The following is a 47,701-nucleotide window of genomic DNA, read 5'->3' on the forward strand; positions in this document are numbered from 1 at the left end:
CGCGCGGCGGTCAACCTGGTGCTGACCAGCACGGTCTCGGTGCTGACCGGCGGCCCGGGCTGCGGCAAGAGCCACACGGTGGCCGCCATCGCCGCCACCGTGCGGGCGATGGGCGGCCGGGTGACGCTCACCGCCCCCACGGGCAAGGCGGCCAAGCGCCTGTCGGAGCTGACCGGGCTGCCCGCGATGACCGTCCACCGCATGCTCGCCCAGCAGCCGGAGGACGACGGCGCGCTGTTCCAGGAGCGGCCCGTCGAGGCCGACCTCATCGTGGTCGACGAGGCGTCCATGCTCGACCTGCAGCTCGCCACCCGGCTGGCGTCGGCCGTCCCGTCCGGCAGTCACCTGCTGCTGGTCGGCGACAGCGACCAGCTGCCCAGCATCGGCCCCGGCCGGGTGCTGGCCGACCTGCTGAGCGTCGAGGAGATCCCGCGCGTCCGCCTCACCCACATCTTCCGCCAGGCGCAGGGCAGCGGCATCGTCAGGGCCGCCCACCACGTGCGCGCCGGCGAGCTGCCCGGGCTGCCCGGCGGCGGCGGGTTCTGGTTCGAGGAGCTCGACGACCCGCAGGCGGTGGCCGACCGGGTCATCCACCTCGCCACCGAGGCCATCCCCCGCAAGCAGGGCATCCGCCCCGACCAGGTGCAGGTGCTCTGCCCGATGCGTAAGGGCGTCACGGGCACCGTCGAGCTGGGCCGCCGCCTGCAGGAGCGGCTCAACCCGCCGGGCGACGGGGTCGACGAGCACTGGTACGGCTCCTCGGTCTACCGGGCGGGCGACCGGGTCCTGCCCATCCGCAACAACTACGACAAGGGCGTCTTCAACGGTGAGACCGCCACGGTCACCGCCGTAGACCAGCGCGAGCGGCTGGTGGAGCTGCGCACCGACGACGGCCGCACGGTCGAGTACGCCTTCGGCGAGCTCGACGAGCTGACCCACGCGTACGCGATCAGCGTGCACCGCTCCCAGGGCAGCGAATACCCGTTCGTGGTCGCCCCGATCGTCGCCGAGTCGGGCGGCATCATGCTGCGCCGCAGCCTCCTCTACACGCTGGTGACCAGGGCCAAGTCGTGGGTGGTGCTGGTGGGCCAGCGCGAGGCCCTGGAGATGGCGGTCCACACCCTCGGCCGCAGACGCAACACCGCGCTGCCGCAGCGGCTGGCCCTCGCGCTGGCCTGACGGGTCAGATGCTGGGCCGGGTCGACTCGGGGTCGTGGGTCATGGCCTCGATGCGGTCCATCACCTCGTCGAGCCGGATGACGCCGGGGAGATGCGGCCTGCGGCGCTGCCACGGGTGCGGCCCGGCCGGCGGGCGATACTCGACGCCGAGCGCGTCCAGCCGCCCCAGGTGGGCCTCCAGGCGTCCGGGGAAGTCGTCCTGGGCGCCCCAGGCGATGTCGGCCAGCGCGCACGCCCTGGGCCACATCCGGTAGTCGAGGGTGCGCGGGTCGGGCACGCGCTCCGTCCAGAGCTGCGCCTGCACGCCGATGACCCGCTCACGCTCCTGAGGAGCCCAGTCGTCCGGGGCGGGGTCGAACGCGGCCACGTCGGCCACGGTGATCGTCTCGCCGATGGCCAGCGGCTCGTCGGGCGAGGCCGCCTCCGCGTAGTCGAAGTAGAGCGGGAAGACCGAGGTGGCCACCACGTCGTGGCCCGCGGCGGCGGCGCGGCGGGCCACGCCCTGCCCGCGCCACGGCATGACGACCGTGTCCGGCCGCAGCCCGCCGCTCACGAACGCCTCGTCCCACACCACCGCGCGGCTGCCCCGCTCGGCCAGCGCGTCGGCCAGCCGCCGCAGGAACCACGCCTGCAGGTCGTTGACCGTGGCCAGGCCGAGCGACTCGCGGTAGGCGTCGATCTCGGGCGAGGCGGCCCACTGGTCGAGCACCACCTCGTCGCCGCCGATGTGCACGTAGGGGGTCTCGCCCAGCGCCCCCAGCAGCTCGTCGAAGATCGTGGTGAGGAACTCGACCGTCGGCGGCAGCGGCGACAGGATGGCGGGGGAGATGCCCCACCGGTCGAGCACGTCATGCGGCTCGCCCGTGGCGCCCAGCGACGGGTAGGCGGCCAGGATCGCCGAGGCGTGCCCTGGCACGTCGATCTCCGGCACCACGGTCACCGCCCTGTCGCGGGCGTAGGCGGCGATCTCGGCCAGGTCGTCCAGGGTGTAGTAGCCGCCGTGCGGGATGCCGTCGAACGCCTCCGGCTGACCGTACAGGTGCACGGCCGAGCGCGGCCGGTGGGAGGACATCTCGTGCAGCAGCGGGTAGGCCCGGCTCTCCACCCGCCAGCCCTGGTCGTCGGCCAGGTGGAGGTGGAGGCGGTTGAGCTTGTGCAGCGCCATGAGGTCGACCAGCCGCATGACCTCCCGCTTGGGGAAGAAGTGGCGCGCCACGTCCAGGTGGAGCCCGCGCCACGGGAAGCGGGGTTCGTCCTCGATCCGCGCCCCGGGCACGGTCCACGACGTCGCGGCACCGTACCGGAAGGCCTCGTCGGGCAGCAGCTGGCGCAGCGACTGGGCGGCGTAGAACGCGCCCGCCCGGCCGCCGGCGGCGATCTCGACGCCGCGCGAGCCCACCGTCAGCCGGTAGGCCTCGTCGCCGAGCGAGGGGTCGAGCCGCAGGTCGATCGCGCCGTCGTCGCCCGGCAGCAGGTCCAGCCCCGGCATCGCGGTGCGGACGGCGCCGATCAGGTCGGCCGGCCCCGAGACGGCGGCCCCGGCGGTCAGCTCGTAGGAGGCGGACAAGGGACGGCTGAGCTTCGGGCGAGGGATCATGACTTCAGATAGTGCTGCAAGCCGTTCGCCAGCGCCAGCGCGATCTTCTGGCGGAACGCCGGGTCGCGGAACTTCGCCGCCTCACCCGCGTTGCGCATGTTGCCGGCCTCGATGAAGACCTTCGGCACCGTCGACAGGTTGAGCCCGCCCAGGTCGCCGCGGTAGTCGAGCCCCTTCTTGCCGATGTAGGTGGAGTACGGCAGCCCGGTGCCCTCGCGGAAGGCGTCGCGCACGGCCTTGCCCAGCCTGGCCGAGGCGCCCACCACGGGGTCGACCGGGCCGCCGATCTTCTTCGGCATGATGACGTGGAAGCCGCGGTTTCCTGGGCTGGAGCCGTCGGCGTGGACCGAGATCGCGGCGTCGGCCTCGCTGCGGTTGCCGATCGCGGCCCGCTCGGTGATGCACGGGCCGACGCCGGTGTTGCTGGAGCGGGTGAGCTTCACCGTCGCGCCGCGGCTCCTGAGGATCTTGGCCATGCGCGTGGACACGTCCCAGTTGAAGGCCGCCTCGGAGTAGCCGCTGTTGGTGGAGGTGCCGGTGGTGTCGCAGGCCTTCCACTGGGTCAGCACGTTGACCTTGCGGTTGATTTCCTTCGGGGCGCGGGCGTTGCCTCCGTTGTGTCCCGGGTCGATGACGACGACCCTGCCGTCGAGCGGCCGCACGGAGGGGGCCTTCTCGGCGGGCCGGGCCGAGCCGGCCGACCGGGCGGGCTCGGCGGCCGTGGCGCTCGACGTGGGCCCGGCGTCCCGGCGCGCCATCTGGTCCGCCACGGGGGCACCGGGAACGGCGCCGCCGCACGCGGAGGCGACCAGGCCGCAGGCAGCGAGAAGAGAGGCGGGAAGCGCACGCATGCGCTCCAACTTACGGCAACCTCGTCCGCGGGGTGCGGAACGCCGCGAACCCGCTCACCACACGTGCTCGCCGACCTCCTGACGCTGGAGGAGGGCGGCCAGCTCCCGCGCGTCCTCGGCGTCCAGGCCGAGGACGACGCGGGGCCGGCCCCACGGGTGGTCGAGCGAGTGGGCGACGTAGCTGGCGACGGACTCCACGCCGACGTCGGTGCCCCGGCCCCGCCCGGCGCGCCACTGCGCCCAGGCGCGCTCGAGCTCGGCCGCGGCACGCTGGGCGCACGACACCAGTTCCGGATCACGCATGGCTGTCCCCCCGGATCAGATCGTGGCCGGACCGCAAGTCCGGCCACAATTAGCATGACCCTGGCGAGTTAACCGCCGGGCGGGGCGTCACGGAGCGTGTTGACCGACCTTTGACATCCTCTTAGGCAGGACCCGTGCTGCGCCGCACGATCAGCTCTGGTGTCACCTCGCGTAGCCGGGCGGCCTTGGCCGGCTCGGAGATGCGATCGCTCAGCAGCGCCGCGGCCGTCCGCCCCATCGCGCGCCGGGGCTGGTCGACCGAGGTCAGGGAGATGTGGTCCGACGCCGCCAGGTGGGTGTTGTCGTAGCCGATCACCGAGAGGTCTTCCGGCACCCGCAGGCCGAGCTCGGCCGCGGCGATCAGCACGCCGAGCGCGACCACGTCGTTGGCGGCGAAAATGGCGGTGGGCCTCGGTTCGCGGGTCAGCAGGGCGAGTGCCGCCGTCCTGCCGCCGTCCTCCGAGGCGTCCGCCGCCTCGACCATGATGTAGGGCGCCAGCGAGTGCCTGCGCATGGCCACGAGGTAGCCCTCGCAGCGGGAGGGGCGCGGGCCCTCGATGTGCGCGATGCGCTTGTGCCCGGCCGCGACCAGGTGGTCGATCGCCAGGCGCGCGCCGTGCTGGTCGTCGTCGACCACGATGTCGACGCCGTCGAGCTCGATGTCACGTTCCCCGACGACCACCGTCGGGGTGTACGAGGTCGCCTCGATCAGGGTTTCGCTGGTGGGCGCGATGCCTAAGAGCACCAGCCCGTCGACCCGGAGTTCCAGGAAGGCCTCCACGGCCTCGTCCTCGAACGCCGGGTCCCACTGGCTGTTGCCGATCAGCATGCGCAGCCCGTCGCCGTGCAGGCTCTCCTGCAGGCCGTCGAGGAACTCGGCGTAGAACGGGTTGTGCAGGTCGGCGACGAGTGCGCCGACGAGGTGCGTGCGGCCTTCCACGAGGCTGCGCGCGACGGCGTTCGGCCGGTAGCCGAGTTCACGGGCCGCCTGCAGCACGGCCTGGCGCCGGTGCTCGCTCACGTGCGGGGATCCGCGCAGCACGAGTGAGACCAGCGATTTCGAGACGCCGGCTCTCTCGGCGACGTTGCGGATGGTGGGCCTTGGTCGAGGCAGCGCGTCTACCTCTCTCAGCTCGGTGATGGTCGATGACTTCACTGGCGGTCCTGGCATGTGTCTCCCCCGCGATGCGGATGTTGGGGCACCTGTACCACCAAACGATCGAGTTCGCCGCAGGGTACGGCCTGGGTTCCGGAAGCCCGTCATTGCCCGGATGTCCGCAGGTCGGCAAGGTTGAGGCCGGAGCGTTCAGAAGCTCGACGGCGTGCGACGACTGCGTTTCGACCGCGCGACGCTCAGTCGCGCATGGGTCCGCGCGCCTCTGTGGGCGGCGCGGGCGGCGTGGGAAGGAAACCGGGGAAGGATGGCGCCGGGCGGGCGGCGCCAACTCCCCTGTATGACGTCCGAGTCGTCACTGGGGTGGACCGGGCCACGCCGACCTGGCCCACCGTGAGAACCCCCCTGAGGTTGGTGACGACCCCGGTCTCACTCCGAGCGCTGCTGCGGAATCCCCGCCAGCAGTGCGCGAACCTCGGTCTCCCGGTAGCGCCGGTGACCGCCGAGGGTGCGGATCGACGTCAACTTGCCCGCCTTGGCCCACCGGGTGACGGTCTTGGGGTCGACCCGGAACATGGTGGCGACCTCGGCGGGCGTGAGCAGCGGCTCGGCCTCGGGTGTACGAGCTGACATTTGTGCGGCCTCTCCTCCGTGTGGACCGGCTTCGCGATCCTGCGACTGCCTTTGCGCGTGTCACGGATGTCCCTCTATGACCCAGAGCGTGCGGCTTTTCTGGGCCATATACGGCATCACCCGATGTGACCATACCGCCACGCAGAGCGATTGGCGAGCCCTTCTTTGACCCAACTGCCCGCCCCTGCGGCGATGTCACGCTCGGTGATTCTAGCGACACGTTTCGTGGTATCGCAGTGAAAACGGCAAACTACTCAGTTCGCAGAAGTGAGCAGCCGCGACTCATGACCTACTCATGCAGGTCAGACGGTCGTATTGGGGTTCAGTTGGAAGATTCCAGGAGTTGCATTGACTTCCAGCGAAGGATGACCCTCTGGTACATGGCATAGGCAAGCTCTTCTTGACCCGTGTCCAGCCCCGTCAGGGCCGCGGAAAGCTCCGCCACCGACTGGTCGGCCTGCAGCGCCTCGTCGTTCATCAGATGCACCAGGCCGCCGTAGTCGAGCTCCACCAGCGAGTGGGGGTGGAACTCCTCCAGCCACCGCGCCACGTCCTCCACGTCGAAGTTGGGCGCGGTGTCGCCGAGGTTGCGCCGCAGCACCTGCAGCGCCCGCGCGGCCCGCCTCCTGGCCTGGGCCATGGACGTGACGTAGATGAGGTTGCGCCCGGTGGCGGTCGTCACGTCCTGTCCGGGCACGGAGGCGCCGAGCACCAGCCAGCGCTCGTTGCCGTCGAACGGCACGAACCACGAGGGTGGCACGTGCCAGGCCGTGGTGCGGATGTGGGTGCGCAGCGCGTCCGAACCGGCGCCGCGCTTGTAGCGGTCGAAGTCGTCGGCCGTCTGCTCGGCGATGGCATTCGGGACGAACCGGTCCATCAGCTTCACAGGGACACTGCCCCGGAGCCTTGAGAAGGCCAGCCACGAGCGCAACCGGGTCTGCCAGGGGCAGACGTACAGACGGTCCTCGACACGCCGCAGGTAGGCGTTGGGGCTCTCCTGCGCGGGTACGACTTGAGGAGGCATGCCAAGCAGGCGCCTGACCGACTCCCCGTGCTCGGCTTGGAGCGCGTTGGCCCGGCGCGGACGGTCGCGAGAATCGGCATAGTCGGCCCAGACCTTGCGCTCGGATTCGGAGAACGCGGTCAGCGGCTCATAGACGCGGAGGTAGGCGGCATAGGGCAGCACGGAGGCATCGTGTCATGAAGCCAACCCGCCGTGCATCGTCGTGCCGACTACGCTTGAGTGATCTCCGCCGCGAAGGGGCGGCGGACCGGACAGGGAGTCACTACCGTGACCGACGTCTTCGGTGCGTCCCACAAGGACGTTCACGAGCAGGTCGTCTTCTGCGCCGACGAGCAGAGCGGCCTTCGCGCCATCATCGCCATCCACAACACCGCACTCGGCCCCGCTCTCGGGGGCACCAGGTTCTACCCGTACGAGAGCGAGCAGGCCGCCCTGGCCGACGTGCTCAACCTCGCCAAGGGCATGGCCTACAAGAACGCGCTGGCCGGCCTCGACCTCGGCGGCGGCAAGGCCGTCATCATCGGCGATCCCGCCCGCGACAAGAGCGAGCCGCTGCTGCGCGCGTACGGGCGCTTCGTCGAGTCACTCGGCGGCCGCTACATCACGGCCTGCGACGTCGGCACCTACAGCGAGGACATGGACCTCATCGCCCGCGAGTCCCGCTTCGTCGTGGGCCGCACCGTCGCCCACGGCGGCGCCGGCGACTCCTCCATCCTGACGGCGTTCGGCGTCTTCCAGGGCATGCGCGCCTCGGCCGAGCGGGTCTTCGGCGCCCCGACGCTGCGCGGCAGGCGGGTCGGCGTCGAGGGCGTCGGCAAGGTCGGCCACCGCCTGGTCAGCCTGCTCCGCGACGACGGCGCCGACGTGGTGATCTGCGACGTCAGCGAGCGGGCGATCGACCGCGTCAAGCGGCTCCACCCCGAGGTCGACGTGGTCGCCGACGCGCGGGAGCTGACCGCGGCGGACATCGACGTGTTCGCGCCGTGCGCGCTGGGCGGCGCGCTCGACGACGCCACGGTGTCCACGCTGCGCGCCAAGGTCGTCTGCGGCGCGGCCAACAACCAGCTCGCCCACTCCGGCGTGGAGAAGCAGCTCGACGAGCGCGGCATCCTCTACGCGCCCGACTACGTCGTCAACTCCGGCGGCGTGATCCAGGTGTCCGACGAGATCGGCGGCTTCGACATGGAGCGCGCCCGCGCCAAGGCGATGGGGATCTACGACACGACCCTGAAGATCTTCGCGATCGCGTCGGAGGAAGGCGTACCCCCGGCGGTGGCAGCGGATAGGCTGGCAGAGCGCAGAATGTCGGAAGTCGGGCGGATTAGGGGCATTTGGCTAGGGCGCTGACGCCCCGCGCTCATACGACGTACCGAGCTGGGCACAAAACAGGTACGGTAATAGGCGAACGATAGGCTGACGCCCGATGCAAGGGCGGCGTCAGCGTGTGGTGCGTTAGCGACGAGGGGTCGGGAGACGACCCCACACGAGGGGGTCGAGCCAATGGGGCGCGGCCGAGCAAAGGCCAAGCAGGTCAAGGTTGCTCGCCAGCTGAAGTACAACAGCGGTGGCACGGATCTCGACCGACTTCGCGACGAACTCGGGGTCGGAGACTCCAGCAACGACGACGCCGACGACCTCAACGACGAGCTGGCGGATCGCTATGCCGATTACGCCGACGACTACGGAGACGACGACGGCGGACGATCGTCCGGCCGCCGCTAGCCGTTCTCACTCTTCCCGTTGACCGTGGCGAGTGCCCGGCATCCGCCGGGCGCCCAGCCCGAAGCGCGCAAGCCCCACGGGCCACCCGTGGGGCTTCGTCACGCTCGCGTCGTGCCGGGTGAGAGGTGTACGTGTCCGGCGACACGGGATGGCCGGGCGCGATCAACCGGTAGCGCCCGGCACACCGGAAGCTGTTCAGCGGTAGCGGGCGCGGCCCTCGCCGGGCACGACCTCGCCCAGCACCCACGCGGGCAGCCCGCGCCCTTCCAGCAGGCGGACCGCCTCGTCGGCGACCTCCGCCGGAACGATCGCCGCCATCCCGACACCCAGGTTGAACGTACGGTCGAGGTCGGCCTGCGCGATGCGGCCGTGGCCCGCCAGCACCTGGAAGATCGCCGGAGGAGTCCACGACGAGCGGTCGAGCACCGCGTCCAGATGGCCGGGCAGCGAGCGGGACACGTTGCCCTCCAGCCCGCCGCCGGTGATGTGCGCGTAGGCGTGCACCTCGACCGTGCGGGCCAGCTCCAGGCAGTCGAGCGAGTAGATGCGCGTCGGCTCCAGGAGCTCCTCGCCCAGCGGCCGGCCCAGCTCGGGCAGCTCCGCGTCGAGGGAGAGGTCGGCCAGCTTGAGCACGTGGCGCACCAGCGAGTAGCCGTTGGAGTGGACGCCCGACGACGCCAGCCCCAGCACCACGTCGCCCTCGCGGACCCGGTCGGGACCGAGCATCGCGTCGGCCTCGACGACGCCCGTGCCGGCGCCCGCCAGGTCGTACTCGTCGGGCCCCATCGCACCGGGGTGCTCGGCCGTCTCTCCGCCCACCAGCGCCGCGCCCGCCAGCCGGCAGCCCTCGGCCACCCCGCCGACGATCTCCGCGACCCGCTCGGGCACGACCTTGCCGCAGGCGATGTAGTCGGTCATGAACAGCGGCTCGGCCCCGCACACCACCAGGTCGTCGAGGACCATGCCGACCAGGTCGACGCCGATCGTGTCGTGCTTGCCGTAGCGCTGCGCGATCATGACCTTGGTGCCGACCCCGTCGGTCGACGTGGCCAGCAGCGGCCGCCGGTAACGCAGCAGCGCCGACGCGTCGAACAGCCCGGCGAAGCCGCTGGCGTCGTCGACCACCTCCGGGCGGCGCGAGCGGGCCACCTTGTCCTTCATCAGCGCGACCGCGCGCTCGCCCGCCTCGATGTCGACGCCCGCGGCCTCGTAGGTGGTCACGCCTTGCTCTCCAGGACGAACTTGCCGACGTTGTCTTCGTCGATCGGGATCGGGTAGGAGCCGTCGAAGCAGGCCCGGCAGAGCCGCTCGGCGGGGATCGTGGTGGCCTTGGTGAGCCCTTCGAGCGAGATGTAGCCGAGCGAGTCGGCGCCGAGCGAGGCCCGGATCTCCTCCACCGACAGCGAGCCCGCGATCAGCTCGGCGCGGGTGGCGAAGTCGATGCCGTAGAAGCACGGCCACGCGACCGGCGGCGACGAGATCCGTACGTGCACCTCGCTCGCGCCGGCCTCCCGCAGCATCTTCACGATGGCCCGCTGGGTGTTGCCGCGCACGATCGAGTCGTCGACCACGACCAGGCGCTTGCCCTCGACGACCTCGCGCAGCGGGTTGAGCTTGAGCCGGATGCCGCGCTGGCGGATCGTCTGCGACGGCTGGATGAACGTGCGGCCGACGTAGGAGTTCTTCACCAGGCCCTGGCCGTAAGGGATGCCGCTCTCCTGGGCGTAGCCCACGGCGGCGGGGGTGCCGGACTCGGGCGTCGGGATCACCAGGTCGGCCTCGACCGGATGCTCGCGGGCCAGCACCCGGCCCACCTCGACCCGGGTGACCTGCACGCCGCGCCCGGCGATGGTCGTGTCGGGGCGGGCGAGGTAGACGTACTCGAACAGGCAGCCCTTGGGCTCCGCCAGCGCGAACCTGCGCGAGCGGACGCCGCGCTCGTCGATCGTGAGCAGCTCGCCCGGCTCGATCTCGCGGACGAACGTGGCGCCGACGATGTCGAGCGCCGCCGTCTCCGACGCCACCGCCCAGCCGCGCTCCAGCCTGCCCAGCACGAGCGGGCGGATGCCCTGCGGGTCGCGCGCGGCGTAGAGCGTCGTCTCGTCCATGAACACCAGTGAGTACGCGCCCTTGACCTGCGGCAGCAGCTCGGCGGCGGCGTCCTCGACGGACCGGCTGCGATCCTGCGCGAGGAGCGTGGTGAGCACCTCGGTGTCGGTGGTCGCCCGGGTCGTGCCGGGCTCCAGACGCTGGGCCAGCGCCGGGGTGTTGATCAGGTTGCCGTTGTGGGCCAGCGCGAGCCCGCCCACGTCGGTCGAGCTCAGCGTGGGCTGCGCGTTCTCCCACACGCTGGAACCGGTCGTGGAGTAGCGGCAGTGGCCGATGGCCAGGTGGCCGCGGAGGGTGCCGAGCACGGACTCGTCGAAGACCTGGGCCACCAGGCCCATGTCCTTGTAGACGAGGATGCGGCTGCCCTCGCTGACCGCGATGCCCGCGGACTCCTGGCCGCGGTGCTGCAACGCGTACAGCCCGTAGTAGGTGAGTTTGGACACTTCCTCGCCTGGCGCCCAGACGCCGAACACGCCGCAGGCGTCTTTCGGCGCGCGGTCGTCGGGGTCCAGGTCATGGCCGAGCCGGCCGTCGCCCTTCAGCACGTAGTTCAGTCTAGGTCGGCCGGCTTCGTGCTCGCGCACCCGGGGTGCGTCCTCGCCGGACCGCGCCCGTTTGGACGGAAGATGACCGGGGGGTTACCCGTGTCGTCAGGTTTCAAGTGCCGCTCCTGCGAAAAGGTGAAGTATCCGGCATGCAGACCCCGTCGGGAGAGCGGAACGTGACCACACCTGGCGACCCGAACGACCACCCCGAACCGGACCGCCCCTGGTGGGCCGAAGGCGCCCCGGATGACCCCGCGGACGAGCGTCCTCAGGGGGCCGCCGGCGATGACGGCGGCCGGACGGAGGAGCCCGGCGAGGGTGAGGAACCTCTCGCTCCTAAGCCTCCCGTCGTGCCTGAACCCGACCGGCCCTCCCGCCCCGAACCGGGTCCCATAGAACCGGAACCCTCGCCCGGTCCAGGTCCCGTGGAACCTGAACCCTCGCCCGGTCCAGGTCCCGTGGAACCTGAACCCTCGCCCGGTCCGGGTCCCGTGGAACCTGAACCCTCTCCGGGCCCCGTTCCTGGGGAACCATCTCCGGGGCCGGCGCCCGGGGGAGGGCCTGGGGAGCCGCGGCATCCGGACCTGCCCGAATCACCGGAGACGCCGCCACCCGCCCAGGTGCCCGACGAGAGTGACGCCGAGCGGACGGCGGTGTTCGAAGTCCCGCCCCGGGACGACGAGAAGGGCCGCGCCTATCCCACCCCCGGCGGCACTCCGCCGTACCCCGGGTGGGAGGGCACCTCCGAGGACCAGCCCACCACCCCCGGTGCCCGGCCCCCGTCCCGCTACGAGGAGCCCGAGGACCGCACCCCGTCCCGCTTCGAGGAGCCCTCCACGGGTGAGCCCCTGCCGTTCGCGGAACCTCCGTACGAGAGCGGTCCCGACGTCCCCCGTCCCGGCCGGCCGGAGGGGGACGAGCCTCACGGCGCGCGTCCGGGTCGTCCGGAAGGCGAGTCCTACGGCGCGCACCGTCAGCAGCCCGGCAGCGGTCCTCAGGCCTACGGCGCCCACCGTGTCCCGCCGCCCGATGACACTCCCAGGTACGGCGAGGACTGGCCCGAGGGCGAAGCCGGTGCAGCTCCCGGACAGCGCCCCGCCACCGGCGAGGGGCCGGGCCCACGCGGGACCGAGCAACCGCCGTACTGGGCGCACGGCGAAGGCCGCGGGGCCTTCGCCGACAGCGGAAAGCATCCCGAGAGCGGAGAACCCACCGGCGACCGTCCGCCCTCCGAGGGCCGGCCCACCGCCCCCGGAGCCACCCCACCACACGAAGGAACTGCAGAAGGGGCCCCCGAGCCTCAGGGCGGGTCGGAGCGCGGAGCGCCGCCTCACGGCAGACCGGAGGGCACGGAGCCGCCTTATGGCAGGCCGGAGGGTGGGGAGTCGCCGTACGGGAGGCCGGAGGGTGGGGCGTCGCCTTATGGAGGGCCGGCGTCGCCGTATGGGGGGCCGTCGCCGTACGGGGGAGCCGGGGGTGGGCCGTACGGGGAGCAGGGGCCGGTGCCGGGGACGTCGCCGTCGAGTCCGTACGGGGGGCCGCCGGGTGGGGGACCCGGGTACGGCGAGTGGCAGGCCGCGCAGCCCGGGAGCGGGCTGGCGACCGCGTCGCTGGTGCTCGGGGTGGCGAGCCCGTTCCTGGTGTTCGTGTGCTTCATCGGCCTGCTCACGGCGATCCTGTCGATCGTGTTCGGCATCGTGGCGCTGGTCCGGCGGGTGGGCAAGGGCAGGGCGATCACCGGGATCGCCTTCAGCGTGCTGGCGTTGGTGGTGTTCGGCGCGGTGTCCCTCTGGTTCTGGGACATCGTGCAGGATTGCGGCCGGCTGCCCCAGGGCCTCGCGGACCGGTGCTTCGAGGAGCGGATCCCGTGGATGCGGGGCCCGCGCTAGACCGGCAGGTGGGCTGACAGGTCGGCGCGGGCGCCGCTGGCCGAGACGGTGCCGGCGGCCACCGCTTCCGCCCAGGTGAGGCGGCCGGTGGCCAGCTCGATCCAGGTGCGCGGGTCGGTCTCGACGACGTTGGGCGGGGTGCCGCGGGTGTGGCGGGGGCCGGCGATCGCCTGGACGGCAGCGTACGGGGGGACGCGGACCTCGACGGTGCGGCCGGGCGCGGCGGTGACGAGCCGGTCGAGCAGGTGACGCACGACCAGACGGGCCGCCGAGCGCTCGGGCTGGAGGCCGCGGTCGTAGGCGGCGAGCACGGCGGCGACGAGCGCCCCCGTGAGGGCGTCGGCGGGCCCGTCGTAGGGCGGCCGGTCGAGCGCGACGAGCTGGTCGTCAAGGGCGGATCTCAGCTTCTCGGGGTCGATTCTGCGTGGTGGCACCGCCCCATTGTCCTCTGACGGGCGACGGTAAAGCGTTCATCGAGGCGGTGGCGTTCGTTCATCTCGGGTTGGTGCGGTGACCGTAACGTCCCGGCGGGAGAACCGCGCAACCTTGGAGGACCCTGTGGCGAACCTGTCGCCGCGCCGGCTGCTGCCGCTGCTTTCCACCCCGCACAAGGGTGGCCGATCCGCGATGACCTGTCAGTTCCGATGCGGCAACCAGTGCGCGCACGACGTGGCCAACACCAGCGGCAACCCGTACTTCGGCGAGGTGGCCGAGCAGGCGCTGTCCCGCCGGGGCGTGCTGCGCGCCGGTGCGCTGGGCGCGCTGGTGGCCGGCGCCGGCGTGACGATGGGGGCGGCCCCGGCGATGGCCGACCCGGGCAGGTCCGGCCCCCCGCGTGGCAAGGGCGGGCTCGGCTTCGAGCCGGTGGCGCCCAACAAGGCTGACGCGCTGACCGTGCCCAAGGGGTACAGGTCGTCGGCGGTGGTGCGCTGGGGTGACCCGGTGCTGCCGGGCGCGCCCGCGTTCGACTTCGACAACCAGACGGCCGAGGCGCAGGCCATGCAGTTCGGCTACAACTGTGACTACGTCACGCTCTTCGAGATGAACCGCAACCGCGGGCTGCTGTGGGTGAACCACGAGTACACCGACGAGAACCTGATGTTCCGCGGTTACACCGACGGGACGGCGGCCACCGAGGAGCAGATCAAGATCGCGATGGCGGCCCACGGCGGCTCGGTGGTCGAGGTGGAGCGGGTCCGCAACACGGGCGAGTGGAAGCTCGTCACCAACGGGCGCCGCCGCTACAACCGGCGGATCACGGTGTCGACGCCGATGCGGTTCTCCGGTCCGGCCGCCGGCAGCGACCTGCTGAAGACGACCGCCGACCCCAAGGGCGTCAAGCCGGTCGGCATGCTCAACAACTGCGCCGGCGGCACCACCCCGTGGGGCACGGTGCTGACCGCCGAGGAGAACTTCAACCAGTACTTCGTCAACGGTGACAAGGTCCCCGAGGCGCAGAAGCCGTACATCACCCGCTACAGCATCCCGTCGGGCACCGCGGGCCGCCGGTTCGACCGCATCGAGGAGCGGTTCGACCTGGAGAAGCACCCGAACGAGGTCAACCGGTTCGGCTGGATCGTGGAGATCGACCCGTTCGACCCGGACTCGACCCCGATCAAGCGGACCGCGCTGGGCCGCTTCGCGCACGAGGCCGCGACGACGACGATCTCCCGTGACGGCCGCCTGGTCGCCTACATGGGCGACGACTCACGCTTCGAGTACGTCTACAAGTTCGTCTCCAAGGGCCGCTACATCAAGGGCCACGACCGGCACAACCGCACCCTGCTGGACGAGGGCACGCTGTACGTCGCCAGGTTCACCGGCGACAGCCCGAAGGAGGAGCTCGACGGCTCGGGCAAGCTGCCGTCGGACGGCGCCTTCGACGGCTCGGGCGAGTGGATCCCGCTGGTGAGCGGCGACAGGTCGTTCGTCGAGGGCATGACCGCCGCGGAGGTGCTGGTCTACACCCGCGCCGCCGCCGACAAGGTGTCGGCCACCAAGATGGACCGCCCCGAGGACATGGAGCGCAACCCCGTCACCGGCGGCGTCTACATCGCGCTGACCAACAACTCCAACCGCACCCCGGCCCAGGTGGACGAGGCCAACCCGCGCGCCGCCAACAAGCACGGCCACGTGGTGGAGCTGATCGAGCAGCGCGACGACGCGGCGGCCAAGAAGTTCTCCTGGTCGGTCCCGCTGGTCTCCGGCGACCCGAACGACCCCTCGACCTACTTCGCCGGGTTCGACAAGACCAAGGTGTCGCCGATCTCCTGCCCGGACAACCTGGCCTTCGACCCCGACGGCAACCTGTGGATCTCCACTGACGGCAACGCCCTCGGCACCAACGACGGCCTGTTCGTGATGCCGGTCAAGGGCAAGGAGCGCGGTTACGTACGCCAGTTCCTCACCGTGCCGGTCGCCGCGGAGACCTGCGGTCCGCTGATCAGCGACGACCAGCTCAGCGTGTGGGTCGCGGTGCAGCACCCCGGCGAGGCGGACGGCGCGACGCCCGACCGGCCCGCCAGCCGCTGGCCCGACGGCGAGGGCAGCCAGCCGCGGCCGTCGGTGGCCGTGGTCTGGCACGAGCGCGGCAAGAAGATCGGCGCTTGACCTAAAGAGAGGTTCAGGTTTTAGCCTCCATGCCATGAGCATGGAAGTGACTGCCTGGCATCAGCTGTATTCACTGAACAACGAACCGGAGCGTCGCCAGATCTCGAAGGCGACGCTCCGCCGCGTGTGGGGGTTCGCCCGGCCGCACCGCCGGAAACTGACGCTGTTCCTGGGCCTGAGCGTGGTGATGGCGGCGCTGGCGGTGGCCCCGCCGGTGCTGGCCGGCCGGGTGCTCGACGCGATCGGCGCCGGCGAGCCGGTGGGCGTGGTGGTCGGCCTGGCGGGCCTGATCGCCGGTCTGGCCCTGGCCGAGGCGGGGCTGGGGCTGGTGGCCCGCTGGCTGTCGGCCGGCCTCGGCGAGGGCCTGATCCTGGACCTCCGCACGGCGGTCTTCGACCACGTGCAGCGCATGCCCGTCGCGTTCTTCACCAGGACGCGTACGGGCGCGCTGGTGAGCAGGCTGAACAACGACGTGATCGGGGCGCAGCGGGCGTTCACCGACACGCTCTCCGGCGTCGTGGGCAACGTGGTGACGCTGGTGCTGGCGATCACCGTCATGATCTCGCTGTCGTGGCAGATCACGCTGCTGGCGCTGCTGCTGCTCCCGGTGTTCGTGCTGCCGGCCCGCCGGATGGGCACCAGGATCGCCCGGTTGCGGCGCGAGGCCGCCGACCACAACGCGGCCATGGGGTCCCAGATGACCGAGCGGTTCTCGGCGCCGGGGGCGACGCTGGTGAAGCTGTTCGGCCGGCCTGTCAGGGAGTCGGCCGAGTTCGCGGCGCGGGCCGGGCGGGTGCGCGACATCGGGGTGCGCACGGCCATGACCCAGTCGGCGTTCATCACCGCGCTGACGCTGGTCTCGTCGCTGGCCCTGGCGCTGGTCTACGGGCTGGGCGGCTTCTACGCGCTGGCCGGGCGGCTGGACGCGGGCTCGGTGGTGGCGCTGGCGCTGCTGATCACCCGGCTCTACTCGCCGCTGACCGCCCTGGCCAGCGCCCGGGTGGACGTGATGAGCGCGCTGGTCAGCTTCGAGCGCGTCTTCGAGGTGCTCGACCTGGAGCCGCTGATCAAGGAGAAGCCGGACGCGCGGGCCGTGCCCGAGGGGCCGGTGTCGATCGAGTTCGACGACGTGCGCTTCGCGTACCCGTCGGCGGACAAGGTGTCGCTCGCCTCGCTGGAGGAGGTGGCCGCGCTCGACACCCGCGGCGGCGTCGAGGTGCTGCACGGCGTCTCCTTCACCGCCGCGCCCGGCCAGACGGTCGCCCTGGTGGGCTCGTCGGGCGCGGGCAAGTCGACGATCGCCCAGCTCATCCCGCGGCTGTACGACGTGGACTCGGGCGCGGTGCGGATCGGCGGCGTGGACGTGCGCGACCTGGCCGCCGACTCCATCAGGGGGACGCTCGGCATGGTCACCCAGGACGGTCACCTGTTCCACGACACGATCAGGAACAACCTGCTGTTCGTCCGGCCGGACGCCGCCGAGGAGGAGCTGTGGGACGCGCTGCGCCGGGCGAGGCTCGGCGACCTGATCGAGTCCCTGCCCGACCGGCTGGACACGGTCGTGGGCGAGCGCGGCTACCGGCTGTCGGGAGGCGAGCGCCAGCGGCTGACGATCGCCCGGCTGCTGCTGGCCGGGTCGCGGGTGGTCATCCTGGACGAGGCCACGGCCGCGCTCGACTCCACCAACGAGGCGGCCGTGCAGGAGGCCCTGGCCGAGGCGCTCGACGGGCGCACCGCGGTGGTGATCGCGCACCGGCTGTCCACGATCCGCGCCGCCGACGTCATCCTGGTCATCGAGGACGGCCGGGTGGCCGAGCGCGGCACGCACGCCGAGCTGCTCGCCGCCGGCGGCCGTTACGAGGAGCTGTACCGCACCCAGTTCGCCGAGCCCGTCGTCGCCGTGTGAAGCCGCGGCTCAGCGGCGGGGGGAGCGGGCCAGGGCGGCCAGGGCTGCGCCGGCCAGGGCGACCGCGAACAGCACCGCGTACGTCCGCTGGAAGCCGGCCATGAGCTGGTCGAGCGCCACCGGTGAGAGCCGTGACAGCGTCCCGGCGTACACCTGGGCCCTGACCTCGGGGCCGACGGCGCTGCCGAGCACGCTCAGCGACAGCCCGACGCTGAGCACCACGCCGACGTTCATCACCATGAGCCGGAACCCGTTCACCACGCCCAGGCTCCCGCTCGGCAGCGCGCCCATCACCTGCGTGGTGTTGCCGGTCAGGAAGGTCCCGCTGCCGCAGCCGGCCACGAACAGCCCGAGACCGATCACCCAGTACGGGGTGCCAGGGTCGGTCGCCAGCAGGAGCGCGCCGAGCCCGGCGGAGCTCATCAGGGCCCCGCCGATGCTCAGCGCGTACGGCGACACCCTGCGCCCGAGCGCGCCCACGATCGGCGAGGCCAGCCCCATGCCCACCGGCACCGGCAGCACGCTCAGCCCGGCCTCGAAGGGACCGAGCCCCCGGGCCGCCTGGAAGTAGAGCGCCACCACGAGGATCAGCGAGGCCCTGGCGACCGCGTTGCAGAAGGAGGCCAGGTTCGCGCAAGCCAGCATCCGCCCGCCGAACAGGCGCAGGTCGAGCACCGGGTGGGCGGCCCGCCGCTCCACGATCACGATCAGCGGCACCAGCAACGCGAACACGCCGGCCCCGGCCAGCACCACCGGGCTGGTCAGCCCGCCCGACCCGGCCTCCGACAGGGCCAGCAGCACCGCCGACAGGGCCGCGAACACCAGCGCGTTGCCCAGCGCGTCCACCGGGCGCCGGGGCCCGCGCGGCATCTTGCGCAGCGTGACCGCTCCCCAGACGACCGCGGCCAGCCCGGCGGGCACGTTGACCCAGAAGATCCACTGCCAGCCCGCGGTGGACGCGATCAGCCCGCCCAGCGTGGGCCCGGCGAGCTGGGCGACCGACAGGGTGCCCATGTAGACGCCCATGCCCTGGCTCAGCCGGTCGGGCGGGAACGCCTCGGTGATGATGACGGTGCCGTTGGCCAGGATCATGGCCGCGCCCACGGCCTGCAGCACCCGCATGGCGACCAGGAACCACACGTCCGGCGAGAACCCGGCCAGCAGCGAGGCCAGGGTGAACAGGGCGAACCCGGCCAGATAGACCTCCCGCCGGCCGAGCAGGTCGGCGACCCGGCCGAAGAACATCAGGCTCGCGGTGTTGGTCAGGAGGAAGGCCAGCAGGATCCACCCCGACTGGAACGGGGTGGCGTGGAAGTGGCGCACGACGGTGGGGAGCGCCACGTTGAGTGTGCTGCCGGCCATGCCGATGAGGATCAGCCCCAGACTGGTGACCGAGCACACACGCCACGCGTAACGTAACCGGGCCTGATCGGGGGAGACGGCGACCATGCCTTCCACTATGACGTACGACGTACGCCCGCGGTCAGCTGGGTGAGGGATATTCTAGAATTCTGTTCACCGAGCGCGTTTGCGCAGTCCCTCCAGGTCGTGGATGACCACCCGGCGCCGCCCGGTCTCGATCAGCCCGCGGTCGCGTAACGTGCGCAGCGCCTTGCTGACCGCCTCCCTGGACGCCCCCGTCCACCCGGCGAGTTCGTCCTGCGACAGCGGCAGCGCCACCCGCACCCCGCTGTTGGTCTTCTCGCCGTAGCGCTCGGCCAGCTCGATCAGCCGGGTGGCCACCCGGCCCGTGGTGTCGAACGCGCCGTACTCGATGCGTTTGCGGTCGGAGTCGCGCAGACGGTCGGTGACCATCCGCATGAGCAGCACCGCGATCCGCCCGTGCTCCTGGAGGAAGCCGGGGAAGTCGCGGACGACGATGCCGGAGATGGGCTCCAGCGCCGTCACCGTGGCCGAGCGCGGCGAGCCGTCGATGCTCGACATGTCCCCGAGCAGCCCGCCCGCGCCGCGCACGGCCAGCACCACCTCGGTGCCGCCGCTGGTGTGGGAGGACACCTTGACCCGGCCCTCGGTCAGCACGAGCACCCAGTCGGAGGTGTCGCCTTCCGACATGACCGTCGCCCCGCGGTCCCATCTGCGCGGCCGGCCGGCCGCGCGCAGGGCCTCGATCTCGTCGTCGGTGAGCATGGAGAGGAACTCGCCCGGCTCTGCCTTCATGCGCCCGATTATGTCCGTACGACGAGCGCCATAGCTATCGCATTGACGTGAGAACGTACGCCTCGACGAGCTCCTGCTTGCCCTTCAGGCTCAGCTTGCCCAGCGGCCGCACGGTCACGCCGTCGCCGAGCTCCTTGAGCGTGGCCGAGCCGATCACCACCGTGCCGGGCTCGGCCAGCGACTCCAGCCGGGAGGCCACGTTCACGCAGTCGCCCATCGCGTTGAAACCGCGCAGCTCCGGGCTGCCGATGTTGCCCACCAGCGCCGGCCCGGTGTTGACCCCCACCCGGAACGTCGGCCACGGCTCCTGGCCGGTCCGCCGCCACGCCATCTCCTCCGCCACCTCGGCGGCGGCCCGCTGCATCGCCAGCGCGGCCGCGCAGGCGGCCCTGGCGTGCCCCGCCTGCGTGGCCGGGGCGTTGAACAGGGCCAGCATCGCGTCGCCGACGAACTGCACGATCGTGCCGCCGTTGGAGAGGACGCACGGCACCGCGGCCGTGTGGTAGCGGTTGAGCATCTCCACGATCTCGCCCGGCGCGACCCGTTCGGAGAACGAGGTGAACCCCTTCAGGTCGGCGAAGAGCGCGGTGACCTCCTTGACCTGGCCGCCCAGCTCGGCCTGGGCCGGGTCGGCGAGCAGCGCGTTCGCCACGTCGGGCGACATGTACTGCCGGAAGAGCGTGTGCAGCTCGCTGTAGAGGCGGGCGTTCTCCAGCGAGATGGACAGCTGCCCGGCCAGGGTGGCGGCCAGCGCCTCGTCCTGCTCGGTGCGGCCGATCGGCACCTCCAGCACGCCGGCCAGCCGGTTCTTGACGGTAAGCGGGAAGGCGATGCGGCCGTCCCCCCTGACGGGGACGTCGCCGGGGAACTCGTACGAACGCGACCCGATCTGCGCCTGACCGTCGGACACCAGCCCGATCCGCACGTCACCGTACGCCTGCCTGACCCGGTCCAGCGCCGCGGCCAGCAACGCCTGCTCCGGCAGGCCGACGCGGGTCTGGGCGCTCACGTCGACGAGCGCGCCCAGCCGCTCGGACAGCTCCCGCTCGTCGGCCAGCGCCCGGCCCGCCCGGTCGAGCACCGCCGCCTGGCCCTCGCTCAGCCGGAACTTGCCCGACAGCCGGGAGGCGGCCAGCGGCTCGCCCCGCCGCACGTGCTCGACCAGCTCCTCCAGCGCGCGGTCGTAGTCGCGCTGGATGCGCCGCACGGTCGCCGAGAGCGCCACCGAGTCGAACAGCCCCGCGCTCGACCCCTCCCGCCTGAACTGCAGGTAGGCGCTGTAGGCGACGAACCCGAAGGCGAACGTCAGCAGGACGTGCCACTCCCACCAGGTCAGGTGCCAGTTGAGCTGCGGCATCCCGGCGATCATGCACTCGGCCAGCAGCGCGTACGCCGTGATCAGGCTGATCAGCATGGCCGACGGCCGCCGCCGGTGGAGCATGAACATCATCACGGCGGCCGCCGCGTAGAGCGCCAGCCCCGGCACCGACAGCCACACCACCCAGACCACCGGGTCCGTGAGCGGCGGCCGGCTGAGCGGCGTCACGTCCGGGACCAGCGAGGCCAGCCCCCACAGCGCCATGAACCCGAAGAGCACGCCGCGTATCACGTGCTGCGCCCTGAACACCTGGCCGGCCGCCCGCTCGTCCAGCGGCAGCGCCGAGGCGAACGCGAACCCGGAGGCGATCGTCAGCCCGACCGTCTGCCCTAGGTCGAAGCCGAGCGACCCGGTGGGCAGGATCACCTTCGGGGTGGCCAGCCCGTGCAGGAAGAAGAAGCCCGCGCTGCTGATGAACACCATGGAGACCAGGAACAGGCGGGCGTCCTGCCGCTTGCGCGAGGCCTCGCTGATGAGCGTGCCGAGCCCGACGTTCAGCCCGGCGACGATCACGATCATCCAGAAATGGCTGGGGTTGTGCTGCCACTCGACGTTCAGGTGCGGCTGCGCGAGCAGCAGCCAGAACCCGAGCAGCGGCAGCGAGAGGTGGATCACCCAGACGACCCCGCGCACCGGCTGGGTGGCGGGAGGAAGGTAAGGCTCGGGCGTCGGCACGCCCTGATTATCCCCGCGGGACCGGGCCTGCCAATGCGTCTTTTTACTCGCATCAACCTTCATGACAGGTCAAGTAACGTCAACCCGTATTGTCACGGACTGTTTCGTAATCGACACGTTATGTGAGAGCTGTCATCCATTGGAACGGTTGACGCGTGAGAACCATGAGCAACATCCGTATCTGAGAGGGACCATTCGATGAAGATTCTGCGCGTGGCCGCGGTGGGCGCGCTGGCCGCCTCACTTCTCACCGTGGGGGGCGCCGCCACCGCCTCTTCCGCCACCACCGCCGCCGCGGCCGGCGAGGTCACGGCCTGCGTGCACAAGAAGTCGCGGTACGTCCGGATCATCAACGCGTCCGGCAAGTGCAAGCCGGCCGAGATCCGGATGAAGATCGGCGGTGGCGAGACGGTGACCCAGACCGCGGTCACGTCCGGTCCCAAGGGCGACACCGGGGCGCAGGGCCCCAAGGGTGACACCGGCGCCCAGGGCCCGCGCGGCATGCGCGGCCCCCAGGGCAAGCAGGGCGCCCAGGGCCCGAAGGGCGACACCGGGCCGCAGGGCCCGAAGGGGGAGCAGGGCGAGCAGGGCCCGAAGGGCGACACCGGCCCGGCCGGTCCCAAGGGTGACAGCGGCCCGGCGGGGCCGAAGGGTGAGAAGGGCGACAAGGGCCCCAAGGGTGACACCGGGCCGGCGGGTCCCCAGGGCAAGCAGGGCGTCCCGGGCCCGAAGGGCGAGAAGGGCGAGCCGGGCAGGGACGGTAAGGACGGCGGCGGCAGCTTCACGACCTACACCAAGACCCAGCAGTTCTCCCGCAGCGGCGCCAGCGCCAACTGCAACCAGGGTGACCTGGCGACCGGCGGCGGCTTCGCCGTCAGCTCGGGCACGCAGGTCATCGCCAGCGCCCCCACCGGCTCCGGCACCTGGACCGTCACGGTCCAGGGCCAGGGCCAGACGAGCGGCACCGTCTACGTGGTGTGCCTGAAGAAGAGCTCCTGACACACCGAAAGGGCCGGTACGGGGCGCGTACCGGCCCTTTCTCGCGTCCGGTCTCAGCCGAAGAGCGCCGGCAGCGTGGCCGCGTGCCTCTCCCGCAGCTCCTCGACCGGCACCTCCAGCACGCCCTCGACCACCAGCGACGTCCCGCCCGTGACGCCCAGCCCGTAGCACGGCACGTCGTGCTCGGCGCAGAGCTTGGCCAGGTCGTCGAACGCCTCCGGCCGCACCGCTACCAGCGCCCTGGCCGCCGACTCGCTGAACAGCTCGGTGAACGGGTCGCCGGTGAGCGTCACCCGGGCGCCCACGCCGCGCGCCATGCAGGACTCCGCCAGCGCGATGGCCAGGCCGCCGTCGGACAGGTCGTGCGAGCCCTCCAGCAGGCCCCGCGCGGCCGCCGTCACCAGCACCCGGCCCAGCCCCTGCTCGGCCTCCAGGTCCGCCTCGGGCGGCAGGCCGCCCAGGTGGCCGTGCTCGACGTGCGCCCACTCCGAGCCGCCGAACTCGGCCCGCGTCTCGCCCAGCAGCGCCACCCGCAGCCCTTCGCCGGTGAACCCGGTCGGCACCCGCCTGGCCACGTCGTTGATCACGCCGAGCACGCCGACCACCGGGGTCGGGTTGATCGCCGTCGACCCGGTCTGGTTGTAGAAGGACACGTTGCCGCCGGTCACCGGCACGCCCAGGATCCGGCAGGCGTCGGCCAGGCCGCGCACCGCCTCCGCGAACTGCCACATCACCTCGGGGTCCTCCGGCGAGCCGAAGTTGAGGCAGTTGGTGACGGCCAGCGGCCTGGCGCCGGTGACGGCCACGTTGCGGTACGCCTCGGCCAGCGCGAGCTGCGCGCCCGCGTACGGGTCGAGCTTGGCGTAGCGGCCGTTGCCGTCGGTCGACAGCGCGATGCCGCGGGTGGTCGGCTCGGCCCCCTCGATGTCCTGCGCCACACGCAGCATCCCCGCGTCGGCGGGCTGGGCGAGGACCGTGTTGGAGCGTACGTACCGGTCGTACTGGCCGGTCACCCACTCCTTCGACGCCAGGTTGGGCGAGCCGAGCAGCCGCAGCAGCGTCGCGCGCAGGTCGGACGGGCGCTCCAGCCGGTCGGGGGTGTCGGCGTTCAGCGCCGCCTGCCCCGACGGCTCATGGTAGGGGCGCTCGTAGACCGGGCCGTCGTCGGCCGCGGTGCCCGGCGGGATGTCGACGATGACCTCGCCGTTCCAGGTCATCACGAGCCGGCCGGTGTCGGTCACCTCGCCGATCACGGTGGCGGGGACGTCCCACTTCTCGCAGATCGCCATGAACGCCGGGATGTCGGAGGGCCGGACGACGGCCATCATCCGCTCCTGCGACTCGCTCATCAGGATCTCCTCCGGGCGCAGGGAGGGATCGCGGAGCGGGACCAGGTTGAGGTCGACGTCCATGCCGCCGGTGCCCTTGGCGGCCAGCTCGGTGGTCGCGCAGGACACGCCGGCCGCGCCGAGGTCCTGGATGCCGACGACCACGTCGGCCGCGTACAGCTCCAGGCAGCACTCGATGAGCAGCTTCTCCATGAACGGGTCGCCCACCTGGACGGCGGGCCGCTTGGCCGCGGACTCGTCCTCGAACGTCGCGCTGGCCAGCACGCTCGCGCCGCCGATGCCGTCGGGGCCCGTCGAGGCGCCGAACAGCACCACCTTGTTGCCCGGCCCCGGCGCGGTCGCCAGCTTGATCTGGTCCTTGCGCAGCAGGCCCACGCAGAGCGCGTTGACCAGCGGGTTGCCGATGTAGCACGGGTCGAAGACGACCTCGCCGCCGATGTTGGGCAGGCCGAGGCAGTTGCCGTAGTGGCTGATGCCCTCCACCACGCCGGGCAGCACCCGGCGGGTGTCGGCCTGGTCGGCGCCGCCGAACCGCAGGGAGTCCATCACCGCGATCGGCCGCGCGCCCATCGACATGATGTCGCGGACGATCCCGCCGACACCGGTGGCCGCACCCTGGTGCGGCTCGACGTACGAGGGATGGTTGTGCGACTCGATCTTGAACGTGGCGGCCCAGCCGTCGCCGATGTCGACCACGCCCGCGTTCTCGCCCATGCCCACCAGCAGGGCGTCGGAATGCGGGGCCTTGGTGGCGAACTGCTTGAGATGCACCTTCGACGACTTGTACGAGCAGTGCTCGGACCACATGACGCTGTAGATGGCCAGCTCGGAGCCGGTCGGGCGGCGGCCCAGGATCTCGCGGACCCGGTCGTACTCGTCCTGCTTCATGCCCAGCTCGGCGAAGGGCATCGGCTCGTCGGGGGTGACCTCCGCACGCTTGACGGAGTCGGTGCTCATGCGTCCACCAGCTTCTTGAGAATGGAGGTGAAGAAGCCGAGGCCGTCGGTGCCCGGCGCGCCGACCAGATCCTCGACCGCGTGCTCGGGATGCGGCATCAGGCCGACGACGTTGCCCGCCTCGTTGCGCACCCCGGCGATGTCGTTGAGCGAGCCGTTGGGGTTGCCGCCCACGTAACGGACCACGACCCGCCCGGTGGCCTCCAGCTCGGCCAGCGTCTCCGGGTCGGCCACGTAACGGCCCTCGCCGTGCTTGACCGGCAGCGTGATCTCCTGACCGGCCGCGTACGCGTTCGTCCACGCCGTGTCGGCCGTCTCGATCCGCACCCGCTGGTCGCGGCAGACATAGTGGAGCGAGGCGTTACGCGTCAGCGCGCCGGGCAGCAGATGGGCCTCGCACAGGATCTGGAACCCGTTGCAGGTGCCCAGCACCGGCAGCCCCGCCCGCGCGGCGGACACGATCTCCTCCATCAGCGGCGCGAACCGGGAGATGGCCCCGCACCGGAGATAGTCGCCATAGGAGAACCCGCCCGGCAGGAAGACCGCGTCGACCCCCTTGAGATCCCGGTCGGCGTGCCACAGCGGCACCGGCTCCCCGCCCACGAGGCGCACGGCCTTGGCGGCATCCTGGTCGTCGAGTGTGCCTGGAAACGTCACTACGCCCACGCGGGCAGCGCTCATGACTGTCGTCCCCTCCGAGGAGTTGCGCAGCCGCCATCTCCGTGGCAGGCGGCGGTCACTTCAGGTTATCGGGTGCGCCCCGATGCTCCTCATCAACCTCCGCCCTTCGTACGCCCACCCAAGGCCCTCGCTCCGCTCGGACGCCCTTCCAGAGGGCTACCGCCCGACGCCCCACAAGCGGCCATAGGCATCAGGAGATCCGGGACCCGGCGTCGAACGCGCGAGCGGACGAAAACAGCAGTTGATCATGGACGTTTCTGACATGAAGCGGGGGACAATCCTGATATTGCTCTGCGGACGTTTCCCGCCCAACGCGTGCAGAGCCAGGTCAGGCGGGGCTCCTCGGTGGACGTGGACTCGCCCGTACATCGCGATCTGAAGGACGTCATTCGGCGACGCCCGGCCAGTCCCGGTCGTCGATCCCTGACCGCAAGAGGCGAGCGCTCAGGAAACCGGGGGTTGAACGGAGCTTTCTGCTGCTGCGGGTTAGCGGGTCTGGCGGGGGGCAGCCGAAGGGGGAGGCGTCCATCGAAGGAGGGGCATCATGGTCGTCAAGCCCGCTGAGGACGAGCACCCCAAGCAGTTCACCCTGCCCATGGTCGGCACGATCACCGTGCCGGAGGGCCCGCACCTCGCCTTCTACGTGGTCCTCGTCTCCATGGGGGCGCTGGGAGTCGTGGAATGGCCCGTCGTGGCCATCGTCGGCGTGGGCCATCTGCTGGCCAGCCAGACCCGCTTCCCCAGGCTGCAGCAGGCCGGAGAAGCCGTCCAGTCAGCGTGAGCCGGGCGGGCGCTCAGCCCACGTGGCCCAGCGCCAGAGCCACTCCAGGGGTCCCTGGCGGTAGCGGCGCAGCCAGAGGGCGGAGAAGAGCCACTGGGCCGCCAGGACGGCTCCCGCGGTCAGGAACGCCACCTGAGAGGACTCGCCGATCGGCAGGCCGAGGAGGTGGGCGGCGGCCAGGACGAGGACCGTGGCGGTCAGGTAGTTGGTCAGGGCCATCTTGCCCAGCGGCGCGAAGACGACCCGCAGCACAGGTCGCAGCGGTGTTCTGAGCAGCACAAGCAGGGCGCACACGACCACGCCGGCGACCAGCAGATCGGCCAGGCCGGTCGCGAAGGACGGGCCCGCTTCGGGCCTCGTCCACAGTGCGGCGGCCGCCCCCGCCGCGAAGACCAGCCCCAGGAGGAGCGGCCACAGGGTGGACCGCTCGATGTGCTCGATCACCCCGTACCGGACCAGCGCCGAGCCCAGCAGGAACAGCCCGGCGATCAGCAGGGGCCCGCCCCCGGCGACCAGCGCCGCGGGGATGAACACGGCGGCGAGGCCCGCCACGGCCCACCGGGGCAGCCAGGAAGAAGGCAGCAGCACCAGCAGGCCGACGACGGCGTACTTGGTCAGGATCTCGCCCGGCCACAGCAGCATGTGCAGCAGGCCGATCGCGAGCAGCGCCGCGAGCCGGCGCAGGAGGACCAGCCACGGGCGGGCGGCGCGGTCGGCGGCGGAGTCCAGCAGCAGCGAGAACCCGATGCCGAACAGCAGGGAGAAGATCGGCAGCCCGAGCCAGGGGTCCCAGTCGCCCAGCGGCTGGGTCACGACGGCGGTGCCGCCGGTGGCCATCAGCTGGATGTTGGCGAGCAGGATCTCGCAGAGGGTGAACCCGCGGAGCACGTCGAGCGCGATGATGCGGGGCCGCCCGGACGCGGGCGCGGCGGGCGTGAGTGGGTGGCCGGGAAGGCGTTCTGGGGGGAGTTCTGCGCTTGGCATGGGGCCTCATCCTGCAAGGCCACCGAGAGGACGACACCGGCCGGAAGCAGGATTCACGGCGTTTTTGATCATACTTTCGGCCGGTTCGGCGCGAGACGCCGGGCGCTGTCAGTAGCTGTCGCGCCAGCGGTACCAGTGGCCCCGCAGGTGCTCGAAGGACGAGGCGACCGACGGGTTGGAGTCGTCCACGGGCGCCTGGTCAGGACTCCACACGTAGCCGTACGGGTCCACTCCGGGCCCGTGCTCGCCCACCTGGAAATAGACCCGGTCACCCTTCCGGAAGATGGCCTGGAACTCGGTCTCCCCGACCTTCCGCGGCCGGACCGCATCGTCAGGACCGGTCGTCCGGGCCACGCGCTCCATCGCGGTGAGGGATCGTACGACGTGTCGGTCGTCGCCGTGCCCGCAGGACGTCAGCGATAACAGCGCGACGCAGGCGAGCAGCTTTTTCACGCGGTGATGATAATCAGACCGCGGCGAGCTCGCGGGAGCGGGCGGGCTCTTCGTCCTCCCAGGCGAGCTGCTTGCGCAGGTGGACCGTCGTGCCCCGGCCCGGCGTGATGCCGAAGGAGATCTCGTCGACCACCGAGCGCATGATGAGCAGGCCGCGGCCGTTCTCGGTGTCGGGGGGCGGGAAGCGGAGCGGCATCGACGGCAGGCCGCCGCCGTTGTCGGCCACGCGCACGTCGCAGCGGCCGTAGCCGATCGACGCGGAGACCTCGTAGCGGTTGGCGGGGCCGCCGTGGCGCACCGCGTTGGAGCATGCCTCGGAGACAGCGAGCAGCATGTCGGCGATGCACGACTCACTCACGTGCAGCGAACGCATCGCATCGCCAAGCACTCGCCTGACCATCGGGATGCCGATCGCATCCCGTGGCAGTGCCAACGAGAACTCAATGTCCACCGGACTCCTCCGGGCTCCGGAATGTCACCTGGAGTAGGTTTCCCCGTGAAATCGGGGCTAACCGCAAAATCACGCGGTTGTTATTTACTGTTGGCATGCCCGTGGCATTGTGGTACGCCGGAATGCGGCTTTAGCCACGTCAGGCCCTATGTGAAATGTGCTGTCCTACTCTTCCACTCTGACCGTGAAGTCCTCGATCACGGTGTTGGCGAGAAGAGTCTCGGCCATCTTTCGGACGTCCGCAATGGCCGCCTCGTCGGCGGGGCCGTCGAGCTCCAGCTCGAACCGCTTGCCCTGGCGCACGGCCGACACACCGGAGAAGCCCAGCCGGGGCAGCGCTCGGGCGACCGCCTGGCCCTGCGGGTCGAGGATCTCGGGCTTCAGCATCACGTCAACGATCACGCGCGCCACTGCGTTCCTCCTGGGTACGGCGGGGTTGGCAAACCACAGCCTACCGGCGTGTGTTCGCCGCCAGAACGTGGGGAACGGGGAGGGCATGGGGCTTGCGCGAAGGACTGTGACGTCTGCCACCATGGCCTCAAGCGCGTACGAACCACCATCACACGGTCCGACGCACCCAAAGGCCGGTCAGAGGTGGAAAACCCATCGACACCGGTCCCGATTGCACAGGAGTGGCACGTGACCATCGACGCCTCTCGTGGTGCCGAAGCACCCCCGGAGCTCGTCCAGCTACTCACCCCCGAGGGCGAGCGGGTCCAGCACCCCGACTACGACATCGACCTGACACCGGAAGAGGTCAGGTCCCTCTACCGCGACCTCGTCCTCGTGAGGCGCGTCGACCTGGAGGCCGTCGCCCTGCAGCGCCAGGGCGAGCTCGGCATCTGGGCCTCGCTGCTCGGCCAGGAGGCCGCGCAGATCGGCTCCGGCCGGGCGCTGACCGACGCCGACATGGCCTTCCCCACCTACCGCGAGCACGGCGTGGCGTGGTGCCGCGACGTCGACCCGGTCAAGCTCCTGGGCCTGTTCCGCGGCGTCAACCACGGCGGGTGGGACCCGAAGGAGCACAACTTCCACCTCTACACGATCGTCATCGGCAGCCAGACGCTGCACGCCGTCGGCTACGCCATGGGCATCCAGCGAGACGACGCCGACGCCGCGACGATCGTCTACTTCGGCGACGGCGCCACCTCGCAGGGCGACGTGAACGAGTCGTTCATCTGGGCCAGCGTGTTCAACGCGCCGATCGTGTTCTTCTGCCAGAACAACCAGTGGGCCATCTCCGAGCCGCTGGAGAAGCAGACCCGCATCCCGCTCTACCGCAGGGCGTCCGGGTTCGGCTTCCCCGGCGTCCGGGTCGACGGCAACGACGTCTTCGCCTGCCTCGCCGTCACCCGCCAGGCGCTCAAGAACGCCCGCGAGGGCCAGGGGCCCATGCTCATCGAGGCGTTCACGTACCGGATGGGCGCCCACACCACCACCGACGACCCCACCCGCTACCGCGTGGCCAGCGAGCTGGAGGCGTGGAAGCTCAAGGACCCGATCGAGCGCGTCAAGGCCTACCTGTTCAAGAACGAGCTGGCCGACCAGGAGTTCCTCGACGCCGTCGAGGCGGAGGCCGACCAGCTCGGCGCCGACCTGCGCCGGCGCTGCCTGGCCCTGCCCGACCCCGAGCCGACGGCCATCTTCGAGCACGTGTACGCCGAGCCGCACGCCCTGATCGACGAGGAACGCGCCCAGTTCGCCGCCTACCTGGAGGGGTTCGAGCGATGACGGTGATGAGCCTGTCCAAGGCGCTCAACGAGGGCATGCGCAAGGCCATGGAGGACGACCCCAAGGTCCTCATCATGGGCGAGGACGTCGGCAAGCTCGGCGGCGTGTTCCGGGTGACCGACGGGTTGCAGAAGGACTTCGGCGAGGACCGCGTGATCGACACGCCGCTGGCCGAGTCCGGCATCATCGGCACCGCGATCGGGCTGGCGCTGCGCGGCTACCGGCCGGTGTGCGAGATCCAGTTCGACGGGTTCGTGTTCCCGGCCGCCGACCAGATCATCACCCAGCTGGCCAAGATGCCGATGCGCTCGCTCGGCGCGATCAAGCTCCCGGTGGTCGTACGGATCCCGTGCGGGGGCGGCATCGGCGCCGTCGAGCACCACAGCGAGTCTCCCGAGGCGTACTTCACGCACACCGCCGGGCTGCGCGTGGTGGCCTGCTCCAACCCCGCCGACGCCTACTCGATGATCCAGCAGGCGATCCGCTCCGACGACCCGGTGATCTTCTTCGAGCCCAAGCGGCGCTACTGGGAGAAAGCCGACGTCGACACCGCCGACACCGGCTGGTGGACCCCCATGGACAAGGGCCTGGTGGTGCGCCCCGGCACCGACCTCACCCTGCTGACCCACGGGCCGATGGTCAAGACCTGCCTGGAGGCCGCCCAGGCCGCCGAGGAGGAGGGCCGCTCCCTTGAGGTGATCGACCTGCGCTCGCTCAACCCGCTCGACCAGCCGCTGGTGATGGATTCCGTACGGAAGACCGGGCGGGCGGTCGTGGTGCACGAGGCGCCGGTCAACAACGGGTTCGGCGCCGAGCTCGCCGCCAGGATCACCGAGCGGTGCTTCTACCACCTGGAGTCCCCGGTGCTGCGGGCCGGCGGCTTCTCCACCCCCTACCCGCCGTCCAAGCTGGAGGAGCACTACCTTCCCGACCTGGACCGGGTGCTCGACGCCGTCGACCGCGCCTTCGCGTACTGACAGGGGGTTGTGCAGATGAGACGCGAGTTCAGGCTCCCCGACGTCGGCGAAGGGCTGACGGAGGCGGAGATCGTCCGCTGGCGCGTCCAGCCGGGCGACGAGGTCAAGGTCAACCAGATAGTCGTCGAGATCGAGACGGCCAAGTCCATCGTCGAGCTGCCCATCCCGTGGGACGGCGTGGTGGCGGCCCTGATGGCGGAGGAGGGCCAGACGGTGGACGTCGGCGTCCCCGTCATCGCGGTCGACACCCTGGAGGAAGCCGGCACCCAGGAGAGGCTGGCGGAGGACCTCGTCCCCAGCCCGCCCGAGGAGGGCGCGGTCGAACCCGGCGCCCACGGCGGCCCCGCGCCCAAGGAGGAGCGCCAGGCGGTCCTGGTCGGTTACGGCGTCAAGACCGGCACCACCCGACGCCGTCCCCGCAAGACGCCCACCCCCGCCACGATCCCGGCCCCTCCCGTGGCCAACCCCGCCAGGACCGCCACCCCGGGCGCGGGCGAAACCGCCGAGGCCGAGGAACCCGCGCCTGCGGCGCCGGGCCGGGTGGCCGTGCTGGCCAAGCCGCCCGTCCGGAAGCTGGCCAAGGACCTGGGGGTGGACCTCACCACCCTCACCGGCACCGGCCCCCAGGGGACCATCACCCGCGAGGACGTGCACGCGGCCGTCGCCCAGGTGACGCCCGCGGAGACCCCGGACGAGGAGCGCGTCCCCATCAAGGGCGTGCGGAAGATGACCGCCCAGGCCATGGTCGGCAGCGCCTTCACCGCTCCGCACGTCACCGAGTTCCTCCAGGTCGACGTGACGGAGACGATGACCGCCGTCCGCCGCCTGCGCGCGATGCCCGACTTCGCCGAGGTCAGGGTCTCGCCGCTGCTCCTGGTGGCCAAAGCCGTCCTGGTCGCGGCCGCCCGCCACCCGATGATCAACTCGGTGTGGGACGAGGCGAGCCAGGAGATCGTGGTCAAGCGCTACGTGAACCTGGGCATCGCCGCCGCCACCCCGCGCGGCCTGCTGGTGCCGAACATCAAGAACGCCCACCGGCTCCCGCTCCCCGCCCTGGCCCGCGCGCTCAACGAGCTGGCGGAGACGGCGCGGGAGGGCCGCACCCAACCGGCGGAGATGGCCGGCGGCACGATCACGATCACCAACGTGGGCGTGTTCGGCGTCGACACCGGCACCCCGATCCTGAACCCGGGCGAGAGCGCCATCCTCGCCTTCGGCCAGGTGCGGGACATGCCGTGGGTGGTCGACGGCGAGCTGGCGGTGCGCAAGGTGACGACGCTGGCCCTCTCCTTCGACCACCGGGTCGTCGACGGCGAGTTGGGCTCCCTGTTCCTGCGCGACGTCGGCGCCATGCTGGAGGACCCCCTCCACATGCTGGCCTGGAGCTGACACCCGTCATCGGATCGCCTCCTCCCTCGCCGGTCTGAGCAGCGGCGGGTGGAGGAGGCGGGCGTCGCCGGCCCGGTAGAGCCTGGCCCGGGGGCCGCCGCGCGTGCCGCCGGTCTCGGTGGTCTCGCCGGTGCCCTCGACGAAGCCCGGCACCGAGAGGACCTTGCGGTGGAAGTTGCCCGCGTGCAGCCGCGTCCCCCACACGGTCTCGTAGATCAGCCGCAGCTCGGAGACGGTGAACGTGGCGCCCGCGAACGCCGTGGCCAGCGGCGTGTACTCCAGCTTGGCGCGGGCCCGCTCGACCCCGTCGGCCACGATCCGCGCGTGGTCGAACGCCAGCGGGGGCAGGTCGTCGACGGCGTGCCAGCCGGCCGTCGCCGCGTCGGCCCCGGCCCGGGGGTCGGGCAGGTCGGGGGCGAAGGCGAGGTACGACACGGACACGACCCGCATGCGGGGGTCGCGCGCCGGGTCGCCGTAGCTGCCGAGCTGCTCGATGTGGGCGGGCCGGGTGCCGAGCCCGCGCTCCTCGGCCAGCTCCCGCGTCGCCGCCTCCGCCAGGTCCTCGCCGGGCCCGAGGAACCCGCCCGGCAGCGCCCAGGATCCCGCGTACGGCTCGGCGTCGCGCTCGACGATGAGCACGTGCAGCCGCCGGTCGCGGATGGTCAGCGCCACCACGTCGACGGTCACCGCGACCGGCGCGTGCAGCCGGGAGGCGAGGGAGTCTTCCATGCACCATCGTCTTTCTCAGTACGAGTAAATCTCGCAGTGAGAATAATGAGGCGGTCGATCGTTGTCGATAGTGTTCGCCCATGATTCGTCACGTGGTGCTGTTCACCTGGTCACCGGAGGCAACCGAGGAGCAGAAGGCCGCGGTCGCGGCCGAGCTGCGCGAGCTCCCCGGCCAGATCCCCGAGATCCGCTCCTACCTGCTGGGCCCCGACGCCGGCATCAACCCCGGCAACCACGACTTCGCCGTCGTCGCCGACTTCGACAGCGAGGACGACTACCGCGCCTACCGCGACCACCCGCGCCACCAGGCGGTGATCGCGGAGCACATCAAGCCCATCCTGGCGACCCGGGCCGCCGTGCAGTTCGGCTGTTAGATCTCCGGCGGGTGGTTCTCCCGGTGCATCAGCCGGCCCTCCGAGGTCTGGCCGCGCCTGGGCGCCAGCACGATGCTCAGCACGACGCCGACCCCGCCCACGATCATGAAAATGAGACCGATGACGTCCATGTGGACGCTGTCGCCGAACACGTCGGGCTCGATCGCGAACCTCAGGATGGCGCCGAGCGTGAGGAAGAAGATGCTGACCCCGACACCCATCACGACCTCCAGACGGCAAACAGTGCGTACGCCCACGGTCATACCCGAGTATGGGCGATCACTACCTCGCCTGGAAACGCGGGACGCCCGCTCCGTGTCCGGAACGGGCGTCCTGGGGTGAGGATCCGCTAGAAAGCCTCCTCCGGAAGCTCCATGAGCTCCAGGCCGGTGCCGGTGAGCACGCGGCGCTCGGCGGCCAGGCGCGGCAGCACCGTCTCCGCGAAGAACCCGGCGGCGGCGACCTTGCCCTGGTAGAACGGGTCCTCGCCGTCGGCCAGCTTGGCCAGGGCCACCTCGGCCTGGCGCAGCAGCAGCCAGCCGATCACCAGGTCGCCCAGCGCCAGCAGGAACCGCGTGCTGTTCAGGCCGACCTTGTAGACCTCCTGGGGCTTCTCCATCGAACCGAGCGCCCAGCCCGCCATGGTGTCGCCCATGACCTTGACCTCGGCCGCGGCCTCGGCGAGCAGCTTGCGCTCCTCCTTGAGCCGGCCGTTGCCGGCCTCGGAGGCGGCGAACTCGTTGATCTCGCTCAGCAGCTTGCCGATGGCCGAGCCCTGGTTGCGCAGGATCTTGCGGAAGAACAGGTCCAGGCCCTGGATCGCGGTCGTGCCCTCGTACAGGGAGTCGATCTTGGCGTCCCTGATGTACTGCTCGATCGGGTAGTCCTGCAGGTAGCCGGAGCCGCCCAGGGTCTGCAGCGAGCGCGACAGCAGCTCGTACGAGCGCTCCGAGCCGACCCCCTTGACCAGGGGCAGCAGCAGGTCGTTCATCTCGTGCGCGTGCCGGTCGTCCGGGTCGATCTGGACGGCGTCCTGGAAGGTGGCCGTGTAGAGCACGAGCGCCCGCATGCCCTCGGCGTAGGACTTCTGCAGCATGAGCTCGCGGCGCACGTCGGGGTGGTGGGTGATGGTGACCCGGGGCGCGGTCTTGTCGGCCTGCCTGGTCAGGTCGGCGCCCTGCACCCGCGACCTGGCGAACTCCAGGGCGTTGAGGTAACCGGTGGACAGGGTGGCGATGGCCTTGGTGCCGACCATCATGCGGGCGTGCTCGATGACCATGAACATCTGCTTGATGCCCTCGTGCACCTCGCCGACCAGCCAGCCGATCGCCGGGTGCTTCTCGCCGAAGGTGAGCTCGCAGGTCGTGGAGACCTTCAGGCCCATCTTGTGCTCGACGTTGGTCACGTACACGCCGTTGCGCTCGCCGAGCTCGCCGGTCTCCAGATCGACGTGGTACTTCGGCACCAGGAACATCGACAGGCCCTTGGTGCCGGGGCCGTGGCCCTCGGGCCTGGCCAGGACCAGGTGGAAGATGTTCTCCGTCATGTCCTGCTCGGCGCTGGTGATGAAGCGCTTGACGCCCTCGATGTGCCAGGTGCCGTCGTCCTGCCGTACCGCCTTGGCGCGGCCCGCGCCGACGTCGGAGCCCGCGTCGGGCTCGGTGAGCACCATGGTGGCGCCCCAGTTGCGCTCGATGGCCAGCTCGGCGAAGCGCTTCTGCTCGGGGGTGCCCACCTTCCACAGGGTGTAGGAGAAGCTGGGGCCGGCCGCGTACATGTAGAGCGCGGGGTTCGCGCCGAGCACCAGTTCGGCCGTCGCCCAGGCGAGGCTGCGCGGGATGCCGGGGCCGCCCAGGTGCGGAGGCAGGTCGAGGTGCGCCCAGCCGCCGTCGACCAGCGCCTTGTACGACTTCTTGAAGCCTTCGGGCAACGTCACCGAGCCGGTCGCGGGGTCGAACACGGGCGGGTGGCGGTCGCCCTCCTCGAACGAGTCGGCCAGCACGGTGGTGGACAGCCGGTTGACCTCGTCCAGGATGCTGCGCGCGACGTCCTCGTCGATCTCCGCATAGGGACCGCTGCCGAGGATCTCGCGGCGCCCGAAGACCTCGAAGAGGTTGAATTCGAGGTCACGAAGGTTGCTCTTGTAGTGGCCCATGGGTGCAGCTCTCCTTGAACCGGTGCGTTTCTCTACTGGCCAGTAACCTTACTAGGAATGCTACCCGCGGGTAACCAGAGATATGCATGGCATGCTCGACTCCATGGACGCCGATGAACTCGCCGCGCTGTGGCGAGAGCGCCTGGGATCCTGGGCCATTCCGGAGGAGATCCTGGCCGCCGCGCCGGCCGATCCCTGGTCCTATCCGCTGGCGCGCTTCACCAGCCGCACCGACAGGGCGCTCGCCGAGCGCGACGACGGCCCCACGCTGACCCGGATGTCGGAGGCGCTGCCCGCCGGGGGCACGCTGCTGGACGTCGGATCCGGCCCTGGAGCCGCGTCCCTGCCGCTGCACGAGCGGATCGGTCACCTGTACGCGGTCGACACCTCGGGCGAGATGCTGGAGGAGCTGGCGGCCCGCGCCGACAAGCTGGGCGTGCCCGCCACCACCGTCGAGGGCCGCTGGCCCGACGTGGCCGGGCGGGTGCCCGAGGTCGACGTGACGGTGGCCGCCCACGTGGTCTACAACGTGCCCGACCTCGACCGCTTCCTGCTGGCGCTGGACGACCGCACCCGCGGCCGGGTGGTGCTGGAGCTGCCGAACCGTCACCCGATGAGCTGGATCTCGCCGCTGTGGGAACACTTCCACGGCATCGTCCGCCCGGTGCGGCCCATCGCGGAAGACTGCGTGGCGCTGGCGGCCGCGCTCGGCTTCGACGTGCACGTCGAGGAGCGCGAATCCCCGCTGGAGCGCTTCGACTCGCTGGAGGAGCTGGCGGCGAGCGCCTGCCACCGCATCTGCCTGGAGCCGGCCAGGGCCGAGGAGGTCGGGCGGACGGCGCTTGAGCTCGGCATGTGGCCGCTGCCCCGCGACCGCTGGGTCACCGTCTGGTGGGACCGACCGGTTTGACGCGGTCGCCGGTGCCGCGATTGGGTGGACGACATGATCGAGCTTCAGTGCGTGAGCGTCGACTGTGCCGACCCGTACAAACTCGCCTCGTGGTGGGGTGAGGCCCTCGGGCTCCCGCTCGGCGAGGGCGACGTCCCGGGTGACGACGAGGTGATGCTGGAGACCGGCCGCTACCCGTTCCTGCTCTTCATCCGCGTCCCGGAGGGCAAGCAGGTCAAGAACCGGCTCCACCTCGACGTCAGCGCCACCGCGGGCAGCACCCGCGAGCAGGAGGTCGAGCGGCTGCTCGGGCTCGGCGCGACCGTGTACGAGGACCACCGCACCGAGGACGGCAAGGGCTGGGTCACGATGCTCGACCCGGAGGGCAACGAGTTCTGCGTGTGCCGGAGCCAGGCCGAGCGCGAGGCGTGAGAGGTCATCGCGTCAGGGCGCGCCCCTTGAGTGTCGTCGTCAGGATGCCCGCGATGACGTACACGAGCAGGCCGTGCCACCCGGCGTCGAAGAGCCCGCCGAGCCAGTGCGCGTCGTCGAAGACGAGCTGCACCGGATAGTCGAGCACCGCGGCCATGCCGGCGGGCATCAGCGCGAACTTCCACGGATGGTTCAGCCCCCACTGGCGTGCCTGGCGGGTCACGCGGTCGCCCTCGTTCGGCTTGGTCACCGCGCCGATGGAGGCGATGAGCGCGAACAGGGCGATGCCCAGGCCCAGCGCCCACGACAGGTCACCGCCGCCGGTGATGAGGCCGGTGCCGAAGCTCGCCGCGGCGATCGCGCCGCCGCCGACGGCGGCGGCCTTCCACGGGGCCCCGCGCAGCGCCGCGCCGGACAGGGAGACTTCATCGCGTCGGGTGATTTCGTTCATGTCCTCAGCGTGCCTTTCGGCGTCCCTTGCCCACATCGGGGATGCACCCTGATTTCGACCCTGGTACGACGGTGTTGGCATGATGCGGGCCATGAGCGAAGTCGTGATCGAGCGGTTCGGCGCGGACGAGTGGGAGCGGTTGAAGGCGGTCCGGTTGCGGGCGCTGCGGGACGCGCCCGATGCCTTCGGGTCGTCCTACAAGAGGGAGAGCGGGTTCACGCCCGATACGTGGCGGGAGCGGCTGTCCGGGTCGTGGTGGCGGGTGGCCGTCGCCGAGGGCGGCGACGTGGGGCTGGTCTGCGTGCGGGTCGAGGAGGGCCGGGCGCACCTGCTGTCCATGTGGGTCGCGCCGGAGGCCAGGGGCCGCGGCGTCGGCTCGCGGCTGGTGGACGCGGCGATCGGGCGGGCCCGGGAGGAGGGCCTGGACGAGGTCGAGCTGTGGTGCGTCGACCACAACACCGCCGCCAGGGCGCTCTACGCGGGCAAGGGGTTCACACCCAGCGGGAAGACCATGGGCCTGCCGTCCAACCCCGACATCCCCGAATCCCACTATGTCCTGTCACTGCTCTTCCGGACGGCCCGTGCGGACGACGTGCCCGCGATCGTGGCCATGCTGGCCGACGACCCGCTGGGGGCCGAGCGCGAGGGCGACCCCGGCGACCCGCGCTACCTGGCCGCGTTCGAGCGCATCGACGCGGACCCGTGGGACGAGCTGATCGTGGCCGAGCGTGACGGGAAGGTGGTCGGCACCATGCAGCTGACCTACCTGGCCGGGCTGTCGCGGCTGGGCGCCGAGCGCTGCCAGATCGAGGCCGTTCGGGTCGCCGCCTCGACCCGGGGACAGGGGCTGGGCCGGAAGATGATCCAGTGGGGGATCGACCGGGCCCGCGCCCGCGGCTGCGCGATGGTGCAGCTCACCTCCGACAAGTCACGCGTCGGCGCGCACCGCTTCTACGACGCGCTCGGCTTCACCGCCTCCCACGAGGGCTACAAGCTCTCGCTGAGCTGATCGAGCATCCACCTGCACCACTCGGCCCGGTGGCGCTCGTACCCGAGTCCGCAGCGCAGCGCCGCGTAGTTGCCCCAGCGCGGGTCGCCGAACCCGGGCGGCCCACCGATGGCCTCCTCCTCGCGCTCGTACTCGGCCAGCCGCGCCTCGTGCTTGGCGAGCTGGTCCGCGAAGAGCCGGCGCAGCGCCGCCGGGTCGGCGAGCGCGGCGGCGTACGTCTTGAGCACCAACTCGTCACGCTCGGGCCGCTCGCGCGGCGGATCGGTGATCCACCCGCGCAGCGCGGCGGTGCCCTCGCCGGTCAGGCGGTAGATCTTCTTGTCCTGCGGCCCCGGCCCGGCCTCCGTCTCGTACGACACCAGCCCTTCGGCCAGCAGCTTCTGCAGCTCGGTGTGGATCTGGCTGTGGCCTGCCGTCCAGAAGTACGACAGCGGCCTGCGCATGGACGCGGCGATGTCGTACCCGGTGCGCTCGCCGCGGGCCAGCACGGCGAGGATCGCGAATCCCAGCGTTGAGGTCATGGTCCGTCCAGGGTATTGTGCCGGACACTATGTCAGAACTGACATAGTTTCTGGTGGAGAGGGGCGGCCATGCGCATGATCGCGGGCTCGGTGTTACTCGTCTTGGCGTTGACCGCTTGCGGGGGCACGGACCGCGCCGCACAGCCGGCGCCGAGTCCGCCCATGGCCTCTCCGACGCCCACCACGCCCACGCCCACCCCCACGCCCACGAAGACCAAGGCCAAGGGGCCGAACGTGAGCGGCTGCTACACCCGCGACGATGGCGAGATCTTCACGTACGGGGACGGCCTGCCGGGCGTCATCACGGGCGACGGCGAGACCGGCGTGGTCATCTCCTACGAGAACAACGGCAACGTGTGCACCTGGCGCCCGCTCTCCGACCGGCTGGTCGCCGCCGGCTACCGCGTGCTGCTCTACGCCAGGAAGTTCGACGCCAGCCCCGAGGACACCGCGCTGGCGATGGCACGCAGGCTGGCCAAGAAGGGCGCCGAGCGGGTGTTCTTCGCCGGCGGCTCCATCGGCGCCACCACCGCCGTCCCCGCCGCGACGAAGTTCGGCGAGCGCGCGGCCGGGGTGATCGCCCTGTCCGGCGCCATCGACGCCGAGGACGCGGCCGAGCTCACCGTGCCGTTGCTCCAGATCGGCACCGAGAACGACGGCTACGGCGGCGCCGACGACCTCCAGGCGGCCCATGACGCCGCCACCCGCGCCCCCGACCGGCAGATCCATGTCATCCGGGGCGAGAGCGTGCACGCCTCAGAGCTGTTCCGCGGCTCCTACGGCGGCGAGGTCATCGACCGGATCGTCGCGTTCATGGACCGGCACAAGGGATGAGCTCCACCCGGTTGTCGTGGTAGACCGCGCCCCTGCCCAGGTCGGCGTCGCGCTCCTCGACCACCGCGTTCGCGTTCGCGCCGCCGGGGCTGAGCTTGGGCCAGCGCCCCTTGGGCGAGGCCACCACGCCGGGCGCCACCCGGTCGCTGACCTCCACGTCGGCCAGGAACTCGCCGAAGGCGTTGCGCACCCGTACCCGCTGCCCGTCCGACAGCCCGCGGGCCGCCGCGTCGGCCGGATGCACCAGCACCACCGGGTCCTTGGCCCGCCGCAGCAGCTCCGGGTTGTTCGCGAACGTGGTGTTCAGGAAGGTGTGCGGCGCCGGGGTGATCAGCACCAGCCCGCCGTCGGTCCGGGAGGACCGCGACGGGACGTACGCCTTGCCGCGCGGCGGGAAGCGCATCCGGCCGGACCTGGTCGGGAAGCCCTCGGCGAACGGGGTGAAGGGCTCGGGGTAGTTCATCCGCACCCAGCCCTCCTTGCGCAGCCGGTCGACCGTGATGCCCTCCAGCGACGGGTGGCCGCTCGACAGCAGGTCCTCGGCCAGCTCCAGGTCCGAGTCGAACAGCGACGGCTCGGTCATCCCCATGTGCGCGGCCAGCCGCCGGAACGTCTCGGTGGTGGACAGGCACTCGCCGGGCGGGCTCGCCGCGGGCTCGTTCCACAGCAGGTAGAGGTGGCCGTAGCCGGCGTGCAGGTCGAAGTGCTCGGTCTGCATGGTGGCGGGCAGGACGATGTCGGCGTAGTCCACGGTGTCGGTCGGGAACTGCTCCACCACCACCGTGAACAGGTCCTCGCGGGCCAGGCCCGCCCGCACGGCGTTGCCGTCGGAGGTCGAGCCCGCCGGGTTGGCCGCGTACACCCACAGGCACTTGACCGAGTCCGGCTTGGCCAGCTCCGAGCCCAGCCGGGTCATGGTGAGCGTGCGCACCGGGCCGGGCAGCAGGTCGTCACGGGTGTCGATGGAGAGGTGCGCGTGGCCGCTGGTCGAGTAGGCCACCCCGCCGCCGGGGTGGCGCCAGTCGCCGGTCACGCCGGGGATCGCGGCGATCGTGCGCAGGGCGGTGCCGCCGCCCGCGTGCCGCTGGATGCCCATGGTGGCGCGGATGGCGGTGGGGCGGGTGCGCGCCAGCCTCGTCCCCAGCCTGTGGACCGCCTCGGCCGGGATGCCGGTGATCTCCGCCACCCGCTCGACCGGATACTCCAGGATCTCCTCCCGGAAGCTCTCCCAGCCCTCGGTGTGCGCGGTCAGGAACTCCTCGTCCTGGGCGCCCTCGGCCAGCACCACGTTGAGCAGGCCGAGCGCGAGCGCCGCGTCCGTGCCGGGCCGGATCGCCAGGTGCTCGTCCGCCTGGTCGGCCGTGCGGGTGCGGATCGGGTCGATGGCCACGACGTGGGCGCCGTCCGCGCGCGCGTCCTGGATGAACTTCCACAGGTGGTGGCCGCTGGTGAGCGGGTTCGTGCCCCACAGCAGGATCAGCTTCGCCTGCGCGAAGTTCTCCGGGTCCATGCCGCCGGGGGTGCCATTGGTCAGCGTCAGCCCGGAGTTGCCGGCGGTCGAGCAGATGTTCAGCCAGTGACGGGACGCGCCCAGCATGTTCCAGAATCGCCGCCCCGCCACGCCCTCGCAGCCCTGGAGGTAACCGAGCGACCCGGTGCCGAGGTAGGGCCAGATCGCCTGGCCGCCGTGCTCCTCGACGATGCCGCGCAGCCGTACGGAGATCTCCTCGAGCGCCTCGTCCCAGCTGATGCGCTCGAACCGGCCCGACCCCTTGGGTCCGACCCGCCGCATCGGGTAAAGGATGCGGTCGGCAGCCCTGGAGTGTTCCAGATAACGGTTGACCTTCACGCACAGCGCGCCGCGGGTGTAAGGATGATCGGGATTGCCGCGCATCGAGACGGCCTGACCGTCACGCACGGTGACCACCCAGGAGCAGGTGTCAGGACAATCGAGCGGACAGGCCCCCAGAACCCTCAATTCACCTGGCATAAGAGACAGACTACGGGCAAGAGGTCGGGTACCCGATGCCCGATCCCAGGTGACGATTCGGGACACTAAGGCCGCAAGAACGTACGGTCCCGCGAGGAAGGTGCAGAATCGCTGTCGGTGGCCGAAATCAATGAACACGAGGACGCGGAGGGATCTCCCGAGAGGAGCCCGTCCGCCGCCGGAGCGCGCGCCGAGCCTGACGTGTACGTCGTCGAGCCGCTCCTGCCGCAGCGCCTGCGCCGCCCCTCCGACCTGCTGCGCCTGCTGGCCACCCTGGCCGCGCTCGGCGCCGTGATCCTGCTGGCCCTCGTCGCCAAGCAGACCCTGTACGGACTGGAACGGGACGTCACGGAGGGCACCACCCTCGTCCCGCTGCTCAGCCGGATCGCCACGTTCATCGGCGGCGCCGCGGTGCTCATCGTGCCCGTCGCCTTCGCCGTGGAGCGCGTCTTCCACCGCGACGGCCTGCGCGTCGCCGAAGGGCTGATCGCCGCCATCATCGGCATGGTCGGCGCGTTCCTGACGGGCCAGTGGCTCCTCGCGGGCAACGCCGACGACCTCAGCCAGCTGCTCACCGGCGGCCGCAGCATCGAGCCGCTCAACACGCTGCTCACGTCCGTCCTCGCCTACACCACCGCGGTGCGCGTCTCCCGCCGGCCGACCTGGCGCGCGCTCATGTGGACGGTGATCGCGCTCTACATCCTCGCCCTCTACTCCGGCAGGCAGATCACCCTGCCGGGCGCCATCGTCACCGTCCTGGTCGGCATGGCCATCGGCTACGCCACCCTGTACGGGATCGGCAGCCCCAACACCAGGCCGCCGGGGAACGCGGTGGTGGCGGCCCTGCGCAAGCTGTCGTTCGCGCCGGTGTCGGCCCGCCGCATCGAGGACGACCACCAGGGCAGCCGCCGCTACTCCGTCGGGCTCGCCGACGGCGCCCGGATCGACGTCACCGTGCTCGACCGCGACCGCCAGGTGGCGGGCCTGCCGTACCGGCTGTGGCGGCGCTTCCGGCTCAGCACCGAGACCAGGCGAAGAGCCATCCGCTCGCTCCGCGCCGAGCTCGAACGGGAGGCCCTGATGGCGTACGCCGCGCAGGCGGCGGGAGCCAGCACGCCCAGGCTGCTCGGCACCAGCGAGATCGGCACCGAAGCGGCGCTGCTCGCCTACGAGCACATCGACACCCGCCCGCTCGACGAGGTGCCCACCGAGGAGATCGACGACGACATCCTCCACCAGATCTGGGAGCAGGTGTCCCTGCTGCAGATCCAGCGCCTCGCCCACCGGCGGCTCACCGGCGAGGGCATCCACCTCGACAAGGCCGGCCGGGTCGTGCTCACCGACGCCCGCAGCGGCGAGATCGCGGCCGGTGACCTGCTGCTCCGGCTCGACATCGCCCAGCTCCTGGTCTACCTGTCGCTGCGCGTCGGCGCCGAGCGGTCGGTGCGCGCGGCGAACGCGGTCATGGGGACGGAGTCGCTCGCCGCGGCCATGCCGCTGCTCCAGCGCATCGCGCTGACCCGCGAGACCCGCTCGGCCCTGGCCAAGGACAAGAACCTCCTCGGCGTCATCCGCGAGCAGATCGTCGCACTCGAACCCGAGGTCAAGGTCGAGGAGATGCGGCTGGAGAGATTCCGGCCGCGCACCCTGGTCACCATCATCGCCAGCACGCTCGCCGCCTACTTCCTGCTCTCCCAGCTCAGCCAGGTCAACCTGGTGCAGGTGGTCGTCCAGGCCAACTGGGCCTGGTCGGTGCTGGCACTGGTCGCCTCGTTCGTCAGCTTCGTGGCCGCCGCGGTCATGCTCAGGGGCTTCGTGCCCTACTCCCTGCCGCTGTGGCGGACCACGCTCGTGCAGTTCGCGGCCTCGTTCGTGAAGCTCGTCGCGCCCGCCGCCGTCGGCGGCGTCGCCATCAACACCCGCTACCTGCAGAAGCGCGGGATCGCGCCGGCCCTCGCGGTGGCCAGCGTGGGCGCCTCGCAGCTCGTCATGCTGGCCTTCCACATCGGGCTGCTGCTGCTGTTCGCCTACATCACCGGCTCCAACACCGCCAGCACCTTCACCCCGTCACGCGGCCTGGTCGTGGCGCTGCTGGCGGTCGCCCTGCTGGTCGTGGTGCTGCTGGGGGTGCCGCCGCTGCGCCGCCTGGTGACCCGGCGGATGAAGCAGCTGTTCTCCAACGTGCTGCCCCGGCTGCTGGACGTGCTCCAGTCGCCGCGCAAGCTGATCGAGGGCTCGATCGGCACCCTCATGATCACGCTCACGTTCGTGCTCTGCCTGTACGCGTGCGTGCACGCCTTCAACTGGGAGATCGGCTTCACCACCGTGGCGGTCGTCTACCTCACGGCCAACGCCATCGGCTCGGCCGCGCCCACGCCTGGTGGCCTGGGCGCGGTCGAGCTGTCGCTCACGGCGGGCCTGACCGTGGCCGGGGTGCCCGCGGAGCTGGCGACCTCGGCCGTGCTGCTCTACCGGCTGCTCACGTTCTGGCTGCCGGTGCTCCCCGGCTGGGCGGCGTTCACCTACCTTCAGCGGCACGAGGCGCTGTGATCGCGTCGATCGCCTTCAGCTCGTCCTCCGTGAACACCGGGCCCTCCACGCACGCCACGTTGTCCTCCAGCTGACGCACGCTGCTCGCGCCGATCAGCACACTCGTCACCCGCGGGTCCCTGAGCGTCCACGACAGCGCCATCTGGGCCAGCGTCTGGCCCCGCTCACCGGCCAGCTCGTTCAGCGAACGGGTCAGCTCCGCGTCGATCCGGTCAGGGCTGAGGAACCGGCTGGTGGCCGCCCGCGAGTCCGCCGGCACGCCCTGCAGATAGCGGTCGGTCAGCAGGCCCTGCGCCAGCGGCGAGTACACGATGCACCCCATGCCCGCCTCCTCCAGCACGTCCAGCAGCCCGTCCTCGATCCACCGGTTGATCATCGAGTAGGACGGCTGGTGGATGAGCAGCGGCGTGCCCAGCTCCCGCATGATCCTCGCGGCCTGCGCCGTCCGCTCCGCCGGATAGTTGGAGATGCCCGCGTACAGCGCCTTGCCCGAGCGCACCGCCCGGTCCAGCGCCCCCATCGTCTCCTCCAGCGGCGTGTCGGGATCCGGCCGGTGGCTGTAGAAGATGTCGACGTACTCCAGGCCCATCCGCTCCAGCGACTGGTCCAGGCTGGCCAGCAGGTACTTGCGCGACCCCCACTCGCCGTACGGGCCGGGCCACATGTCGTAGCCGGCCTTGGTCGAGATGATCAGCTCGTCCCGGTACGGCCTGAAGTCCCGCCGGAAGATCGCGCCGAAGTTCCGCTCCGCCGACCCGTACGGCACCCCGTAGTTGTTGGCCAGGTCGAAGTGCGTGACGCCCAGGTCGAACGCGCGGCGCAGGATCGCCCGCGAGTTCGACAACGGGCGGTCGTCGCCGAAGTTGTGCCAGAGCCCCAGCGACACCGCCGGCAGCCTGAGCCCGCTGCGCCCGCTCCGGTTGTACGGCTGCCGCTCGTAGCGCCCCGGATCGGCCAGATAGGTCATGCCGTGCCCCTCTCCACTATCCAGGAGAGCGCGAACGCCTCTTCCCGCCAGGCGTCGTAGCGCCCGCTGCGCCCGCCGTGGCCGGCGCCCATCTCCGTCTTGAGCAGGAACGGCCCGCCCGCGGCCGTCTCACGCAGCCGCGCGATCCACTTGGCCGGCTCGTGGTACAGCACGCGGGTGTCGTTCAGGCTGGTGATCGCGAGGATAGGCGGGTACGTCCTGCCGTCGACGTTCTCGTACGGCGTGTACCCCTTCATATAGGCGTACACCTCCGGATCGTGCAGCGGATCGCCCCACTCGTCCCACTCGATCACGGTGAGCGGCAGCGACGGATCCAGGATGGTGTTGAGCGCGTCCACGAACGGCACCTCGGCCACCACGCCCGCGAACTCCTCCGGCGCCAGGTTCACCGCCGCGCCCATGAGCAGCCCGCCCGCCGACCCGCCGCGCGCGATCACCTTCGAGCTCCACCCGGCCTGCTTGACGTGCCGGGCCACGGCCACGAAGTCGGTGAACGTGTTCCGCTTCCTGGTGAGCTTGCCGTCCTCGTACCAGCGGCGGCCCATCTCACCGCCGCCGCGCACGTGCGCGACCGCGAACACGAACCCCCGGTCGAGCAGCGACAGCCTGGGTACCGAGAACGCCGGGTCGATGGACGTCTCATAGCTGCCGTACCCGTAGAGCACCGTCGGCGCCGGGAGCGTGCTGTCCTTGCGCTTGACGATCGAGACCGGCACCTCGGTGCCGTCCTCGGCCGTCGCCCAGTCGCGGAACTGCTCGTAGTCGTCCGGGTCGTAACCGCCCAGCACCGGCCGCCGCTTCAACAGGATCAGCTCGCGGGTGGCCAGGTCGTAGTCGTAGACGCTGGCGGGCGTCACCATGCTGGTATAGGCCAGCCTGAGCCGGTTCGTCACGAACTCGGGGTTGCCGGCCGGCCCGACGTCGTACAGCGGCTCGGGAAACTCGATCTCGTACGGGGGCTCGCCGTTGTGCGGCAGCACGCGGAGCCCGGTCAGCCCGTCACGGCGGAAGTGCAGCACGGCGTGCCCGGCGAACGCGTCGATCTCCAGCAGGCGGGTGTCGTCGCGGTGCGGGACCAGCGGGGTCCACTCGCCGGGGTCGTCGAGCGGCGCGGTGGCCAGCTCGAAGTCGCGCGCGTTCTCGTTGTGCAGCACGTAGAAGAAGCCGCCCGCGTGGTCGACGCCGTACTCGACGCCGGTCTTCCTGGGTCGCACGAGCTGGAACTCGCCGGACGGCGTCGCCGCGTCGAGGAGGCGCACCTCACTGGTGATCTTGCTGCCCGCGCCGAGCACGAGGTAGCGCTCGCTGCGCGTCAGCGCGATGCCGACCCAGAACCGCTCGTCGTCCTCCTGGTAGACGAGGGTGTCCTCGCCGGTGCCCAGGGTGTGGCGGTAGACCTGGAACGGCCGCCAGGCGTCGTCGACGCGGGTGTAGAAGAACGTCGAGCCGTCGGCCGACCAGGCGCCGCCGTAGAAGATGCCCTCGATCTCGTCGGGCAACAGCTCACCGGTCCGCAGGTCCTTGAACCGGAGCGTGAACCGCTCGTCGCCGGTGAAGTCGGTCGAGTAGGCGAGCATCGTGCCGTCGGGGGAGACGGCGCTGGTGCCCATGGAGAAGAACGGGCTGTCGCCGGCCAGCTCGTTGCCGTCGAGGAGGGTCTGCTCGTGGTCCAGGCGCTCGCCGACGGTGATGTCCGGAGGCGTCTCGCTGTCGGCGGGCACCCGGCACGACACGGCGTACTGCTTGCCCTCCTCGGTGCGGGTGAAGTACCACCACGCGCCCTTGCGGCTCGGCACCGACAGGTCGGTCTCCTGGGTGCGGCCCTTGATCTCCTGGAATATTCGCTCGCGCAGCTCCGTCAGATGAGAGGTCTCCTGCTCCAGGTAGGCGTTCTCCGCCTCCAGGTAGGAGATCGTGTCGGGGTCGTCTTTGCCGGCCAGCCACGCGTACTCGTCGATCACGGTGTCGCCGTGATGGACGCGTTCAGCCGGGATCTTCTTCGCCACGGGCGGCGTGTAGCTGCTCACGTGGGGAGTCTATGGTCGGCCGTGATCGATTCGTGGCCTACGTGGCGGGTGAACGTGGCGTGAGCACTCGGAGGCGCTGCTAATCTTATGGAGTCGGCGCGTCCGGCGACATTCCTCCACCTTTAAGGATTCGAGTCAATTTGACACGGATTCGAGGGGGTGCGAAGATAAAGACGAAGCGAAACGCCCGCAAGCGTCCGTTTCTTGAGAACTCAACAGTGTGTTAAAAGCCAGTGCATGATGCACAACCCCGTCATGTATTTCTGTGACGGATTCCTTTTTGGTTGG

43 protein-coding genes and 1 pseudogene (1 of these 44 only partly in view) are annotated in these 47,701 nt (G+C 71.1%); 18 read left to right on the plus strand and 26 right to left on the minus strand.

The window, feature by feature from the left end; genetic code table 11:
• A protein-coding gene (locus AB0K05_RS15930; RefSeq protein ID WP_364229737.1) for an ATP-dependent RecD-like DNA helicase crosses the window boundary here: on the plus strand, positions 1-1,179 show its 3' portion. The gene continues 972 nt to the left of window position 1, outside the view; the window shows 1,179 of its 2,151 coding nt (coding positions 973-2,151); its start codon lies beyond the left edge, outside the window; it ends in the stop codon at positions 1,177-1,179.
• A gap of 4 nt (positions 1,180-1,183) precedes the next feature.
• On the opposite strand, the gene AB0K05_RS15935 is transcribed toward AB0K05_RS15930, so the two are convergent.
• The 6 genes from AB0K05_RS15935 to AB0K05_RS15960 form a co-directional block, all read right to left on the minus strand.
• On the minus strand, positions 1,184-2,776 hold the full coding sequence (locus AB0K05_RS15935) for a beta-N-acetylhexosaminidase (protein WP_364229739.1): 1,593 nt from the start codon (positions 2,774-2,776) through the stop codon (positions 1,184-1,186).
• On the minus strand, positions 2,773-3,627 hold the full coding sequence (locus AB0K05_RS15940; protein WP_364229741.1) for an N-acetylmuramoyl-L-alanine amidase: 855 nt from the start codon (positions 3,625-3,627) through the stop codon (positions 2,773-2,775). Before AB0K05_RS15940 ends, AB0K05_RS15935 begins: the two co-directional genes overlap by 4 nt.
• A 54-nt stretch (positions 3,628-3,681) precedes the next feature.
• Positions 3,682-3,930: a hypothetical protein gene (locus AB0K05_RS15945; RefSeq protein ID WP_148035189.1), complete on the minus strand. Its 249-nt coding sequence runs from the start codon at positions 3,928-3,930 to the stop codon at positions 3,682-3,684.
• 121 nt (positions 3,931-4,051) lie between these two features.
• Positions 4,052-5,101, minus strand: coding sequence for a LacI family DNA-binding transcriptional regulator (locus AB0K05_RS15950; RefSeq protein ID WP_246640450.1), 1,050 nt, complete (start codon positions 5,099-5,101; stop codon positions 4,052-4,054).
• 372 nt (positions 5,102-5,473) lie between these two features.
• Positions 5,474-5,677, minus strand: coding sequence for a developmental transcriptional regulator BldC (bldC, locus tag AB0K05_RS15955; RefSeq protein ID WP_013133571.1), 204 nt, complete (start codon positions 5,675-5,677; stop codon positions 5,474-5,476).
• A gap of 322 nt (positions 5,678-5,999) precedes the next feature.
• A complete protein-coding gene (locus AB0K05_RS15960) occupies positions 6,000-6,863 on the minus strand; it encodes a hypothetical protein (RefSeq protein ID WP_148035188.1) in 864 nt (287 codons plus the stop codon).
• Positions 6,864-6,968: 105 nt separating this feature from the next.
• Here AB0K05_RS15960 and AB0K05_RS15965 point away from each other — a divergent pair, with 105 nt between their 5' ends.
• Positions 6,969-8,048 carry a Glu/Leu/Phe/Val dehydrogenase dimerization domain-containing protein gene (locus AB0K05_RS15965; protein WP_219546702.1) on the plus strand — a complete coding sequence of 360 codons (1,080 nt, stop codon included), beginning with the start codon at positions 6,969-6,971 and terminating at the stop codon, positions 8,046-8,048.
• Positions 8,049-8,201: 153 nt separating this feature from the next.
• Entirely contained in the window at positions 8,202-8,423 is a 222-nt protein-coding gene (locus AB0K05_RS15970; protein WP_148035186.1) for a DUF3073 domain-containing protein, read from the plus strand.
• 195 nt (positions 8,424-8,618) lie between these two features.
• Here the strand turns inward: AB0K05_RS15970 and purM are convergent, their stop codons facing one another.
• Both purM and purF read right to left on the minus strand, forming a co-directional pair.
• Positions 8,619-9,644 carry a phosphoribosylformylglycinamidine cyclo-ligase gene (gene purM, locus AB0K05_RS15975; RefSeq protein ID WP_148035185.1) on the minus strand — a complete coding sequence of 342 codons (1,026 nt, stop codon included), beginning with the start codon at positions 9,642-9,644 and terminating at the stop codon, positions 8,619-8,621.
• Entirely contained in the window at positions 9,641-11,077 is a 1,437-nt protein-coding gene (gene purF / locus AB0K05_RS15980; RefSeq protein ID WP_364229745.1) for an amidophosphoribosyltransferase, read from the minus strand. Before purF ends, purM begins: the two co-directional genes overlap by 4 nt.
• A gap of 620 nt (positions 11,078-11,697) precedes the next feature.
• Between purF and AB0K05_RS15985 the strand changes: the two genes are divergently transcribed.
• Positions 11,698-12,966 (plus strand): hypothetical protein, encoded by a 1,269-nt coding sequence (locus tag AB0K05_RS15985; RefSeq protein WP_364229747.1) that lies wholly within the window; start codon positions 11,698-11,700, stop codon positions 12,964-12,966.
• On the opposite strand, the gene AB0K05_RS15990 is transcribed toward AB0K05_RS15985, so the two are convergent.
• Entirely contained in the window at positions 12,963-13,400 is a 438-nt protein-coding gene (locus tag AB0K05_RS15990; protein WP_148035182.1) for a sterol carrier family protein, read from the minus strand. The two genes, AB0K05_RS15985 and AB0K05_RS15990, sit on opposite strands and share 4 nt — an antisense overlap.
• Positions 13,401-13,524: 124 nt before the next feature.
• On the opposite strand from AB0K05_RS15990, the gene AB0K05_RS15995 reads away from it, so the two are divergent.
• Both AB0K05_RS15995 and AB0K05_RS16000 read left to right on the plus strand, forming a co-directional pair.
• A complete protein-coding gene (locus AB0K05_RS15995; protein ID WP_364229749.1) occupies positions 13,525-15,576 on the plus strand; it encodes a PhoX family phosphatase in 2,052 nt (683 codons plus the stop codon).
• A gap of 34 nt (positions 15,577-15,610) precedes the next feature.
• Complete coding sequence (locus tag AB0K05_RS16000) at positions 15,611-17,482, plus strand: ABC transporter ATP-binding protein (protein WP_148035181.1); 1,872 nt, start codon at positions 15,611-15,613, stop codon at positions 17,480-17,482.
• A gap of 9 nt (positions 17,483-17,491) precedes the next feature.
• Here the strand turns inward: AB0K05_RS16000 and AB0K05_RS16005 are convergent, their stop codons facing one another.
• From AB0K05_RS16005 to AB0K05_RS16015, 3 genes are all read right to left on the minus strand, one after another.
• A complete protein-coding gene (locus AB0K05_RS16005; RefSeq protein WP_148035180.1) occupies positions 17,492-18,931 on the minus strand; it encodes an MFS transporter in 1,440 nt (479 codons plus the stop codon).
• A gap of 66 nt (positions 18,932-18,997) precedes the next feature.
• Positions 18,998-19,660 carry a Crp/Fnr family transcriptional regulator gene (locus AB0K05_RS16010; protein ID WP_148035179.1) on the minus strand — a complete coding sequence of 221 codons (663 nt, stop codon included), beginning with the start codon at positions 19,658-19,660 and terminating at the stop codon, positions 18,998-19,000.
• A gap of 34 nt (positions 19,661-19,694) precedes the next feature.
• The gene (locus AB0K05_RS16015; protein ID WP_364229752.1) at positions 19,695-21,713 is read right to left on the minus strand and encodes an adenylate/guanylate cyclase domain-containing protein; all 2,019 of its coding nucleotides are present in this window, start codon (positions 21,711-21,713) and stop codon (positions 19,695-19,697) included.
• Between the two features lie 198 nt (positions 21,714-21,911).
• Here AB0K05_RS16015 and AB0K05_RS16020 point away from each other — a divergent pair, with 198 nt between their 5' ends.
• Positions 21,912-22,712 (plus strand): hypothetical protein, encoded by an 801-nt coding sequence (locus AB0K05_RS16020; protein WP_364229754.1) that lies wholly within the window; start codon positions 21,912-21,914, stop codon positions 22,710-22,712.
• Positions 22,713-22,765: 53 nt separating this feature from the next.
• On the opposite strand, the gene purL is transcribed toward AB0K05_RS16020, so the two are convergent.
• Positions 22,766-25,018, minus strand: coding sequence for a phosphoribosylformylglycinamidine synthase subunit PurL (gene purL / locus AB0K05_RS16025; protein WP_364229756.1), 2,253 nt, complete (start codon positions 25,016-25,018; stop codon positions 22,766-22,768).
• A complete protein-coding gene (purQ, locus tag AB0K05_RS16030; RefSeq protein ID WP_271275691.1) occupies positions 25,015-25,698 on the minus strand; it encodes a phosphoribosylformylglycinamidine synthase subunit PurQ in 684 nt (227 codons plus the stop codon). Before purQ ends, purL begins: the two co-directional genes overlap by 4 nt.
• A gap of 544 nt (positions 25,699-26,242) precedes the next feature.
• On the opposite strand from purQ, the gene AB0K05_RS16035 reads away from it, so the two are divergent.
• Positions 26,243-26,479 (plus strand): hypothetical protein, encoded by a 237-nt coding sequence (locus tag AB0K05_RS16035; protein WP_271275692.1) that lies wholly within the window; start codon positions 26,243-26,245, stop codon positions 26,477-26,479.
• On the opposite strand, the gene AB0K05_RS16040 is transcribed toward AB0K05_RS16035, so the two are convergent.
• From AB0K05_RS16040 to purS, 4 genes are all read right to left on the minus strand, one after another.
• Positions 26,471-27,463 carry a DUF418 domain-containing protein gene (locus tag AB0K05_RS16040; RefSeq protein WP_271275693.1) on the minus strand — a complete coding sequence of 331 codons (993 nt, stop codon included), beginning with the start codon at positions 27,461-27,463 and terminating at the stop codon, positions 26,471-26,473. The genes AB0K05_RS16035 and AB0K05_RS16040 overlap by 9 nt on opposite strands.
• Positions 27,464-27,571: 108 nt before the next feature.
• Positions 27,572-27,916 (minus strand): hypothetical protein, encoded by a 345-nt coding sequence (locus AB0K05_RS16045; protein ID WP_271275694.1) that lies wholly within the window; start codon positions 27,914-27,916, stop codon positions 27,572-27,574.
• A gap of 13 nt (positions 27,917-27,929) precedes the next feature.
• Positions 27,930-28,316 (minus strand): ATP-binding protein, encoded by a 387-nt coding sequence (locus AB0K05_RS16050; RefSeq protein ID WP_271275705.1) that lies wholly within the window; start codon positions 28,314-28,316, stop codon positions 27,930-27,932.
• A 216-nt stretch (positions 28,317-28,532) separates the two neighbouring features.
• On the minus strand, positions 28,533-28,778 hold the full coding sequence (gene purS / locus AB0K05_RS16055; RefSeq protein WP_219546690.1) for a phosphoribosylformylglycinamidine synthase subunit PurS: 246 nt from the start codon (positions 28,776-28,778) through the stop codon (positions 28,533-28,535).
• A gap of 228 nt (positions 28,779-29,006) precedes the next feature.
• Between purS and pdhA the strand changes: the two genes are divergently transcribed.
• The 3 genes from pdhA to AB0K05_RS16070 are packed head-to-tail and all read left to right on the plus strand — an operon-like array spanning position 29,007 to position 32,464.
• A complete protein-coding gene (pdhA, locus tag AB0K05_RS16060) occupies positions 29,007-30,098 on the plus strand; it encodes a pyruvate dehydrogenase (acetyl-transferring) E1 component subunit alpha (RefSeq protein ID WP_148035169.1) in 1,092 nt (363 codons plus the stop codon).
• Positions 30,095-31,075, plus strand: a complete 981-nt coding sequence (locus AB0K05_RS16065; RefSeq protein ID WP_148035168.1) for an alpha-ketoacid dehydrogenase subunit beta — start codon at positions 30,095-30,097, stop codon at positions 31,073-31,075. The genes pdhA and AB0K05_RS16065 overlap by 4 nt, the downstream gene beginning before the upstream one ends.
• A 15-nt stretch (positions 31,076-31,090) precedes the next feature.
• The gene (locus AB0K05_RS16070; RefSeq protein WP_364229761.1) at positions 31,091-32,464 is read left to right on the plus strand and encodes a dihydrolipoamide acetyltransferase family protein; all 1,374 of its coding nucleotides are present in this window, start codon (positions 31,091-31,093) and stop codon (positions 32,462-32,464) included.
• A gap of 6 nt (positions 32,465-32,470) precedes the next feature.
• Here the strand turns inward: AB0K05_RS16070 and AB0K05_RS16075 are convergent, their stop codons facing one another.
• Positions 32,471-33,193, minus strand: a complete 723-nt coding sequence (locus AB0K05_RS16075) for an NUDIX hydrolase (protein WP_148035166.1) — start codon at positions 33,191-33,193, stop codon at positions 32,471-32,473.
• 80 nt (positions 33,194-33,273) lie between these two features.
• Here AB0K05_RS16075 and AB0K05_RS16080 point away from each other — a divergent pair, with 80 nt between their 5' ends.
• Complete coding sequence (locus tag AB0K05_RS16080; RefSeq protein ID WP_148035165.1) at positions 33,274-33,567, plus strand: Dabb family protein; 294 nt, start codon at positions 33,274-33,276, stop codon at positions 33,565-33,567.
• Here the strand turns inward: AB0K05_RS16080 and AB0K05_RS16085 are convergent.
• Positions 33,564-33,788: a hypothetical protein gene (locus AB0K05_RS16085; protein WP_148035164.1), complete on the minus strand. Its 225-nt coding sequence runs from the start codon at positions 33,786-33,788 to the stop codon at positions 33,564-33,566. The genes AB0K05_RS16080 and AB0K05_RS16085 overlap by 4 nt on opposite strands.
• Positions 33,789-33,916: 128 nt before the next feature.
• Positions 33,917-35,722 (minus strand): acyl-CoA dehydrogenase, encoded by a 1,806-nt coding sequence (locus tag AB0K05_RS16090; RefSeq protein ID WP_364229764.1) that lies wholly within the window; start codon positions 35,720-35,722, stop codon positions 33,917-33,919.
• Between the two features lie 103 nt (positions 35,723-35,825).
• Between AB0K05_RS16090 and AB0K05_RS16095 the strand changes: the two genes are divergently transcribed.
• Both AB0K05_RS16095 and AB0K05_RS16100 read left to right on the plus strand, forming a co-directional pair.
• Positions 35,826-36,632, plus strand: a complete 807-nt coding sequence (locus AB0K05_RS16095; protein ID WP_364229766.1) for a methyltransferase domain-containing protein — start codon at positions 35,826-35,828, stop codon at positions 36,630-36,632.
• A 33-nt stretch (positions 36,633-36,665) separates the two neighbouring features.
• Positions 36,666-37,043, plus strand: a complete 378-nt coding sequence (locus AB0K05_RS16100) for a VOC family protein (protein ID WP_148035161.1) — start codon at positions 36,666-36,668, stop codon at positions 37,041-37,043.
• 4 nt (positions 37,044-37,047) lie between these two features.
• On the opposite strand, the gene AB0K05_RS16105 is transcribed toward AB0K05_RS16100, so the two are convergent.
• Entirely contained in the window at positions 37,048-37,494 is a 447-nt protein-coding gene (locus AB0K05_RS16105) for a hypothetical protein (RefSeq protein ID WP_219546683.1), read from the minus strand.
• Positions 37,495-37,585: 91 nt separating this feature from the next.
• Here AB0K05_RS16105 and AB0K05_RS16110 point away from each other — a divergent pair.
• Both AB0K05_RS16110 and AB0K05_RS16115 read left to right on the plus strand, forming a co-directional pair.
• Positions 37,586-37,990: pseudogene (locus AB0K05_RS16110) on the plus strand (GNAT family N-acetyltransferase); the annotation flags it as partial.
• A gap of 114 nt (positions 37,991-38,104) precedes the next feature.
• A complete protein-coding gene (locus AB0K05_RS16115; RefSeq protein WP_364229795.1) occupies positions 38,105-38,503 on the plus strand; it encodes a GNAT family N-acetyltransferase in 399 nt (132 codons plus the stop codon).
• Here AB0K05_RS16115 and AB0K05_RS16120 read toward each other — a convergent pair.
• Entirely contained in the window at positions 38,482-39,024 is a 543-nt protein-coding gene (locus AB0K05_RS16120; protein ID WP_148035159.1) for a PadR family transcriptional regulator, read from the minus strand. The two genes, AB0K05_RS16115 and AB0K05_RS16120, sit on opposite strands and share 22 nt — an antisense overlap.
• Before the next feature lie 162 nt (positions 39,025-39,186).
• Between AB0K05_RS16120 and AB0K05_RS16125 the strand changes: the two genes are divergently transcribed.
• Positions 39,187-39,858, plus strand: a complete 672-nt coding sequence (locus AB0K05_RS16125) for a hypothetical protein (RefSeq protein WP_364229769.1) — start codon at positions 39,187-39,189, stop codon at positions 39,856-39,858.
• Here AB0K05_RS16125 and AB0K05_RS16130 read toward each other — a convergent pair.
• Positions 39,836-41,848 (minus strand): molybdopterin oxidoreductase family protein, encoded by a 2,013-nt coding sequence (locus AB0K05_RS16130; protein ID WP_364229771.1) that lies wholly within the window; start codon positions 41,846-41,848, stop codon positions 39,836-39,838. The genes AB0K05_RS16125 and AB0K05_RS16130 overlap by 23 nt on opposite strands.
• Positions 41,849-41,965: 117 nt before the next feature.
• Between AB0K05_RS16130 and AB0K05_RS16135 the strand changes: the two genes are divergently transcribed.
• A complete protein-coding gene (locus AB0K05_RS16135; RefSeq protein WP_364229773.1) occupies positions 41,966-44,398 on the plus strand; it encodes a lysylphosphatidylglycerol synthase transmembrane domain-containing protein in 2,433 nt (810 codons plus the stop codon).
• Here AB0K05_RS16135 and mgrA read toward each other — a convergent pair.
• Both mgrA and AB0K05_RS16145 read right to left on the minus strand, forming a co-directional pair.
• Positions 44,367-45,365, minus strand: coding sequence for an L-glyceraldehyde 3-phosphate reductase (gene mgrA, locus AB0K05_RS16140; RefSeq protein ID WP_364229775.1), 999 nt, complete (start codon positions 45,363-45,365; stop codon positions 44,367-44,369). The two genes, AB0K05_RS16135 and mgrA, sit on opposite strands and share 32 nt — an antisense overlap.
• Entirely contained in the window at positions 45,362-47,413 is a 2,052-nt protein-coding gene (locus tag AB0K05_RS16145) for a S9 family peptidase (RefSeq protein ID WP_148035155.1), read from the minus strand. The genes mgrA and AB0K05_RS16145 overlap by 4 nt, the downstream gene beginning before the upstream one ends.
• Positions 47,414-47,701 lie beyond the last annotated feature (288 nt).

The sequence above is a fragment of the Nonomuraea sp. NPDC049486 genome (genome assembly GCF_040676925.1).
Lineage (GTDB): Bacteria > Actinomycetota > Actinomycetes > Streptosporangiales > Streptosporangiaceae > Nonomuraea > Nonomuraea ferruginea.

Coding starts and splice junctions, on each gene's coding strand:
- AB0K05_RS15935 (WP_364229739.1), bottom strand. CDS start 2,776: ATGATCCCTCGCCCGAAGCTCAGCCGTCCCTTGTCCGCCTCCTACGAG.
- AB0K05_RS15940 (WP_364229741.1), bottom strand. CDS start 3,627: ATGCGTGCGCTTCCCGCCTCTCTTCTCGCTGCCTGCGGCCTGGTCGCC.
- AB0K05_RS15945 (WP_148035189.1), bottom strand. CDS start 3,930: ATGCGTGATCCGGAACTGGTGTCGTGCGCCCAGCGTGCCGCGGCCGAG.
- AB0K05_RS15950 (WP_246640450.1), bottom strand. CDS start 5,101: ATGCCAGGACCGCCAGTGAAGTCATCGACCATCACCGAGCTGAGAGAG.
- bldC (WP_013133571.1), bottom strand. CDS start 5,677: ATGTCAGCTCGTACACCCGAGGCCGAGCCGCTGCTCACGCCCGCCGAG.
- AB0K05_RS15970 (WP_148035186.1), top strand. CDS start 8,202: ATGGGGCGCGGCCGAGCAAAGGCCAAGCAGGTCAAGGTTGCTCGCCAG.
- AB0K05_RS16000 (WP_148035181.1), top strand. CDS start 15,611: ATGAGCATGGAAGTGACTGCCTGGCATCAGCTGTATTCACTGAACAAC.
- AB0K05_RS16005 (WP_148035180.1), bottom strand. CDS start 18,931: ATGGTCGCCGTCTCCCCCGATCAGGCCCGGTTACGTTACGCGTGGCGT.
- AB0K05_RS16010 (WP_148035179.1), bottom strand. CDS start 19,660: ATGAAGGCAGAGCCGGGCGAGTTCCTCTCCATGCTCACCGACGACGAG.
- AB0K05_RS16020 (WP_364229754.1), top strand. CDS start 21,912: ATGAAGATTCTGCGCGTGGCCGCGGTGGGCGCGCTGGCCGCCTCACTT.
- purL (WP_364229756.1), bottom strand. CDS start 25,018: ATGAGCACCGACTCCGTCAAGCGTGCGGAGGTCACCCCCGACGAGCCG.
- purQ (WP_271275691.1), bottom strand. CDS start 25,698: ATGAGCGCTGCCCGCGTGGGCGTAGTGACGTTTCCAGGCACACTCGAC.
- AB0K05_RS16035 (WP_271275692.1), top strand. CDS start 26,243: ATGGTCGTCAAGCCCGCTGAGGACGAGCACCCCAAGCAGTTCACCCTG.
- AB0K05_RS16040 (WP_271275693.1), bottom strand. CDS start 27,463: ATGCCAAGCGCAGAACTCCCCCCAGAACGCCTTCCCGGCCACCCACTC.
- AB0K05_RS16050 (WP_271275705.1), bottom strand. CDS start 28,316: ATGGTCAGGCGAGTGCTTGGCGATGCGATGCGTTCGCTGCACGTGAGT.
- AB0K05_RS16065 (WP_148035168.1), top strand. CDS start 30,095: ATGACGGTGATGAGCCTGTCCAAGGCGCTCAACGAGGGCATGCGCAAG.
- AB0K05_RS16070 (WP_364229761.1), top strand. CDS start 31,091: ATGAGACGCGAGTTCAGGCTCCCCGACGTCGGCGAAGGGCTGACGGAG.
- AB0K05_RS16075 (WP_148035166.1), bottom strand. CDS start 33,193: ATGGAAGACTCCCTCGCCTCCCGGCTGCACGCGCCGGTCGCGGTGACC.
- AB0K05_RS16080 (WP_148035165.1), top strand. CDS start 33,274: ATGATTCGTCACGTGGTGCTGTTCACCTGGTCACCGGAGGCAACCGAG.
- AB0K05_RS16085 (WP_148035164.1), bottom strand. CDS start 33,788: ATGGGTGTCGGGGTCAGCATCTTCTTCCTCACGCTCGGCGCCATCCTG.
- AB0K05_RS16090 (WP_364229764.1), bottom strand. CDS start 35,722: ATGGGCCACTACAAGAGCAACCTTCGTGACCTCGAATTCAACCTCTTC.
- AB0K05_RS16095 (WP_364229766.1), top strand. CDS start 35,826: ATGGACGCCGATGAACTCGCCGCGCTGTGGCGAGAGCGCCTGGGATCC.
- AB0K05_RS16100 (WP_148035161.1), top strand. CDS start 36,666: ATGATCGAGCTTCAGTGCGTGAGCGTCGACTGTGCCGACCCGTACAAA.
- AB0K05_RS16105 (WP_219546683.1), bottom strand. CDS start 37,494: ATGAACGAAATCACCCGACGCGATGAAGTCTCCCTGTCCGGCGCGGCG.
- AB0K05_RS16115 (WP_364229795.1), top strand. CDS start 38,105: ATGCTGGCCGACGACCCGCTGGGGGCCGAGCGCGAGGGCGACCCCGGC.
- AB0K05_RS16120 (WP_148035159.1), bottom strand. CDS start 39,024: ATGACCTCAACGCTGGGATTCGCGATCCTCGCCGTGCTGGCCCGCGGC.
- AB0K05_RS16125 (WP_364229769.1), top strand. CDS start 39,187: ATGGCCTCTCCGACGCCCACCACGCCCACGCCCACCCCCACGCCCACG.
- AB0K05_RS16130 (WP_364229771.1), bottom strand. CDS start 41,848: ATGCCAGGTGAATTGAGGGTTCTGGGGGCCTGTCCGCTCGATTGTCCT.
- mgrA (WP_364229775.1), bottom strand. CDS start 45,365: ATGACCTATCTGGCCGATCCGGGGCGCTACGAGCGGCAGCCGTACAAC.